This is a genomic window from Azospirillum sp. A23 (genome assembly GCF_042938965.1).
Lineage (GTDB): Bacteria > Pseudomonadota > Alphaproteobacteria > Azospirillales > Azospirillaceae > Azospirillum > Azospirillum melinis.
The window spans coordinates 2,501-60,171 of sequence record NZ_CP170663.1; the positions used below are offsets into that span (position 1 = coordinate 2,501).

General features: G+C 66.9%; 40 protein-coding genes, 1 tRNA gene, 2 rRNA genes and 3 pseudogenes (2 of these 46 running past the window's edge). 35 read left to right on the plus strand and 11 right to left on the minus strand.

What is annotated here, in order from left to right; genetic code table 11:
• The 4 genes from ABNQ40_RS00020 to ABNQ40_RS00035 all read left to right on the plus strand — a co-directional run.
• Positions 1–2,562, plus strand: a 23S ribosomal RNA gene (locus ABNQ40_RS00020) (it extends 183 nt beyond the left edge of the window).
• Positions 2,563–2,709: 147 nt separating this feature from the next.
• Positions 2,710–2,825, plus strand: a 5S ribosomal RNA gene (rrf, locus tag ABNQ40_RS00025).
• An 83-nt stretch (positions 2,826–2,908) separates the two neighbouring features.
• A tRNA-Met gene (locus ABNQ40_RS00030) sits at positions 2,909–2,985 on the plus strand.
• Between the two features lie 433 nt (positions 2,986–3,418).
• The gene (locus tag ABNQ40_RS00035; protein ID WP_391345705.1) at positions 3,419–4,186 is read left to right on the plus strand and encodes an IS6 family transposase; all 768 of its coding nucleotides are present in this window, start codon (positions 3,419–3,421) and stop codon (positions 4,184–4,186) included.
• Positions 4,187–4,214: 28 nt separating this feature from the next.
• Here the strand turns inward: ABNQ40_RS00035 and ABNQ40_RS00040 are convergent.
• Positions 4,215–4,469 (minus strand): annotated as a pseudogene (locus ABNQ40_RS00040) (integrase core domain-containing protein); the annotation flags it as partial.
• 71 nt (positions 4,470–4,540) lie between these two features.
• Here ABNQ40_RS00040 and ABNQ40_RS00045 point away from each other — a divergent pair.
• Positions 4,541–5,629 (plus strand): transposase, encoded by a 1,089-nt coding sequence (locus ABNQ40_RS00045; RefSeq protein ID WP_391345271.1) that lies wholly within the window; start codon positions 4,541–4,543, stop codon positions 5,627–5,629.
• Here ABNQ40_RS00045 and ABNQ40_RS00050 read toward each other — a convergent pair.
• Positions 5,516–6,774, minus strand: a protein-coding gene (locus tag ABNQ40_RS00050) for an IS3 family transposase (protein WP_391345273.1) whose coding sequence is annotated in 2 segments (ribosomal slippage) — positions 5,516–6,507 and positions 6,507–6,774 — 1,260 coding nt in all. Because the reading frame shifts where the segments join, the coding sequence is not laid out codon by codon here. The two genes, ABNQ40_RS00045 and ABNQ40_RS00050, sit on opposite strands and share 114 nt — an antisense overlap.
• A 286-nt stretch (positions 6,775–7,060) precedes the next feature.
• Between ABNQ40_RS00050 and ABNQ40_RS00055 the strand changes: the two genes are divergently transcribed.
• The 7 genes from ABNQ40_RS00055 to ABNQ40_RS00085 all read left to right on the plus strand — a co-directional run bounded on the left by ABNQ40_RS00055 (position 7,061) and on the right by ABNQ40_RS00085 (position 16,088).
• Positions 7,061–7,867, plus strand: coding sequence for a YMGG-like glycine zipper-containing protein (locus ABNQ40_RS00055; protein WP_109047782.1), 807 nt, complete (start codon positions 7,061–7,063; stop codon positions 7,865–7,867).
• Between the two features lie 61 nt (positions 7,868–7,928).
• Positions 7,929–11,030: a caspase family protein gene (locus ABNQ40_RS00060; RefSeq protein WP_158285525.1), complete on the plus strand. Its 3,102-nt coding sequence runs from the start codon at positions 7,929–7,931 to the stop codon at positions 11,028–11,030.
• Complete coding sequence (locus ABNQ40_RS00065; protein WP_109047784.1) at positions 11,027–12,907, plus strand: caspase family protein; 1,881 nt, start codon at positions 11,027–11,029, stop codon at positions 12,905–12,907. Before ABNQ40_RS00060 ends, ABNQ40_RS00065 begins: the two co-directional genes overlap by 4 nt.
• 112 nt (positions 12,908–13,019) lie before the next feature.
• A complete protein-coding gene (locus tag ABNQ40_RS00070) occupies positions 13,020–13,343 on the plus strand; it encodes a hypothetical protein (protein ID WP_391345275.1) in 324 nt (107 codons plus the stop codon).
• A 36-nt stretch (positions 13,344–13,379) separates the two neighbouring features.
• Positions 13,380–13,670, plus strand: a complete 291-nt coding sequence (locus ABNQ40_RS00075) for a hypothetical protein (protein WP_109050089.1) — start codon at positions 13,380–13,382, stop codon at positions 13,668–13,670.
• Between the two features lie 67 nt (positions 13,671–13,737).
• Entirely contained in the window at positions 13,738–15,186 is a 1,449-nt protein-coding gene (locus ABNQ40_RS00080) for a DUF4384 domain-containing protein (RefSeq protein WP_158285588.1), read from the plus strand.
• A gap of 35 nt (positions 15,187–15,221) precedes the next feature.
• Positions 15,222–16,088 (plus strand): OmpA family protein, encoded by an 867-nt coding sequence (locus ABNQ40_RS00085; protein ID WP_158285589.1) that lies wholly within the window; start codon positions 15,222–15,224, stop codon positions 16,086–16,088.
• A gap of 111 nt (positions 16,089–16,199) precedes the next feature.
• Here ABNQ40_RS00085 and ABNQ40_RS00090 read toward each other — a convergent pair whose 3' ends face one another.
• Positions 16,200–16,967: an IS6 family transposase gene (locus ABNQ40_RS00090; RefSeq protein ID WP_391345278.1), complete on the minus strand. Its 768-nt coding sequence runs from the start codon at positions 16,965–16,967 to the stop codon at positions 16,200–16,202.
• A 318-nt stretch (positions 16,968–17,285) separates the two neighbouring features.
• Here ABNQ40_RS00090 and ABNQ40_RS00095 point away from each other — a divergent pair, with 318 nt between their 5' ends.
• Complete coding sequence (locus tag ABNQ40_RS00095) at positions 17,286–18,335, plus strand: fatty acid desaturase (RefSeq protein WP_247879759.1); 1,050 nt, start codon at positions 17,286–17,288, stop codon at positions 18,333–18,335.
• Between the two features lie 164 nt (positions 18,336–18,499).
• Here the strand turns inward: ABNQ40_RS00095 and ABNQ40_RS00100 are convergent, their stop codons facing one another.
• Positions 18,500–23,602, minus strand: coding sequence for an autotransporter domain-containing protein (locus tag ABNQ40_RS00100; RefSeq protein ID WP_109049651.1), 5,103 nt, complete (start codon positions 23,600–23,602; stop codon positions 18,500–18,502).
• Between the two features lie 521 nt (positions 23,603–24,123).
• On the opposite strand from ABNQ40_RS00100, the gene ABNQ40_RS00105 reads away from it, so the two are divergent.
• From ABNQ40_RS00105 to ABNQ40_RS00125, 5 genes are read left to right on the plus strand one after another with little or no spacing between them, the layout of a single operon-like run.
• Positions 24,124–24,627: an invasion associated locus B family protein gene (locus ABNQ40_RS00105; RefSeq protein WP_109049649.1), complete on the plus strand. Its 504-nt coding sequence runs from the start codon at positions 24,124–24,126 to the stop codon at positions 24,625–24,627.
• A gap of 7 nt (positions 24,628–24,634) precedes the next feature.
• Positions 24,635–25,636, plus strand: a complete 1,002-nt coding sequence (locus tag ABNQ40_RS00110; protein ID WP_391345280.1) for a tetratricopeptide repeat protein — start codon at positions 24,635–24,637, stop codon at positions 25,634–25,636.
• Positions 25,633–26,820 carry a glycosyltransferase family 9 protein gene (locus ABNQ40_RS00115; protein WP_109049647.1) on the plus strand — a complete coding sequence of 396 codons (1,188 nt, stop codon included), beginning with the start codon at positions 25,633–25,635 and terminating at the stop codon, positions 26,818–26,820. Before ABNQ40_RS00110 ends, ABNQ40_RS00115 begins: the two co-directional genes overlap by 4 nt.
• Positions 26,817–29,213: an ATP-binding protein gene (locus ABNQ40_RS00120; RefSeq protein WP_109049646.1), complete on the plus strand. Its 2,397-nt coding sequence runs from the start codon at positions 26,817–26,819 to the stop codon at positions 29,211–29,213. The genes ABNQ40_RS00115 and ABNQ40_RS00120 overlap by 4 nt, the downstream gene beginning before the upstream one ends.
• A gap of 34 nt (positions 29,214–29,247) precedes the next feature.
• Positions 29,248–29,955: a response regulator transcription factor gene (locus tag ABNQ40_RS00125; RefSeq protein WP_158285577.1), complete on the plus strand. Its 708-nt coding sequence runs from the start codon at positions 29,248–29,250 to the stop codon at positions 29,953–29,955.
• Between the two features lie 89 nt (positions 29,956–30,044).
• Here ABNQ40_RS00125 and ABNQ40_RS00130 read toward each other — a convergent pair.
• A pseudogene (locus ABNQ40_RS00130) lies at positions 30,045–30,689 on the minus strand (IS256 family transposase); the annotation flags it as partial.
• 363 nt (positions 30,690–31,052) lie between these two features.
• Positions 31,053–32,024 carry a substrate-binding domain-containing protein gene (locus ABNQ40_RS00135; RefSeq protein ID WP_158285576.1) on the minus strand — a complete coding sequence of 324 codons (972 nt, stop codon included), beginning with the start codon at positions 32,022–32,024 and terminating at the stop codon, positions 31,053–31,055.
• A gap of 455 nt (positions 32,025–32,479) precedes the next feature.
• Here ABNQ40_RS00135 and ABNQ40_RS00140 point away from each other — a divergent pair, with 455 nt between their 5' ends.
• From ABNQ40_RS00140 to ABNQ40_RS00160, 5 genes are all read left to right on the plus strand, one after another.
• Positions 32,480–33,556, plus strand: coding sequence for an ABC transporter substrate-binding protein (locus tag ABNQ40_RS00140; protein ID WP_247879758.1), 1,077 nt, complete (start codon positions 32,480–32,482; stop codon positions 33,554–33,556).
• Between the two features lie 11 nt (positions 33,557–33,567).
• Positions 33,568–35,745 (plus strand): iron ABC transporter permease, encoded by a 2,178-nt coding sequence (locus ABNQ40_RS00145; RefSeq protein ID WP_109049643.1) that lies wholly within the window; start codon positions 33,568–33,570, stop codon positions 35,743–35,745.
• The gene (locus ABNQ40_RS00150; protein ID WP_109049642.1) at positions 35,742–36,914 is read left to right on the plus strand and encodes an ABC transporter ATP-binding protein; all 1,173 of its coding nucleotides are present in this window, start codon (positions 35,742–35,744) and stop codon (positions 36,912–36,914) included. Before ABNQ40_RS00145 ends, ABNQ40_RS00150 begins: the two co-directional genes overlap by 4 nt.
• An 89-nt stretch (positions 36,915–37,003) precedes the next feature.
• On the plus strand, positions 37,004–37,780 hold the full coding sequence (locus tag ABNQ40_RS00155; RefSeq protein ID WP_109049641.1) for an inositol monophosphatase family protein: 777 nt from the start codon (positions 37,004–37,006) through the stop codon (positions 37,778–37,780).
• A 45-nt stretch (positions 37,781–37,825) separates the two neighbouring features.
• Positions 37,826–39,178, plus strand: coding sequence for a histidine-type phosphatase (locus tag ABNQ40_RS00160; protein WP_109049640.1), 1,353 nt, complete (start codon positions 37,826–37,828; stop codon positions 39,176–39,178).
• On the opposite strand, the gene ABNQ40_RS00165 is transcribed toward ABNQ40_RS00160, so the two are convergent.
• Entirely contained in the window at positions 39,166–40,257 is a 1,092-nt protein-coding gene (locus tag ABNQ40_RS00165) for a LacI family DNA-binding transcriptional regulator (protein ID WP_391345285.1), read from the minus strand. The two genes, ABNQ40_RS00160 and ABNQ40_RS00165, sit on opposite strands and share 13 nt — an antisense overlap.
• Before the next feature lie 182 nt (positions 40,258–40,439).
• Between ABNQ40_RS00165 and ABNQ40_RS00170 the strand changes: the two genes are divergently transcribed.
• From ABNQ40_RS00170 to ABNQ40_RS00190, 5 genes are all read left to right on the plus strand, one after another.
• A complete protein-coding gene (locus tag ABNQ40_RS00170) occupies positions 40,440–41,723 on the plus strand; it encodes an ABC transporter substrate-binding protein (RefSeq protein ID WP_109049639.1) in 1,284 nt (427 codons plus the stop codon).
• Positions 41,724–41,786: 63 nt separating this feature from the next.
• A complete protein-coding gene (locus ABNQ40_RS00175) occupies positions 41,787–42,818 on the plus strand; it encodes a carbohydrate ABC transporter permease (RefSeq protein WP_199235314.1) in 1,032 nt (343 codons plus the stop codon).
• A complete protein-coding gene (locus tag ABNQ40_RS00180; RefSeq protein WP_109049637.1) occupies positions 42,815–43,885 on the plus strand; it encodes a carbohydrate ABC transporter permease in 1,071 nt (356 codons plus the stop codon). Before ABNQ40_RS00175 ends, ABNQ40_RS00180 begins: the two co-directional genes overlap by 4 nt.
• Positions 43,886–44,941: an ABC transporter ATP-binding protein gene (locus ABNQ40_RS00185; RefSeq protein ID WP_109049636.1), complete on the plus strand. Its 1,056-nt coding sequence runs from the start codon at positions 43,886–43,888 to the stop codon at positions 44,939–44,941.
• On the plus strand, positions 44,938–47,292 hold the full coding sequence (locus ABNQ40_RS00190) for a TIM-barrel domain-containing protein (RefSeq protein ID WP_109049635.1): 2,355 nt from the start codon (positions 44,938–44,940) through the stop codon (positions 47,290–47,292). The genes ABNQ40_RS00185 and ABNQ40_RS00190 overlap by 4 nt, the downstream gene beginning before the upstream one ends.
• A gap of 31 nt (positions 47,293–47,323) precedes the next feature.
• Here the strand turns inward: ABNQ40_RS00190 and ABNQ40_RS00195 are convergent, their stop codons facing one another.
• Positions 47,324–48,331 carry an MBL fold metallo-hydrolase gene (locus ABNQ40_RS00195; RefSeq protein ID WP_109049634.1) on the minus strand — a complete coding sequence of 336 codons (1,008 nt, stop codon included), beginning with the start codon at positions 48,329–48,331 and terminating at the stop codon, positions 47,324–47,326.
• Between the two features lie 159 nt (positions 48,332–48,490).
• On the opposite strand from ABNQ40_RS00195, the gene ABNQ40_RS00200 reads away from it, so the two are divergent.
• The 7 genes from ABNQ40_RS00200 to ABNQ40_RS00230 all read left to right on the plus strand — a co-directional run bounded on the left by ABNQ40_RS00200 (position 48,491) and on the right by ABNQ40_RS00230 (position 55,219).
• Complete coding sequence (locus ABNQ40_RS00200; RefSeq protein ID WP_247879757.1) at positions 48,491–49,432, plus strand: LysR family transcriptional regulator; 942 nt, start codon at positions 48,491–48,493, stop codon at positions 49,430–49,432.
• 160 nt (positions 49,433–49,592) lie between these two features.
• A complete protein-coding gene (locus ABNQ40_RS00205) occupies positions 49,593–50,033 on the plus strand; it encodes a hypothetical protein (RefSeq protein WP_109049632.1) in 441 nt (146 codons plus the stop codon).
• A gap of 128 nt (positions 50,034–50,161) precedes the next feature.
• A complete protein-coding gene (locus tag ABNQ40_RS00210; RefSeq protein ID WP_109049631.1) occupies positions 50,162–51,217 on the plus strand; it encodes a polyamine ABC transporter substrate-binding protein in 1,056 nt (351 codons plus the stop codon).
• Between the two features lie 79 nt (positions 51,218–51,296).
• The gene (locus ABNQ40_RS00215) at positions 51,297–52,355 is read left to right on the plus strand and encodes an ABC transporter substrate-binding protein (protein WP_109049630.1); all 1,059 of its coding nucleotides are present in this window, start codon (positions 51,297–51,299) and stop codon (positions 52,353–52,355) included.
• A gap of 25 nt (positions 52,356–52,380) precedes the next feature.
• Complete coding sequence (locus ABNQ40_RS00220) at positions 52,381–53,631, plus strand: ABC transporter permease (protein WP_109490907.1); 1,251 nt, start codon at positions 52,381–52,383, stop codon at positions 53,629–53,631.
• 29 nt (positions 53,632–53,660) lie between these two features.
• The gene (locus ABNQ40_RS00225; RefSeq protein ID WP_109049629.1) at positions 53,661–54,476 is read left to right on the plus strand and encodes an ABC transporter permease; all 816 of its coding nucleotides are present in this window, start codon (positions 53,661–53,663) and stop codon (positions 54,474–54,476) included.
• Entirely contained in the window at positions 54,473–55,219 is a 747-nt protein-coding gene (locus tag ABNQ40_RS00230) for an SDR family NAD(P)-dependent oxidoreductase (protein ID WP_109049628.1), read from the plus strand. Before ABNQ40_RS00225 ends, ABNQ40_RS00230 begins: the two co-directional genes overlap by 4 nt.
• Positions 55,220–55,258: 39 nt before the next feature.
• On the opposite strand, the gene ABNQ40_RS00235 is transcribed toward ABNQ40_RS00230, so the two are convergent.
• The 3 genes and pseudogenes from ABNQ40_RS00235 to ABNQ40_RS00245 form a co-directional block, all read right to left on the minus strand.
• Positions 55,259–55,936, minus strand: coding sequence for a GntR family transcriptional regulator (locus ABNQ40_RS00235; protein ID WP_282187247.1), 678 nt, complete (start codon positions 55,934–55,936; stop codon positions 55,259–55,261).
• A 92-nt stretch (positions 55,937–56,028) separates the two neighbouring features.
• The gene (locus ABNQ40_RS00240; RefSeq protein ID WP_109049626.1) at positions 56,029–57,342 is read right to left on the minus strand and encodes an aspartate aminotransferase family protein; all 1,314 of its coding nucleotides are present in this window, start codon (positions 57,340–57,342) and stop codon (positions 56,029–56,031) included.
• Between the two features lie 59 nt (positions 57,343–57,401).
• Positions 57,402–57,671, minus strand: a pseudogene (locus ABNQ40_RS00245) (transketolase family protein) (it continues 727 nt past the right edge of the window).

Below are 57,671 nucleotides of genomic sequence, written 5' to 3' on the forward strand. Positions count from 1 at the left end.
CGAACTGAAACATCTAAGTAGCCGGAGGAAAGGACATCAACCGAGACTCCGCTAGTAGTGGCGAGCGAACGCGGACCAGGCCAGTCATTCGATCTACATAACCGGAACCGTCTGGAAAGTCGGGCCATAGCGGGTGATAGCCCCGTACGGATAAACCGGATCGAATGCTCGAGTAGGGCGGGGCACGTGAAACCCTGTCTGAACGTGGGGGGACCACCCTCCAAGCCTAAGTACTCCTCAGTGACCGATAGTGCACCAGTACCGTGAGGGAAAGGTGAAAAGCACCCCGACAAGGGGAGTGAAACAGTTCCTGAAACCGGATGCCTACAAGCAGTCGGAGCCTCCTTGCGGGGTGACGGCGTACCTTTTGTATAATGGGTCAGCGACTTAGAGTATGCAGCGAGCTTAAGCCGGTAGGTGGAGGCGCAGCGAAAGCGAGTCTGAATAGGGCGACCGAGTTGCATGCTTTAGACCCGAAACCTGATGATCTAGCCATGGGCAGGTTGAAGGTGCGGTAACACGCACTGGAGGACCGAACTCACGCCTGTTGAAAAAGTCGGAGATGACCTGTGGCTAGGGGTGAAAGGCCAATCAAATCAGGAAATAGCTGGTTCTCCGCGAAAGCTATTTAGGTAGCGCGTCGGATATCACCTGCGGGGGTAGAGCACTGGATGGGCTAGGGGGGCGCGAGCCTTACCAAACCTAACCAAACTCCGAATACCGCAGAGTGCAGTCCGGCAGACAGACGGTGGGTGCTAAGGTCCATCGTCGAGAGGGAAACAGCCCAGACCGCCAGCTAAGGTCCCCAAATCACGGCTAAGTGGGAAAGGATGTGGGAAGGCCATGACAACCAGGAGGTTGGCTTAGAAGCAGCCATCCTTTAAAGAAAGCGTAATAGCTCACTGGTCTAGTTAAGCCGGCCTGCGCCGAAAATGTATCGGGGCTCAAGCCGTGTACCGAAGCTGCGGATGCGATCTTTGATCGCGTGGTAGCGGAGCGTTCCGTAAGCCTGCGAAGGGTGTCCGTGAGGCCGCCTGGAGGTATCGGAAGTGAGAATGCTGACATGAGTAGCGACAAACAGTGTGAGAAACACTGTCGCCGAAAGTCCAAGGGTTCCTGCGCAAGGTTAATCCACGCAGGGTGAGCCGGCCCCTAAGGCGAGGCCGAAAGGCGTAGTCGATGGGAACCACGTTAATATTCGTGGGCCTGGCGGAGGTGACGGATTGGAAAGCGTGTACGATCTTATCGGATTGATCGTGCTGTGGACCGGTTCCAGGAAATAGCCCCGCCATACAGACCGTACCCCAAACCGACACAGGTGGACTGGTAGAGTATACCCAGGCGCTTGAGAGAATGGTGTTGAAGGAACTCGGCAAATTGCCCTCGTAACTTCGGAAGAAGAGGGCCCCGTTGTGGCGCAAGCCATGGCGGGGGGCACAGACCAGGGGGTAGCGACTGTTTACTAAAAACACAGGGCTCTGCGAAGCCACACAAGGCGACGTATAGGGTCTGACGCCTGCCCGGTGCCGGAAGGTTAAGAGGAGGAGTGCAAGCTCTGAATTGAAGCCCCGGTAAACGGCGGCCGTAACTATAACGGTCCTAAGGTAGCGAAATTCCTTGTCGGGTAAGTTCCGACCTGCACGAATGGCGTAACGACTTCCCCGCTGTCTCCAACACCAACTCAGCGAAATTGAACTCTCCGTGAAGATGCGGAGTTCCCGCGGTCAGACGGAAAGACCCCGTGCACCTTTACTACAGCTTTGCAGTGGTGCTAGGGACTTCATGTGTAGGATAGGTGGGAGGCTTGGAAACATGGGCGCCAGCTCGTGTGGAGCCAACCTTGAAATACCACCCTTGAAGTCTCTGGCATCTAACCGTGGCCCGTTATCCGGGTCCGGGACCCTGCATGGCGGGTAGTTTGACTGGGGCGGTCGCCTCCCAAAGTGTAACGGAGGCGCGCGATGGTGGGCTCAGAGCGGTCGGAAATCGCTCGACGAGTGCAATGGCATAAGCCCGCCTGACTGCAAGACTGACAAGTCGAGCAGAGACGAAAGTCGGCCATAGTGATCCGGTGGCTCCACGTGGACGGGCCATCGCTCAACGGATAAAAGGTACGCCGGGGATAACAGGCTGATGACTCCCAAGAGTCCATATCGACGGAGTCGTTTGGCACCTCGATGTCGGCTCATCACATCCTGGGGCTGGAGCAGGTCCCAAGGGTTCGGCTGTTCGCCGATTAAAGTGGTACGTGAGCTGGGTTTAGAACGTCGTGAGACAGTTCGGTCCCTATCTGCCGTGGGTGTCGGAGTTTTGCGAGGATCTGTCCCTAGTACGAGAGGACCGGGATGGACATACCTCTGGTGCACCGGTTGTCACGCCAGTGGCATGGCCGGGTAGCTAAGTATGGACGGGATAACCGCTGAAAGCATCTAAGCGGGAAACCCACCTCTAAACCAGAGCTCCCTTGAGAGCCGTGACAGACCATCACGTCGATAGGAGGCATGTGGACGGGCAGCAATGCCTGAAGCTAAGCCTTACTAATCGCTCGATCGGCTTGATCTCGACACCACACTAACCGCGCCATGCGCAGCAGCAAGCCTGTTCCAAGCAGTGCTTGACCAGCGCATCGCCGTTCGATACATCCTCAAATCACTTGCACGAACAAGCATACGCGCTTTCGGTAACAGCGTCGGTCTTGTGCCTCGGTGACCTGGTGGTCATGGCGAGGTGTCAAACACCCGATCCCATCCCGAACTCGGCCGTGAAAAGCCTCCGCGCCAATGGTACTGCGTCTTAAGACGTGGGAGAGTAGGTCGCCGCCAGGTCGCTCAGGCACAAGAGACGCTCAATACACAAAGCGTATATGCTCCCATCTTCACGAAACCCATCGTCCCACATAACAGACATCCGCGGGGTGGAGCAGCCCGGTAGCTCGTCAGGCTCATAACCTGAAGGCCGCAGGTTCAAATCCTGCCCCCGCAACCACCGACAGTTGACAGCCCGCCTCCAACGAGGCGGGCTGTCGGCGTTTCGGGTCGGCTTCGGCGCACGCCTCCAGGATCGCCAGCAGGTCGCCATGAAGCTGCGCTTCCAGCCCGGCGCCCGAGAGGCAGGGGGACAGCACGACACGGTCGACCATGGACCTGATCATCTCCATCGCGGCCATCCCCTCGTCGCCGTCGCCGAGCACGGATTCCAGCTCCGCGATCTTCCGCCGGTACAGCTCCGGCAGGTTGGCCGGCAGCATCATCTCCGGCGCCTCCGTCCCCAGGGCGCCGATCTCGGCGGCGAGCGTGGCACGCTCGGCCTCCAGGGCGGACAGCCGCTCCTTCAGGGACGGGCTGTTCATCCCGTTCGGCTCTGTTGCAAAGTTGGCCTGCACGCGGCGGAATGGCTGGACGCTGTTGGGAGCCAAGCCGTGCCGGACTTCAAGGGGCGCCACTTCGAGGGCGAGATCGTGCTCTGGGCGGTGCGCTGGTACTGCCGGTACGGGATCAGCTACCGTGACCTCGAGCAGATGATGGCCGAGCGCGGCGTTTCGGTCGATCACTCGACCATTTATCGCTGGGTCCAGAAGTACGCGCCGGAGATCGAGAAGCGGCTACGCTGGCAGTGGCGCTGCCTGAGGTCAACCAGCTGGCGGGTCGACGAGACCTCCGTGAAGGTAGGTGGCAAGTGGGCCTACCTTTACCGGGCCGTCGACAAGCACGGCAACACTATCGACTTCTACCTTTCGCCCACGCGGAATACCGCGGCCGCCAAGCGTTTCCTCGGCAAGGCGCTGAACGGCCTGAAGGATTGGCAGAAGCCGATGGTCATCAACACCGACAAGGCGCCCACCTATGGGCCAGCCCTAGCGGAGCTGAAGGCCGAGGGCAAATGTCCCGAGGAGACGGAACATCGGCAGGTCAAGTGCCTGAACAATGTCGTCGAGGCCGACCACGGCAAGTTGAAGCAGCTGATTCGGCCGGTGCGGGGCTTCAAGACCCTGAGGACGGCTTATGCGACGATCAAGGGGTTCGAGGTGATGCGCGCGCTCCGCAAAGGGCAGGCCGCCGCCTTCAACCTGACCCGTGACATGCAGGGCGAGGCGCGCCTTGTCGAGCGCGCCTTCAACGTCGGCCCCTGCGTGCTCGCCGAAGCCGTTCAGCTCGTCAATCAGCAGCTCGAACTCCAGGCTGCGTAGCCTCCGGCAGTGATGCCGGTCGTCATCATCACGCGCCTACAGGAAGAGTTTGCAACAGAGCCCCAACGTCTGGGCGCAGTTGACCTGCCCCCACGTGGGACACCAGAGACGATGTTAGCCAAACACCGCCCGGCGGCTCCTGTCCAGTCCGGCGGAGCGTAGCGGAGCCGGGCTGGACAGGAGCCGGCACCACCGCGGCGGGCGCCGGTGGGCGGTAGCCGAGCGCGCTGTGCGGACGCACGGTGTTGTAGGCGACGCGCCAGCACTCGATGAGCACCTGGACGCCTCGAAAAACTGTAGCGTGTTCGGCTTTCTGGTGATTCCCTTGTTTTTGAAGGCGGGGGGGGCGGAAGCATGGCCGGTCAAGCAGGGCTGTTCGATCTTCAGGATCGCTATGCAGAGTTGAGCAAGAGCGGCGATCCGCTGGAGCGTCTTTTGTCGGTGGTGGACTTCGAGGTTTTCCGTCCGACGCTGGACGCGGCCTTGGGGCGCAAGGATCGTTCCCGGGGCGGTCGGCCGCCGCTGGACGCGGTGATGATGTTCAAGATCCTGGTACTCCAGGCGCTGTACGGTCTGTCGGACGAGCAGGCGGAGTATCAGGTACGCGACCGGCTGTCGTTCATGCGGTTCCTCGGGCTTGGATTGGGCGACCGTGTTCCGGATCGTACGACGATCTGGCTGTTCCGCGAGGCGCTGGTGACGGCGGGGGCGATGGAGGGGCTGTTCGCCCGCTTCGACGCGGAGCTGAAGGAGCGCGGCTACTTCGCGCTGGGCGGCCAGATCGTCGACGCCTCCATCGTGGAAGCGCCCAGGCAGCGGCTGACCTGGGAGGAGAAGCAGCAAATTCGTGACGGTGAAGACCCGCCCTGGCCACCGGCCAAGGCGCGCCAGAAGGACACGCAGGCACGCTGGACGGTGAAGCGGGGGCGGGTCAAGGCGAAGCCGGGACCGGCGCTCGACGGTTCGGAGGCGCGCATGGTGGAGGGGCTTCTGATCCCGGCGTTCGGCTACAAGTCGCACATCAACATCGACCGCCGGTTCCGCCTGATCCGGCGTTTTGCCGTTACCGACGCCGCGAGGCACGATGGGGCGCAGTTGCCGGGCCTACTCAACCCGGACGCCTTCGACAACCGGGTGTGGGCGGACAGCGCCTATCGCTCGAAAGCCAATGAAGCGGCCATCGCAGCGGCGGGCCGTCGCAGCATGGTGCATTTCCGCAAGCCGAAGGGACGGCCGATGCCGGAGCCGCACCAGCGCGCCAACCGCGCCCGTTCGATGGTGCGATCCGCCGTCGAGCATGTGTTCGCCGACCAGAAGCAGCGCATGGCGCTATTCATCCGCACCATCGGCCTGGCGCGCGCCACGGTGAAGATCGGCATCGCCAACCTCGCCTACAATTTCCGACGCCTGATCTGGCTCGAGGGGCAAACTGCGCCCGTATAGTGCCAAAATCGCCGCATATTTCCGCCTTCTCGCATCAAAATCGGGATTGCGACCCCAAATTTGCCGGTTTCTCACCGGATCAACCCCGTTCCGTGGCCTAACTGCCCAAAAAGGCCGGTTTATCGAGGTGCTCACCTGCGCCTCGGGCAACGTGTAGAAGATCTCCCGCGCGAGCAGCTCGTCGCGCAGCTTGCCATTGAAGCTCTCGTTGTAGCCGTTCTCCCATGGGCTGCCCGGCTCGATGAACAGCGTCTTCACCCCAACCTGCGCCAGCCACTCGCGCACCGCCGTGGCGGCGAATTCCGGCCCGTTGTCGGAGCGGATGAAGTCGGGTGGCCCCCGTTCGACGAACAGCTCAGCCAGCCGGTGCAGGACGTCGTCCGAGGTGAGACGGCGGGCGACGTCGATGGCCAGGCACTCGCGGGTGAATTCGTCGATGATGGTGAGCATGCGAAAGCTCCGGCCGTCGTGGGTGCGGTCGGTGACGAAATCATAGGCCCAGACGTGGTTCGGCCAACTCGGGCGCAGACGCACGCACGAGCCGTCGTTCAGCCACAGCCGGCCACGCTTGGGCTGCTTCTTGGGGATCTTCAGCCCCTCACGGCGCCAGATCCGCTCGACCCGCTTGTGGTTCACCTGCCAGCCCGCCTGACGCAGCAAGGCGGTGATGCGCCGGTAGCCGTAGCGGCCATACTGACCGGCCAACTGCACGACGGCCGCCGTGAGCGCATCCTCCTCGGCCGGAACAACGGATACATGACGCTGGGTCGAGCGTGCCTGGCCAAGCACCCGGCAGGCCCGGCGTTCGGAGACGCCAAGGGTCTGCTGGACCTGCGCGACGCAGGCGCGGCGCCGCTCGGGGCTCAGAAGTTTCCCCGTGCCGCCTCCTGCAGGATCAGCTTGTCCAGCGTGAGGTCGGCCACCGCCTTGCGCAGACGCTGGTTCTCGCGTTCCAGTTCCTTGAGCCGCTTGGCCTGATCCAGCTTCAGGCCGCCGAACTCGGCGCGCCAGCGGTAGTAAGTCTGCTCCGAGATGGCGTGCCCGCGGCAGGTCTCCGCGACCGTGCGCCCTTGCGCTACCGCCACCTCGATGGCGCGCAGCATGCTGATGATCTGCTCGGGGGTATGCCGCTTTCGACGGGCCATTCCTTCCTCCTGATTTGCCCATCCCTCAAATAGGGGCTGGAGCGGGTTCAGGGGGGCAAGTCAAAGTGTACAGGGAACGTGAAGGGTTGCGGCGATATGCCGGATTGCATGTTTGAATCGTGGTATTTGGTGCAGACTATAACCTTGGAGGGCGCATTCCTGGCAATGTTGCGCGGTCGTACATGCGTTTGCCGGCATACACACTAAAAAAATATGTATTTGACTGATCAATTGCGGTAGAGCTACCTTCCCCTATCGATATATACCTTTCTTTCCGGAGAGTGACGTGGGGAAGAAGCTTCTTTTGGTGGTTGTCTCTGCCAGTGTCGCTCTCTCAGGATGTGTGACAACCCGGGAGAGTCGCATCGGCACCAACGACGGCTCGGACGCCTGCTACCAGTATCGGGTCGCGCTGGATTCCACCGGCGACTTCTACCAGGAGGACATGCTGGCGGGCGCGATGGCCGGAGCCGTCGTCGGCGCGGCCACCGGACTGATGGTGCGGGGAACCCCGCAGGCGGCCCTGATCGGCGCGGTGAGCGGTGCGGCGTTGGGGGCCGCAGGCGGTTACTGGTACTCCAAGATGCAGCAGGGCCGCGACCAGGCCATCCTGTCGGTGATGTCCGACGCGCAGAAGGAACGGTCAAATCTCAATCAGACGCAGGTTGCTCTCGACCAGCTGGTCAACTGCCGGCGTGCCGAGATCGCAAAGGTCAAGAGGGACTACAAGGCCAAGCGAACCACCAAAGAGGTGGCGGAACAGCGCATGGCTCTGATCCGGCAGCAGCTCGACAAGGACTATGAGATCGCCAACGGTATCAGCGCCAATGTTGTGAAGCGTCGCGATGCCTTCCTCGAGGCCGCCGAGAACATCACGCCCGGCACACGGACCCAGATCCAGGACGGCAAGTTCAAGCAGGCAAACGGCAAGAAGCCCAACAAGAAGCAGAAGGAACCGCAGCCGGCGGTGGACGACCCCGCGGCGCAGACGATCGCATACGTCACCACCGCCTATCAGACCAGCGAGCGCGTGGTGCAGGCTCCTGCACAGTTCCAGAGCGCGAAGCTCGAAGCATCGCTCGAAACCAGCTGAACGGGCGGCGGATCGAATGTACCTGGCTCCCATGAGGCGTGTGGTGTGGGGTAGGGCGTGCATGCCGCTCGTATGCGTCGCGATGGTGCTGTTGGCAGCGCTCGCGCCCGCCATGGCCCAGGACGCATCGACCGCCCCCTTCCTGCGCATCGAAACCGGCCGGCATACAGCGCGCATCAACCGGCTGGCGACGGATGCCAGCGGCCGGCTGGTCGCGACGGTGTCCAGCGACAAGACGGTGCGCCTGTGGGCTCGCGACAGCGGGGAGGAGATCGGGACGATACGCGTGCCGATCGAGGATGGCGAGGAAGGGGCGCTCTACGCGGTCGCACTATCGGCCGACGGCAAGCTGGCGGTGGCCTCCGGCCATACCGGGTCGACCTGGGGCGACGGGATCGTCCTCTACCTGTTCGATGTCGAGAAGCAGCAGTTGAAGGCGCGCCTGCCCGGCCAGCCACAGGTGGTCAACCATCTGGCGATGTCGCCGGACGGACGGTTCATCGCCGGCGTCTTCGGCGCCGGCGCCGGGCTGCGGGTCTGGGATGCCGCGACTTTCAAACTGGTTGCAGAGCATGGGGGCTACGGCGCCCGTGCGACCTGGGTGGACTTCGACCGCGCCGGCCGCCTTGCGACGGTGGCGGCCGACGGCACGGTACGGCTCTACGATCCCGCCTTCAAGCCAATCGCCACGCGGAAGGCGGCTGGCGACGATGGCGCCTATTCCCTGGCATTCTCGCCCGATGGGCGGCGTCTGGCTGTCGGTTATTCCGACAAGCTTCGCGTGGATGTGCTGCGCGCGTCCGATCTGAAGCCCATCGCGACCCCCGCGACCTCCGGCCTGACGTCCGGCAGCCTTGCCGCAGTTGCCTGGGTGACGGGCAATGCCGGCCTCAGCCTAGTCGCGGCCGGAACGGCGAAGGCCGGCGGCGCCGATCACGTCCTGCGCCGTTGGTCCGATGCCGGCGGAGGAGCCTTTTCCGACACTCCGATCAGCCGCGATTCGGTGAACCAGTTGCTTGCCGGAACGGACGGAAGCCTGCTGTTCGCCAGTGCCGATCCGGCCTGGGGCCTCGTCGGCCGTGAAGGGCGGCTGGTTCATCGGATCGAAGGGGAGATCGGCGACTTCCGCAACATCGTCGCCGGCCGCTTCGGCGTGTCGGCCGACGGACTGGTTCTGGACTTCGGCATGGACGCGGACGGCCGGACGCCGATGCGCTTCGACGTTCTGAACAGAAGCCTAACGGCCGATCCGCCGGCCGATCCCGCCATGACGGGCCCCATCGCCGAGTCGCCGATCGCCCGTGTCACCGACTGGCGCAACACCCAGACGCCCCGGCTGAACGGCGTGCCGTTGCCGCTCGACGCCGGCGAATGGTCGCGCAGCATGTCCTTCACGCCGGACGGCAAAGGATTGCTGCTTGGTGGGGAATTCGGCCTGCGCCTGTTCGACGTGGCCAGCGGCCGCGAACTGCACCGCGTCGGCACGCCGGGTGCCGCATGGGGCGTCGCGGTGTCCGGCAATGGCCGGCTCGCGGTCGCGGCCCTGGGGGACGGCACCATCCGCTGGTACTCGCTCGACGGCTCGCGTCTGGAGGAGCAGGCGGCCCTGTTCCCCCGCCGCAGGAACGGCCAATGGGTTCTGTGGACGCCGGAGGCCTTCTTCGACCACTCCGAAGGCGGCGGCCAGAGCATGGTCGGCATCCACCTGAACGACGGCAAGCGCAAGTCGCCCCTGTGGATCGATTTCGGCCAGATCTATCGCATGCTGCATGCACCGGAGCTGGTTCGCGGCAAGCTGGAGGGGACTGCGGCGGAAGCCATCGGCACCCGGCGGGCTGCCATCGGCGACCTGCGCAGGCTGACCCTGCGGCGGCCGCAGATCCAGCTGACGGACTATTGTGCGGTTGCGGAGACCAGCCGTGCCTTCGGCCGCGATGGGACCGCGGTGCAGCCGTCGGCGGAAGATTGCCGGCCCATTGAATCCAGCGCGCTGGCCCGCGCCTTCCGGGTGTCGGGCACCGCCGCGGAAGCGGATGATGGCGGATCACCGCGAACAGCAATCGCTTTGCCGGCGGGAACCTCTCGTGTGCGGTTGCGCTTCCGCGTGGTCGATACCGGAAGCGGAATCGGCACGATCCATGTGTTCCGCAACGACCGCAACGTCAGTGCCGAGGGGGCGGTTCGCGGCTTTGGCCGGGTCACCGACGAAGCCGGCGAAATGCGTGAGCGCACCGTGCTGCTGGAGCCGGGGGCGAACCGTGTCAGGCTCTGGGCCTATGACCGCAACGATGCGGTGTACGAGCAGTCGGGCGTGGTGGATTTTACCGTTCCCACGCCGCCTCAGCGCGTTGCGGCACGCAGCGGGGAAGGGGAGGCGCCGTCCAAGCCGCGGCTGCTGCTTCTCACCGCCGGCATCAACGAATACCGAGCGCCCGGAGCCCGGCTGGCGTTTGCCAGACCCGATGCACAGGCATTCGCCAGGGAGATCCGGGAGCACATCCCATCGCACTATGATGCCGCCTCCTCGCTGGCCTCCTGGCGCGAACTCTACGATGCGGCGGCTACCCGTTCGGCGCTGGTTGAGGCGCTGGAGGCGATCGGCCGGGACAGCCGCGAGGACGACACGGTCGTCCTCTATCTCGCCGGTCATGGGATCGTCGTGCCCTTTGCCCAGGAGCCGGGCGCGACCTTCTACCACTTCGTGACGCAGGACGTGCCGTCCCTAGAGGCGGTGACCGATCAGGCGCTTTCGGAGAAGGATCTCGTCCGCCTGATCAGCGGCATCCACGCCCGCAACGTGCTGCTCCTCCTCGACACCTGTCATGCCGGGGCCTTTTCCGAAGGCAACGTGGACAAGTTCTACAGGGAGCTGGGCAAGAGCCGTTACGTGCTTGCGGCCTCGGCCAGCGGGCAGGAGGCGCTTGACGGCTATGACGGGCGGCACGGTGTTTTCGCCCGTGCGGTCCTGGACGGACTGGCGGGAAAGGCCCGTTTCCAGGACGACACCGTCGTCTACCACCTGACGCTGGGCGATTACGTCCGCCGCCGCGTCCCCCGGCTAGCCCAGGAAAAGAACTGGAAACAGAACGCGTTCTTCAAGACCGGCGGCAACGAGTTGAGCGGTTTTCCGCTGGTCGCTTCGGAAGGAGAGGCCGCCCGATGATCCGTGCGCTCCAGAAGTCTATGGCCCGGCGTCTGAGTGTCTCCGCCGTGGCGCTCGGCCTGTTCGGCGCGAGTCCGGCGATGGCGGAACTGCGCGGCCTAGTGGTCGGCATCAACGACTATGTTCAGCTGGAAAGCCTCGACGGCGCGGTGAACGACGCCCGCGATGTCGCCGGAGCCCTGCGTCGGGCCGGCGCAAGCGACGTCAAGCTGCTGCTGGACCGCGAAGCGACCCGCGATGCGGTGATGCAGGCTTGGAATGAGACCGTAGCTCGCTCAACACCCGGCGATATCCTGGTGTTCCATTATGCCGGCCACGGCGGCCAGTCTCCCGAACGGATCAAGGGATCCGAGCGGACCGGCATGGATTCAGAGCTGCTCCTCGCCGCCTTCACCGCCGAGGCACCCGGCAATTACGAGCGGATCGTCGACGATGAAATCCATGTGATGCTCAAGCGGGCGACGGATGCCGGTCTGGCCGTGCTGCTGGCGACCGACGCCTGCCATTCCGGCACCATGACCCGCGGGTTCGACACACGGCTGTCGCGGCCCAAGGTGCGTGCCGCCCTGCACGCTCCGATCACCGATGACCGCCTGCCGGCGCCGGACCCGGAGGCGGCATCGATGACGTTGGATGATTTGCCGAACGTGGTGTCGCTCGGCGCGGTGCAGGACGACGAACTGGCTCCAGAGGTCATCATCGACGGCCAGCCGCGCGGGGCGCTCAGCTGGTCGCTCGCCCGCGGACTGGAAGGCGGCGCCGACCTCGACAAGGACGGCGCCATTTCCGAGAAGGAACTGCAGGTCTTCGTCTGGGAAAGCGTCCGTGTCGTGATGGAGGGGCAACAGCACCCTTCGATCCTCCGCACGCGGGGCGGCGGCCGGGTGATCGAATGGGTCATCAAGCCTCTGGTGGGCGACGCCGCTGGGAAAGTGGCGGAAGCGATCTTCGGCTTTGCCATCGATCGTTTCAAGCAGGGGCTGTCTGGCGAAGAAATGGTCCCGGAAAAGACCGGAGAGCCGAAGCAGATCGCCATGGAAATCCCGGTCATCCGCATCGATCCGGGTGGACAGAGCAAGACGCCACCGGTCCCAGGGCAGGTCGCGCTGCCCTCTCTGTCCCTGCGTCTGATCAATGCGGATGAGGAGTCGGTCAAGGCCTGGCGGCGCAATGCGTTGCCGGAGGGAGTCACGCTGGTCGGCGACAGCCACGCCGACCTCATCTGGGACGTCTCGCGCGGCGAGGTGCTGAACGGGTTGAGCGACCTCGTCGCCTATGTCGGGAAGAACCGGCCCAATCGCGGCGGTGCCACCGGCAGCCCCACGCGCGGGTTCGGCCGGCTGGGGCAGGCGGCGGTGACGTCGGCGGCACCGCCGGTCCAGTTGGCAACGCTGGAGGGGCGGTCGGAGGATTGGAAGCTCGTCCACGGCGTCATCGACAAATGGCGGCTCGTGCTGGCTCTGCGCGAACTCGGGATCTCCGGAGGCCTGAATCTGTCACTGTCGCCGGGCGATCAGTATTACCGCAAGGGCGACAAGGCGACCGTCACGGTCACCGGAATGCGTCACCCCTACTTCGCGCTGTTCAACCTGACCAGCGTCGGAACCGTCGAGATCCTCTATCCGCAGGCGGGCGAAAGCCCGGCGGTTCCGCAGGGTCAGTTCACGCTGCGGCTGGTCGTGCAGCCGCCCTACGGGGCCGACCACTTCATCGCCCTCTCCGCCGACACTCCGCTGAAGAAGGTTCTGGACGGTCTGGCGCGAAGTGGAGCGGAGCCCTCTGCGCGCGAATTCGCGCGGCTTCTCGAAACCCACATCGGCAATCTGCCGCATCAGGTCGGCCTGCACGGCGTCTACACTACGCCTTGGGCGCAATGATGGCGCCGGCACAGCCTTCGCCGCCGGCACCGCAGGGTATCCGCCCGGCGTCGTCGGCATCCTTCAACCCCGTTCCGCTCTCGCACCGCAACGTTACAAAGGACCCAACATAATGAAGACCATCACCGTCGCCATCGCCGCCATCGTCATCGCCCTCACCGCCGGTGCGGCACTCGCGCAGCAGAAGGGGAGCGGCGTTTCCATCGGCGGCAACGTCAACCAGAACACCAACGTCCAGGGTGCCGTGACGACCGTCAACACCGGCAAGGACGGCAAGGCTTCCACCGAGATCGGCTCGATCAAGGGCGACGTGAAGATCGGCGGCAACGTCAACCAGAACACCAACGTCCAGGGTGCCGTGACGACCGTCAACACCGGCAAGAGCGGCTGCGCCAGCACCTCCATTGGTTCGATCAGCAGCAATCCCGGCTGCTGATCGCCGCAAGCGCGCAAAGACATAGGAGGGGGCCCGATGACCCATGTTTTCCGAGTGATCCTGGCTGCCGCCGCACTGTGGGCGGCCGCTGCCCCCTCCTTCTCGCAGGAGCTGAACCAGCGCCAGGGGCTGGACCCGCGCACCCAGGCCAAGATCAACCGCACCATGGCCGAAACCATGCGGCAGAACAGCCCGAATGTGCCGCAGCCGCTGACGAAGCCGGCTCAGTGCGGCGTGAATATCGGCAACGTCGTGACGCAAGGTGGCGCCGCGCCGCGTGAGGTGACCACGGTGATCAAGGGAGATGCGATCAGTGTTTGCAAGTAAACCGGCACTGTCGGCGGTCTTCGGGGCAGGGATCCTTGCCGTCGCGCTCGCCCTCGCGAGCTGCACGATGCCCGACCCCAAGAAGGCTCCGGTGGCGGTGCAGCCGTCGAATGCGCCGGTGCGCAACATGACCAGCTTCTCCGAAGCCTTGCGCTGCATGGACGGGCTGTTCCAGCGCTACAACAAGAACGGCTTTGTCATCACCAGCAAGTCGATTCCCGATGCCACCGGCAAGCTGGCGCTGGGCAGTCGCGACATGCTGATCACCTCGATCTCACGCATGTCGCAGGTAAGCCAAGCCTTCCGTTACGTCGATTACGAGACAGACCAGCTGAAGGCCGATTCGGTTCAGAACCTCAGTCAGATGTTCTTCAATGCGAACCGGATCACCATCGACATGCCGCAGGTCTACATCAGCGGATCGATCAGCCAGGTGGAACAGGGCGTCCAGGCCGGCCGGGAGGGCGTCGGACTGACGACGGGCATATTGGACATCGGCGCGCAGCGGGACCGCAACGTGTCGCTGGTCACGCTGGAATTGCATCTCGGCGATTTCCGCACGCGCACCATCATTCCCGGCGCGGATTCCACCAACACCATCGCTGTCGTGCGCAATGGCCAGGGCATGGATGCCGGTGCGAAAATCCAGAAGGCCGGCGTCAGCTTCAATTTCGGCTCGGACACCAGCGAAGGCTCCGGCCAGGCCGTCCGCACCCTGATCGAGCTGGGCACCATCGAGCTGCTCGGCCGCTGGACGCGGGTGCCCTATTGGGAATGCCTGCAGATCGAGCGCACAAACCCGGCGGTCCTGACCCAGCTGCGCGATTGGTACGATGGCATGTCGCAGCAGCAGGCCATCGAATTCCATCAGGCGGGCCTGGGCGGCCTGGGCTATTACAAGGGGCCGGTGAACGGCACCTACAGCGATGCCCTGCGCACGGCCATAACGGCCTTCCAGACCGACCGCAACCTGGTTCCGAACGGGCAGGTGTCGTTCGAGGTCTATGAAGCGCTGATGGAGGGCAAGATCAAGATGCATGCCCTGCCGTCGGCACCGCCCAAACCGGTGACCATCAGCGGCCCACAGCCGATCAATGTGAATCTGCAGGCCCAGGACGGGCTCGCCTACAACCGGGGCGACCGGCTTCAACTGAATATGTCGTTGAGCCGCGGCGGCTTTCCCTACTGCTATTACCGGGATGCCGATGGAACGGTGGTGCAGATCTATCCGAACCGCTTCCAACCCGACAAGGTGATCGCCGGAAACCGACCGGTTCTGATCCCGGACCCCGGCATGAGCAACGGCTTCACGCTGCAATTCCTTAAGAGCGGACGGGAAGAGGTCGCCTGCGTGGCCACCGAGGTGGACATCGGAACCCTGATGCCGGCGGCGTTGCGCGCGCCGGAACTCAGCCCCCTGCCGTTCCGCAGCCTCGACGAGGTGGTGAATGCCGTCAAGGCGGTCGTTCAACCAGCTCCGATGGGCGTCGGTCGGCTGGCCTTCACCGTCCGCTGACCGGTGTCCGACGAGCAGGAAAGGAGAGGATGATCATGGATCGCACCAGGCCACCCCCAGCTTGCCGGGGCAGGACCGCAACCTTCTCGGAACGGGCGTTTCTGACACTGGGGTTGGCGCTGGCCGTCATGTCTGCGTTCGTCCAACCATCTCCGGCGTTCGCCGAGGGGGATGTGACGCTGTTCCAGGACGTGCCGAGCGCCGACGAGGTGCTGGATGCCCTGGGTGCCGCGCCGCGCCCGGCGATGAAGATGCGGGGTGGCCCCCCGGCGAGCGGCCAGCCGCAGTTCAAGACCCGCGCGGTTGTCTTTCCTGGAGGTCAGGTTGTCGCTGCCCCGCCGGGATCGGTGGAGAAGGTATCGGTGGCCGTTCCGCCAGCGCCTCCATCGCCGTCCCCTGCGGCCGGGGGGGCATCGGCCTCGTCGGCCCCGCCCTCGACTTCGGTCCCGCCCCCTTCCCCCACCGTGGAAGCTCCGCGCAAGCAGGCACCAAAAGCGAAGCCTCCGTTTCCGAGCCAAGCCTCGGTCGCATTCCCTCTGACCTTCGAACTTAACTCGGCCGAATTGAGCGTGCAGGCGCGCAGGTATGTCGATACCATCGCCGAAGCGATGCGCAAGAGGCCCGATCTCGTCGTCAGGGTCAGTGGCCACACGGACGCCAGCGGTGGCGACGAGGTGAATGTCCCGCTTTCCCTTCGCCGCGCCCAGGCCGTGCACCGATACCTGATCGAGAAGCAGGGGATCGATGGAGCCCGCCTCGTTGTCCAAGGCGAAGGCGCCCGCCGCCCTCTCGATGCCCGGAATCCATACGCCGACGTCAACCGCCGCGTCGAGTTCGCCCGCGAGTTAGGAAATTGCGATGAAGCAATCGGAGGCTGCATCAAGCAGCCTGCGGCCAACTGATCCTGTCCCCGTGCGAAGGAGACTTCCAAATGGGGTCACTACACGAAAGGGCTCTGTTGCAAACTCTTCCTGTAGGCGCGTGATGATGACGACCGGCATCACTGCCGGAGGCTACGCAGCCTGGAGTTCGAGCTGCTGATTGACGAGCTGAACGGCTTCGGCGAGCACGCAGGGGCCGACGTTGAAGGCGCGCTCGACAAGGCGCGCCTCGCCCTGCATGTCACGGGTCAGGTTGAAGGCGGCGGCCTGCCCTTTGCGGAGCGCGCGCATCACCTCGAACCCCTTGATCGTCGCATAAGCCGTCCTCAGGGTCTTGAAGCCCCGCACCGGCCGAATCAGCTGCTTCAACTTGCCGTGGTCGGCCTCGACGACATTGTTCAGGCACTTGACCTGCCGATGTTCCGTCTCCTCGGGACATTTGCCCTCGGCCTTCAGCTCCGCTAGGGCTGGCCCATAGGTGGGCGCCTTGTCGGTGTTGATGACCATCGGTTTCTGCCAATCCTTCAGGCCGTTCAGCGCCTTGCCGAGGAAACGCTTGGCGGCCGCGGTATTCCGCGTGGGCGAAAGGTAGAAGTCGATGGTGTTGCCGTGCTTGTCGACGGCCCGGTAAAGGTAGGCCCACTTGCCACCTACCTTCACATAGGTTTCATCGAGCCGCCAACTGGTCGATCGTGGGCAGCGCCACTGCCAGCGTAGCCGCTTCTCGATCTCGGGGGCATACTTCTGGACCCAACGGTAGATGGTGGTGTGGTCGACCGTGACGCCGCGCTCGGCCATCATCTGCTCGAGGTCACGGTAGCTGATCCCGTACCGGCAGTACCAGCGCACCGCCCAGAGCACGATCTCGCCCTCGAAGTGGCGTCCCTTGAAGTCCGACACGGTTTGGCTCCCTCCAACGTCCAGCCATTCCGCCGCGTGCCGGCCAACTTTGCAACAGAGCCGCCTGGCGAACGGGGGCGAACGGGATAGTCCGCCTTCGCGGAACCGCAATGGCGGCATCGTCATCTTTCCCGGATGATTCCCCAGGATCCCGTGCCCATGTAGAGGATCGATCGTCGGTTGGGATCCGGACACGGGTGAACGGTTCATCGGCAAACGGCATCGGACATTGATGCCCCGGTCGCCAATCAGTTTCGCCACCCCACCGCATGAAAAGACAGGCCCGGCTTTCAAGACTGCTTTTGAGGAGTGGCGCCCATGACGCAGGACTTTGCCGGCGCGTTGATGCCTTCGCGCAATGATGTCCCCGCCGGCGACGATGCGCAGGCGCATTTGCGCGCTCGTCTCCGCCCCTACCAGACGCCGAGCCTCGCCCGCAGCCTTGCCCAGCTTGCGACCTCGGTCCTGCCCTTCATCGGGTGCTGGGCGCTCATGGTTTTCAGCCTCGACGTCAGCTACGCCGTCACGTTGCTGCTCTCCATTCCGGCCGCCGGGCTTCTGGTGCGCATCTTCATCATCCAGCATGATTGCGGGCACGGCGCCTTTTTCCGGTCGCGCCGGGCCAACGACGCCGTCGGTACGCTGTGTGGCGTCATGACCCTGACGCCTTATGCCAACTGGCGGCGACAGCATGCCGGCCACCACGCCAACTGGAACAATCTCGACCGTCGGAACAGCGGATACGACATTTATTCATCCTGCCTGACGCTGAGCGAATACAACGCGCTCGGCCATCGCGAGCGTCTCTTGCATCGACTGCTCCGCCATCCGGCGGTGGCGCTGATCCTGCTGCCTCCGCTGGTTTTCCTCGTGCTGTACCGCTTCCCCTTCGATACGCCATCCGACTGGCGGAAGGAGCGGCTTTCCGTCCATGCGACCAACCTGATGATCGTTGTCGTCCTGCTCGGGCTCGCGGCCTGGCTCGGTGTCAGCACCGTGCTGCTGGTGCAATTGCCAATCACCATCCTCGCTGCCATCGCCGGGGTCTGGCTGTTCTCGGTCCAGCACCGGTTCGAACACACGCTGTGGGTTCGGCAGAGGCAGTGGAATCCGGAACTCGTCGCCTTGCGGGGAAGCTCCTACCTGCGTCTTCCCGCCATTCTAAAATGGTTCACCGGCAACATCGGCTTCCACCACATTCATCATCTGAACCCCCGCATTCCCAATTATCGCCTGGAAGAGTGCCACCGGCGCTTTCCGGTGCTCCAGACGGTGCCCGCCCTCTCCCTGGGCACGGCCTTGTCGGGAATTCGGCTCTGGCTGTGGGACGAGGCGCACGGAAAACTCGTCCCGTTTCCCAGAGGATAAGCCGCCCCGGATTCGCCGGAGAACGATCCGGTTGAGACACGCCGCCATGCGATACCCCCGGCTCGGGCGTGACAGCGTGCTTCGACCGCAGCCGGGGAGTGTCGCTGATGGGATCAGGCAGGCAGCACCTTGTAGATCGGCCCGCCCCCGTGGACGTTACGGCGTCACCATGTCCAGCGGAGCCCGGCGGACAGCGCGTGGTTGGTATCCTTGCGGCGGAGTTCCCCGACATAGCCGACTTGAAGAGACAGTCCCTGCGTCATCGTCACGCCAACCCCGGCCCCCAGCACAGCGGCGTCGCGGCCCGGCTTGCCGGCCTGTCCGATGGCGAAGCGCGCGCCCCCCAGCGACGCCGTCGTGGTCGACCCCACGTCGCGCCAGTCATGCTCCCAGGCGATCAGGCCGGTCGGCTCCACCACCATGCCCTCCAGGGTCAGCCGCTTCCCGGCGCGCAAGCCGAACGAGCTGCGCAGCGCATCTTCCGCCCCTTCCTCTTCCGTCAGGGCAAGCGCAGCGGTGCCGGTCTCGGTGAAGCTGTCCCGGCGCAGACGGTCCCAGCGCAGTCCGGCGCGCGGCTCGAGCCAGGCGCCACCCACCGCCATCCGCGTCCCCGCCGACAGTTCGGCCGACAGCGAGCGTCCGTCCGTCTTGCCGGAGGCCGCCCCCGCCGCCGTGCCGAAAGCAATCGGCCGGGAGGCTTCGGTGCGGCTGTAGCCGTAGCCGAAGGCGCCGTCGACGAAGAAGGCGCCGGGCATCCAGCTGCCGTAGAGCGTCGCCTGATAGCTGTCCACGGTGCCTTCGCCCATTCCGTCGGAACCCTTCACCCGGCTACGCAGGAAGCCCAGCGCCATGCCCGCCTTGAAGGCCGGATCGAAGGCGTGGTCAGTGCCGACCAGGAAGCCGCCGGTCGACCGCGTGGCGGAACCGTCGCCGCTGTTGCGTCCCCAGGCGACCATCGGACGGCCCCAGAAGCTGGTGTCGCTCCCGGCATTGTCATTGCCACCGCCGGCCGCTTCCGGCAGTCCGGCGACGGAGCGCGCCTCGCCGTCGAAGACGAACTGCGCGACGCCGCCGACGCCGTCGGCCACCGCCGGGCCGCCGCGTCCCGACGCCTGGCGTGTCTCGATGGCACGGCCGAACATGCGGCGGTTGATCCGCTCGGCGGCCAGCGTGTCGGCATGGATGCGGCCAGAAAGCTGGTCCAGGGCAGGCGCGATCCGGTCGCCCGGCAGGGGGTAGAGTGTGTCGAACAGCGCCTGGGTCGAGGTGCTCGACGCCTGCCCGCCGGCGGCCGGGCGGATGCTTTCCAGCGCGGCGCCGACGCTGCGCTGGTTGGAGGTCTGGCCCAGCCCGGCTGCCGCGAGGTTCGCATAGCTGGCCGGGGTGGCCACCAGGGTTGCGGTGGTGACGCCGTAGATCAAGTCCAGGCGCGTGCCCGCCGCCAGCCCGGCGGCCGGCTGGTCGAGCCGGTCGAAGCGGCCGGAAACGCCGCCGTCGGCAGTGACCACGGTGAAGGTCTGGCCCAGCGCCGGGCTGAAACTGTTGGTGGCGGAGCCGGCGATCCCGCGCAGGACCGGCGTCAACCGGCCGCCGGCGGTGAAGGAGGCGCCGCGCACCACGACCTGGTCATGGTTGCCGGCTCCCGTTCCGGTGCCGGTACCGTCGATTTCCGCCTGATAGATGGAGCTGGCATTCAGCGTGACCGGGGCGGTGAAGACCAGCGTGCCCGGCGAATTGCCCGGCGCCAGGATGCCCGACACCGAGGTATCGCCGCCGATGCGGCCGCTTCCGCTCAGCGTCGCGCCGCTTGCGACCGTCACCCGGCCGCCGATGTCGCCGTTGACCTTCACGGAACCGCCATTGTCCACAGTAACGTCGCCGGTGATGGCTGCTCCCTCGCCGACCACGACCGATCCGCCGCCGACGGCGACCGGTCCCGAAACGCTGGCGCCCTTTGCGACCGTAAAGGAACCGGACTGGACGGCCATGCCGCCGTCGTTGGTGAGGCTGTTGGTCACGACCAGCGATCCGGTGCCCGTCACGGTCAGCCGTCCCGGACCGGTGACCGGACCTGACAAGGTGACGGTCGAGCCGTTCGGATCGATGATGCCGTTGTTCGCCTCGACGCTCACCGTCTGGTTCAGCGTCAGCGGTGCCGTCGGCTTCAGGGTGCCGCCGTCGAAGATGACGGTCGAGGTCTTCACCGCCCCGTCATCGTTGGTGAAGGAGGGCTTGGAGCCGTCGATCACGCCCGTGCTGACCGTGGGCGGCACGACGACCGGCGTGGTCGGGGTGGTGACTACGGGCGTTGTGGGCGTCGTCGGAGTTGTGACCACGGGTGTGGTGGGCGTGGTCGGGGTGGTGACGACCGGCGGGGGCGGGGGCGGCGAAACGGGCGCGGTGGCGACCAGCACCGTGTCGTTGGCGGTAACGGTGTAGCCGTTGAGGTCCACCGTCCCGACATAGGCCGTACCGGCCGCCGCCGTCCAGGTCACCACGCCGGTGGCCGCCACCGCCAGGGTGGTGCTGGTGAAGCTGGGGGCGGTGCTGCCGGCATTGCCGCGGATCAGGGCGACCGTCGCGCCGTTGGCGATGGTGACGCCGCTGAGCGTCGGCGTCACGGTGACGGTGCCGGCGCCGGGGGCGTAGTTGGCGGTGTTGGTGGTGTTGACGATATAGCCGGAGCCGGACGGGCCGATGGTGACGGTGATGGCGCCGGTGCCGGTCATGTTGCCGGTCGCGGTCAGCACCGAGCCGCCTAGCGCGACGGTGCCGCTGTTGACGATGGCCCCGACCGTGCCGGTGCCGCTTAGCGTCGCGCCCGACGCGATGGAGACGGCGCCGATGGTGCCGGTGACGTGCAGCCCGCCGGCGGTGATGCTGGTGCCGCCGGTGAAGGAACTGTTGCCCGCCATCGTCAGCGTGCCGGCACCCGCCTTGACGAAGCCGCCGGTGCCGGAAATCGAACCGGACAGCGTTGCGTCGGTGGCGGCCCCCGTCGTCAGGGTGTTGGCCCCGAGCAGGATGCGGCCGGCGCCGGACAGCAGGTCGATGGTCTGGCTGGCGTCGATCTTCAGCGCAGCGCCGGAAGAGATCGATACGGCGCCGCTGGACGGCAGGGCGCTGGCCGCAGCCAACGTTCCGGCGGTGATGTCGGTGCCGCCGCTGTAGTCGTTGGTCCCCGCGAGAGTCAGCGTGGTGCTGGAGGCCTTCACCAGCTTGCCGCCCGTGCCGGAGATCGACCCGGTGATGGTGGTGCTGGAGGATCCGCCGACCGTCAGTGTGTTGGCGCCGAGCAGGATATTGCCCGCGCCGGACAGCGCGCCGATGGTTTCGCTGGCGGCGAGCTGGAACGCAGTGCCGGTATTGACCGTCACCGCCGCCGAATCCGAGAGTGCCGCGCCGCCGGCGACCGTCAGCGTGCCACCGGCGATGGTTGTGGCACCGCTAAAGCTGTTCGTGCCGGACAGCAGCAGGGAACCGGCCCCTGCCTTGTACAGCCCGCCCGAGCCGGTCAGGCTCGATGCGATTGTCGCGCCGACCCCGCTGTCGGTGGTGATGGTCGACGGCGACGCGGTCAGGCGGATCGTGCCGCCGGTGAGCTGGTAGCCGTCGGTCGCGAAGGACATGCCCGCCGACGCCACCGTTCCCGAGACGGAGACCACACCCGCCGTGCCCTGGAAGTATGGGGTGATGGTGGCGCCGGACAGGATTCCGTTGTTTGAGCCGTCGGACTTGGTCCAGTTGGTCCCGGCGCTGCTCCAGGTTCCGCTGCCGCCGTCCACCGTGGCGTTGCCGGCATTGCCGACGGCATCGCCGTCCCAGTAGAGCCGGGTGGTCGGCGTGAGCGTCACCAGCAGGCGGCTCAGGGTTCCGCTGATGGTGCTGCTGCTGGCGACGGAGCCGTCGAAGCCCGGCGCCGTCACGCTGACGCCGGTGTAGTCGGTGCCGGTGGTCGCGGCGCTGACGATTGTGTAGGTTCCGCCGCTCAGGGTCGGGCTGCCCGCCAGCGTCGTGCGCGCCGCCTCCATGACGATGGAGCCGTTGGTCAGGGTCGCCGCGCCGCTGACCGACAGGGCCCCATAGGTCGAGCTGTTGGTGACGCCGACGATGAGCGTCGCCGAACCCTGGCTGTAGTTGCCGGTGATCGTCGTGGCGCGCTCGGTGTACAGGGTGCCGGTGTTGGTGACCGTACCCGCTCCGGAATTGACGGAGATGTTGTTGTTCAGGAATGTGTTGCCGGCCAGGGTCAGGTCGCCGCCGGACGTGATGGTGGAGACGGAGCTGCCGCCAATGCGGCCGAGCAGCGAGCCGTAGACCGTCCCCGTTCCGCCGGCGATGGTCAGGGGGCGCGTGCTGCCGTTCGAGATTGCTCCCGCAATCGTTCCGACGTTGGTGATCGAGGTCAGGGTGCCGTTGGCGCTGATATAGACCGCCTGGCCGGCGCTGAACGAGCCTTGCAGCAGGCCGCTGTTGATCAGGGTGCCGATCAACCCGTTGGTGATCCCGACGGCGCCGCCGGCTGCAATCGTGCCGTTGTTGGTGAAGGCCGTGATCGCGGCGCCTGTCCCGTTGATGCCGACCGCAAGGTTGCTGGAGGCGGTGTTGGGAATGAAAGTGCCGTTGTTGACGAACGACCCGATCGTTCCGCCCCCCAAATTCAAGAAAGAATTCGCGCCGCTGGTCACTCCCGAATTCACGATCACGCCGATCGTGCCGGTGGCGCCCAGGAGGAGGTTGAAGGCCGTGCCTTGCGGCGCGAGCACAGCTCCGCTGTTGACGATCGTCCCGATGCTTGCGGCACCGCTCACATAGATGGCGTCTCCATACACCGAATAGCCGGTGATCGTTCCAGTGTTGCTGATCGCGCCGATTGTCCCGCCCGATATGAAGAGGGCGCGCGCCGACTGGCCGATAGTGCCGCTGTTGGCGATGGTGCCGACCGTCGCGCCGGAGGCGACGCTGACGCCATAATCCGCCTTGACGACACCCTCATTCACGATGGAGCCGACCGTGCCGGTGGCCACCGCGCCGGCCGTCGAAGACAGCGTGTGCGAGATCGTGCCGGTGGACGTGATCGACAGGCTGTTTCCGCCCGTGACCGTCTGGACCGAACTGACGGATGACGAAACGGTGTTGGTCGTCTGCGCCGCCGCCGGGGACGCAACCATCGGGCCGAGAACACCGAGCATGACGATCAGGGACGCGCCGGTGAGAAGCGCCCGGCGGAGGGTGGGATGCCTATGCGTGGGAACGGTGGACGTCATGGCCGTGGCTTTCGTGCGTCGGGGTCTTGGCATCGGGCGGCAAGACTGCTTGTCCGTCCCCAGGGGAGGACGCGATGGGAGGGGCGCCCGACGCGTGCGCGGGCGATGAAGAGATCTCGGATGCCGGCGGCCTGCGAACCGGTATTGCGGTCCGGCCTTTCCTTCAGCCCTGGCGGACGCTGGGCGGAAGGTTCGCGACGATGCTTGTCCGCCGGGATAAGGAGTCTGTCATCAGCACACCGATGGACTTGAGTTGGCTATCCCTGATTGCAGACTCGCTGCCGGATGGGACGCTTATTCGCTTCTATTCGATATCGACTTCAGATTTCCAGAAATAAATTTTGACAATCCGAATCAATCAGAAATTTTTCAGAGATGAAAGTAGATGATGGCGCATATAAACTCATTAACTAGCTGTTTACGATGATCGAAATACAATGAAATCGCCTGAAAGATTTTGAAAGATTTCTCTCTTGCTCAGAGAGCGCGTTCAGTTTTCTGCAATTCTCCACGGAGTTGTGATGAATATCCTGAAGGGGGCCGGCGTCGCCGGCTTGCTGGCCGTCGCCGGAAGCGCCGCCTTCGCGCAGGGAAAGCCGTTGGCGGACGATGCCGCCTCCGCCCCCTTGTGGAACAAGCAATGCGTCAAGGAAGGGGAGCGGGAGGTCTGCTTCATCGAGCAGTATGCCGTGGCGATGCCGTCCAACACCGTCCTTCTGAACATCCGGATCGGCTATTTCGGACCGGAGGGTCGGCCCCGGATGATTGTGACGGTGCCTATCGGCGTGCTGCTGGCGCCCGGCCTGGTGATGTCCATCGATGCCGGCAAGCCGGTGACTCTGCCTTTCGAAAGCTGTCAGACCGGTGGCTGCCGGTCGGTGGCGGACATGGACCAGCCGACGCTCGACCAGATCCGGCGCGGCAACCGCATGACCATGCGCTTCGTCGGTGCCGACCGGAACGCGCTGGATATTCCCATATCGCTGAAGGGGGTGGACGCCGCCCTGAAGCAGCTCAAGAAATAGGGCGATCATGGCGCGGAAGACCGGCAGGACTGGCAGGACGGCGCTTGGCGGAATGGCGGGCAAAAAGCCGGGCGGCCGGAACGCGGCATCCCAGCCGCAAGGCATTCCGGTGGAAACAGCCATCGATCTTGCCTACCGCCACTGGCAGGCGGGACATGGGCAGGAAGCGGAAATCCTGTGCCGCCAAGTGCTGGCGGTCTGGCCCGGCCAGTGCGATATGCTTCATCTGCTGGGGCTGATCGCCGACGGCGCGGGCCATGCCGATCTGGCGATCGATCTGCTGACCCAGGCCGTCGCGGTACCCGGCGCACCCGCCTCTTACGCCAGCAACCTGGCGGAACTCTGCCGCCGCCGCGGTCGTCTGGAGGAGGCGGAGCGGGCCGGCCGTCGCGCGGTCGCAACGGACCGGACGCTCGATGGCGCCTGGAGCAACCTGGGAATCATCCTTCAGCAGGCAGGCAAACTCGCCGACAGCGTGCGCTGCATGCAACGTGTACTGGCGCTGACCCCCGACTTCGCGGCAGGGCACAACAACCTGGGCAACACGCTGCGCCTGTCGGGCCGCCCGGCCGAAGCCGCCGCCAGCTACAGTGCGGCACTGGTCCTCGGTCCGGACTATGCCGACGCCTGCAGCAACCTGGGCGGTTTGATGGCAGCCGCAGGGCGGTCGGACGAGGGGCTGGACCTGCTGCGGCGGGCGGTCGATCTCGCCCCTCATCTGGGTGATGCATACATCAACGCCTCGGCGCTCGAGGGCGCACGCGGACGGTGGAGCGAGGCGCTGGCCTGGCTGGACGCGTTGCGCGATTTCTCCCCCTATCATCCCGCTCTGCCGGTCGGGAGGGCCAGGGCGCTGGCCCATCTCGGCCGAACCGCCGAGGCCCTTGCCGATGTGAAGCGGGCGCTGGTCCTCCATCCGGCGGATGCCGAAGCCCTCGCCATCCGCGACCGTCTCGCCGATGCCGGCCCCGCCGCATCCGCCGACATCGGGGAGGCCCGCCCGTCATGACGAACGCAGCGGAACTGGAAGCGGAGGGACGCGCCCATCTGGCGGCCGACCGGCCGGAAGACGCCGAGCGCTGCGCCCGGCAGGCGCTGGCGGAGAGTGGCGGTGCAGTCGGGCTGTGGCATCTGCTGGCCGTGGCGCTGCGGGTCCAGGGCCGCGTGACAGAATCACTGGAAGTCTACGCGCTGATGGTCGACCGTCTGCCCGGCAACCTCACGATCCGCTTCGAGCTGGCGGAACTGCTGCTGCTGTTGGGGGATTTCGAGCGCGGCTGGCGGGAATACCGCTACCGCTACAACATGGTCCACACCATGCCTCTCGAACGCAAGATGCAGCGCCCGCGCTGGGACGGCCGGCCCATCCCGGGCAAGACGCTGCTGATCCACGACGAGCAGGGCTATGGCGATACCTTTCAGTTCTTGCGCATGGTCGCCTGGGCCAAGCGGTGCAGCCAGGCGAGCATCATTCTCCAGATCAACCACGAGCAGATCGATTTCGCCCGCCGCCTGAAGGGCATGGACTGGGGCGGGGCCGACGCGCTCGTGCTGCGCGGCACCTTGCCGCCGCCCTTCGACATCCATTGCGAAATGATGAGCCTGCCGATGGCGATGGGACTGCGGTTGTCCGATCTGCCCGACCCGGAACGGGAGTGGTCTCCCTATCTGAGCGCCGACCCGGCGCGGGTGAAGCGGTGGGGCCGGCGGCTGAAATCCCTGCCGCGGCCGCTGGTCGGGCTGGTGTGGGCCGGACGGCCGACCCATCTCAACGACGCGAACCGCTCGTTGTCGCTGGACCATCTGGCTCCGCTGGCACGGACCGGCGCGACTTTCCTGGCCCTGCAAAAGGGCCCCGCCGCCGAACAGGCTTCCTCGCCGCCGCCGGGGATGCGGATCGAGCGCCTGTCCGATGCGATTGCCGATTTCGAGGACACCGCCGCCATTCTGACCCATGCCGACCTGCTGGTTTCGGTGGACAGCGCCCCAGTCCATCTCGCGGGTGCGCTCGGCCGGCCGGCCTGGGTGATGCTGCCCCATGTCCCGGACTGGCGCTGGCTGCTGGGACGGGGCGACACACCCTGGTATCCGACGGTTCGCCTGTTCCGGCAACCGGCGCGCGGCGACTGGGACAGCGTGATCCGGGATGTCGGCGAAGGGCTGCGCGGCCTCGGAGGGGAACGGCGTCGATGAGCCGGCAGCGGTTCCTGCCATGGGCCGTCCTGTGTGTCGTTCTGGTGCTCGCGTTCTCCGCTGCCGCGGTGCGGGCCGAAACCGTGTTGGTGGATGGTCGGGACCAGGTCGAACTGTCGGACTTCGCGATGCTGCGCGATCCTGACCGCAGCCTGACCATCGGCAAACTGCGCGGCGGTCCGGATGCGGCCCGCTTCGCACCGGCCCCCCGGCTGTCGCAGGATTACAGCCTCGGCATCACCACAGACGCCCTGTGGCTGCGCACCAGCATCGATGTCGGTCCACAATCAGCGGGACGGCGCGTTCTGACGCTGGCCGTGCCCAACTTCGATCGGCTGGAGGTTTGGGGATCGTGGACTGCCGGGTCCGAACCGATTGCCGTTCTGGGCGACCAAGCGCCCCGCCCGCTGCCATTCCGGCGGAACGCCGCCATCATCGACCTGCCGGCTGGGCACCACACCCTGTGGTTCCGTGGGGTCACCAGCGGATCGATGGCGGTGCCGCTCGACCTGTGGCGGCCTGCAGCCCTGATCCGGACCGAGCAGCTTGAAAATCTGACACATGCCGCACTGGTCACCGTGGTCCTGTTGCTGGGCGGCTGCGCGATCATGCTGGCGGCAACGCTTCCCAGCCTTGCGCTCGCCTTCTATGGGGTGTCCGCCTTCGCAACGGCTGGGCATATCATGGCGATGACCGGGCTCGATTTGCTCCTGTGGGGCCGTCATCTGCCGATAGGTGGCGGGAACCCCTTCGTCTGGCTGGTGATTTCGGGCGTGTTCGGCATCGGATTCCTGTTCGCGGCGCTGCCGGTGCGGCGGGGAGCCCGCTGGGTGGTTCCGGTTCTGGCGACGCCCATCCTGCTCGGAACCGTTCTGCTGGTCATCTACGACCTGTTCCTGGATGGCGATTTCGAAGTGGACGTGATCCTGCGTCCCCGCAACCTGACCCTTCTGATCCTGGTGACCGGTCTGGCCGCCAGCATCCAGTCCTGGCTCGCCGGGTATCGCGCGGCACTGTACATGATCGCCGGCTGGGCGGTGCTGGCCGCCGGGAACGTGCTGACGGCACTGCGCAACGCCGGTGCCGTGCCGTGGAACGACGCCACCTATTTCCTGCCGACCTATGCGCCGATGGCGGAAATGCTGTTCTTCGGTGCCATGAAGGCGGCGCGTCTGCGCCTGCTGCGGGTGGAGAAGGACCAGGCGCAGCGCGCACTGGTGGACGCCCTTCGCCGCAACGAGGCCGAACTGGCGGAGCGGGTTGACCTGCGCACGATGGCGCTCGACCGGGCGAACGCGGCGTTGCAGGACCGTGAGGCGCAGCTTCGCCAGACGCTGGAGGCCGTGCCGCTCGCCATCGTCCTGACCGACGCGGTCCTCTCGAAGCCGCTCTACGCCAACCGCCGCGCACGGGAGCAGCTGGGCGGCAGCGACCTCTACCATGACCCGGCCGACCGTGACCGCCTGCTGGCCTTGTTGAAGCGCGACGGACGGGTGGAGAACGCCGAATCCGAGATGCTTGACGGCACCGGCAACCGTTTCTGGGCGTTGGTGTCGATGGTGCCGATCGACTACCAGGGTCAGCCGGCACGGCTTCTCGCCGTCAATGACATCACCGGCCGCAAGCAGTTGGAGAAGGAACTGACCAAGGAGAAGGAGATCGCCGACGCGTCGGTTGCGCTGGAGCGGGCGGCCCGCGAGGCTCAGCGCCAGTTTCTGGCGATGATCAGCCATGAGTTCCGCACGCCGCTGGCGGTGATCAGCACCGCCGCGCAAACCATGGGGTTGACCGCCGAGGACGAGGCGACCAGCCAGCGTCTGCTGCGGATCGAACGGTCGGTGCGCCACATGAATGGAATGATCGAGGCCTGCCTGCTGGACGACAGGATAGAGGGGGCGGGGCTGCTGCTGCGCTCCAGCCTGTTCGATCCGAAGGCGCTGGTCTGCCGCATTGCCGAAGCGGCGCAGGCCGCGGCACCGCATCATCGGATTTGCGTCACGGCCGAAGCTCTGCCCGATCTCGCCGGGGACGAGCGGCTTCTCGGCGTCGCGCTGTCCAACCTGATGGAGAACGCGGTGAAATATTCACCTTCCGAAACAGTGATCGAGGTCGCGCTCTCCCAGGAAGGGGACAATGCCGTCTTCTCCGTCGCCGACCGGGGGCCGGGAATTCCCGACGACGAGCGTGAGCGCGTCTTCGAGAAATATTACCGCGGTGCCGCCACGGGAAGGATTCCGGGGGCCGGCCTGGGGCTGCACCTGACCCGTCACATCGTGACCGCCCATGGCGGTGCGGTCGGCATTCGCAACCGGCCGGACGCCGGCGCCCTCTTCACGATCCGGCTGCAATTGCCGCACATCGTGCCGCCTGATGCGGATGACAGGTTCGTCTGAGCGCTTTCCTGGAAAACGAGGCTGGAGGATCGGGATGGGCAAGACGGAAAGCCCTTTGGCACTGTTGGACGTGCTGGTGGTCGAAGACCACGCGGATCTGGCGGAGGAGGTCGTCGCCTATCTCAGGGCGCGCGGTTTGACCGTGCGGGCCGTCGACAGCGGGCGGACGATGGACCAAGCCATTCTGGAGCGCCGTCCCGACGTGATCCTGCTCGATCTCGGTCTTCCTGAGGAGGATGGCGTATCCATCGCCCGGCGGTTGGCCGCGAACGCACGGCTCGGCGACCCTGCTATCGCGGTGGTTGTCATCACCGCGCGCGGCCGGGTGGAAGACCGCATCCTCGGCCTGAACGCGGGCGCCGACATCTATCTGGTCAAGCCGTTGGACATGCGCGAACTGGAAGCGGCCATCGGCGCAGTCATGCGCCGTCGTGGCGACCAGCCTCCGCCTGGGACACGCCCCTGGCGGCTGGAAGCCGCCCGGTGGCGCCTGCTGACGCCGGACGGAGCGGCGATTTCGCTCAGCGACGTCGAGGTGCGCCTGCTTACCCCCTTCTTCGACGCTCCGGATTCAGTGATCGAGCGCCGAACGTTGGCGGAACGCTTGGCCATCGACGACCGGGGAATCGATCTTCTGGTCCACCGGCTTCGCCGCAAAGTGGAAGCCGAAGCCGGCGAAGTCCTGCCGTTGCGAACCCTCCGCTCACGCGGATACGCCTTCGCCGCGACGGTCGCATCATGACCGTGCATCAAGAGTCGCTGATCGTGCCCCTGGGCGTGGTGTAGGACCTGGGTCGCTCATCAGGTTCTCCGGCCGGTCTGGCCGGATGGTCAGGCGGCCACAGCGGGAAGGCTGCCGATGGGATCATCGCCGAGCGGGGCGATGGTTTCCAGCGTCATGTATCGCGCCCTCTGGACGGCCCATTCATCGTTTTTCTCCAACAATATCGCACCGATGAGCCTTGTAATCGCTTGCTCGTTCGGAAATATACCCATCACTTCGGTGCGCCGCTTGATCTCGCTGTTGAGACGTTCAATCGGGTTGGTCGAGTGGAGTTTGGCCCGATGCTCCTTGGGAAAGGTCATGTAGGCCAGGACATCTTCTTCCACCTCGTCCATCAGGGTGGCCAGCTTCGGCAACTTGGTCCGGACCTGATCGGCCACTTGCCGCTATTGCGTGCGTGCAGATGCCGCATCATCCTGCACGAAAGCCGTGGCGATGAAAGCCGCCACGACACGGCGCCCGCTCTTGCCGGCGTGGGCAAGCGTGGTCCTGGAGAAGTGCACCCGGCAGCTTTGCCACGTCGTCTGGAAGACGCGGGTGACGGCGGCCTTGAAGCCGCCATGGGCGTCGGAGATCACCAGCTTGACGCCGCTCAGACCACGGCGCTTGAGCTTGCGCAGGAACTCGATCCAGAAGGTTTCCGCCTTCGACGGGCCGATGTCCATGCCCAGCACCTCACGCCGGCCATCGGATGGCGCTGTGGCGGGCCGGTTCCCCACAACTCCTACATCACCCCCAAGGGGCACGACCTTTTCCGGGACCAGCTCAGTCCTTAGGGCATGTCGGAAGCGGCACTCGCAACGGGAAAAGGGCAGGGCCGAAGTGGGGCAGATCGTCACTGGCGGTATAGTCAACTCTCGGTGGTTGCGCCCCCCGCAACCAAAAACACAGTGCGCCCCGGTTCGAAAGAGCCGGAGCGTTCGTGCGTCTGGGCTTTGTGCATCAGAGACCTGCCGAGCGGGTCAACATCCAAACCCTGCCCCGGCAGGGAAGGGCCTCACGCCCCACAACGAATCCGTTGCGCCCGTCAGAAGTGCAAGAGGCGCCCGCCGCCGTCAAACCGCGGTTCGGCGGACCACGAGTTCGGGCAGGACGAGATCGACCTCGCGGTTCGGCGGACTCCCCTTGCCGACGCGCTCGATCATCGCCATCAACCGGCCGACCTGGCTGTCGAGGTTCGGGCGCAGGCTGCTCAGGCCGAAGGCCGGCCAGGAGGCCATGGGGATGTCGTCGAAACCGAGGATCGCAACATCCTCCGGCACCCGCAAACGGAAGGTGGCGGCAGCCTGGAGGGCGCCCAGCGCGATGATGTCGTTGAAGCAGAACAGCGCGTCGGGGCGGTCCGAGCGGGCGAACAGCCGCGTTGCGGCGTTGTAGCCGCCTTCAAAGCTGTTGTCCTCGGACTCCTCCTCCATGAAGGGCAGGCCGGCATCCTCCAGCGCGGCGGCAAGCCCGGCCCGTCGCCGCCGGTTGGCGTCGGTCTGTGCCGTCTTGGTGACGTAGGCGATGCGGCGCCGGCCGGACTGCACCAGAAAGCGGCCCCCCATCAGCCCGCCGAGCCGGTTGTCGCAGGCCACCCCGCCAAGCCCCTCGATCTGCCGGCCGAACTGGAACACCGGGGTGTCGAGCGCACGGAGTTGGTCGACGACATGGTCCGACACGGTTCCGCCCATCACCACGATGGCATCCACCTGATAATCGAGCGCATGCATGGTCGAACTGGTCAGATCGTGCTGCCGCGTCTCCGGGATGACCAGGGCGCGCCTGTCTGCCTCCGCGATGGCCACCAGCAGCTTCTTCAGCACCAGATCGGTGTGCGGGTTCTCCAGTTCGGCCAGCAGCAGGGCAACGAGGCCGGTGTTCTGGCCGGTCAGCGAGCGGGCGATGACGTTGGGGCGGTATCCCAGCGCTTCCGAGGCCGCCACGATGCGCTTGCGCGTCTCCTCCGACACCAGCCCATCGCCGAAACAGCGGGAAACCGCCGAGCGTGAAACGCCCGCCATATCGGCCACCTGCTGGGCGGTCACCCGCGATTTCATTGATGACACTGGGGTCCCGTCCCTTGCCCGCATCCGGATCGTTGCCAAGGGATACTGAGGGCGAACCCGGACGATCGCAAGCGCTATGCGTTGCCCGGAGATTTCACTGAATGCGGCACTATACTGCACGCGCGTGCAGCGCTAGAAACCTCCGCGACGATGGCGGCCGGGGCGGGGTTTTGGCCCTTTGGCGAGTGCCGTTTGATCGGCCCTGCTGTGTGGAGGGTGCCATGGCCGCCATTTTTCGCCGTTTCCAGGCTGATGTGCATATCTCCAATCTTCGGCATGATTCCGGAGGGGTGCGCCTGTCTGGGGATTGACAGTTGTTCGCGTCTCAAATAGCGTGACCTACGAATGAACGCGCGTGCATAAACAATTCAAAGCGGCGGGCCATGCCGACATCGCCGAAAGAAGCCGTCCGTTTCCTTGAAGGGAGGAACTTCATGCATTGCAAAACACGACGCCCGGCCACGGCCGCCGGCCGGAAGCGCCTGCGCTCGATGTTGCTGGCGGTAACCGCGGCGGCGGGGCTAGCCGTCCTGACCGGGCCGTCGCCGGCCGCCGCGGCGGAGGTGGTCGTCTACTGCTCGGTCAACGAGGACTGGTGCCGCGAGGTGGTGACCTCCTTCGAGCGCAAGACCGGCATCAAGGCGCTGATGACCCGCAAGAGCGCGGGCGAGGTCTATGCACAGCTTCGGGCCGAGAAATCCAATCCGAAGGCCGACATCTGGTTCGGCGGCTCGGGCGATCCCCACCTGCAGGCGGCGGAAGAGGGGCTGACGGAGCCGTACAAATCGCCGGAACTCGACGGGCTGTATGGCTGGGCGATCCGCCAGGCGGAAATCTCCGGTTACCGCACGGTCGGCATCTACATGGGCGCGCTCGGCTTCGGCTATAACAAGGACCTGCTGGCCAAGCGCAAGATCGCGGCTCCCGCCTGCTGGTCCGATCTGGTCAAGCCCGATTTCCGGGACGAAATCCAGATCGCCGATCCCAATTCGTCCGGCACCGCCTACACCATGCTGGCGACGATGGTGCAGTTGATGGGCGAGGATGCGGCCTTCGATTACCTGAAGAAGCTGCACCGCAACGTCAACCAGTACACCAAATCCGGCGCGGCTCCGGCGAAGTCGGCGGCACAGGGCGAAACCATGCTGGGCATCGCCTTCCAGCACGACCTGCTGGTGGAGGCGATTGCCGGCGCCCCGGTCGCCATCGTCGCCCCCTGCGAGGGCACAGGCTACGAGATCGGCTCGATGAGCCTCGTCAAGGGTGCGCGCAACCCCGACACCGCCAAAATCTTCTACGATTGGGCGCTGACGCCCGAGGTGCAGGCACTGGGCGCCAAGGCCAGGAATTTCCAGATTCCCAGCAACAGCGGCGCCCAGATCCCGCCGGAATCGCCGCGCGTCGACAAGATGAAGCTGATTTCCTACGACTTCGCGCGCTACGGCTCGAGCGCGGAACGCACCCGCCTGCTCGCCAAGTGGGATCACGAGGTCAAGTCCCTGTCCAGATAGGTCCCGCGATCATGAAACGACATCTCGGTTTCTGGCTGGCCGCGGGCTGGGCGGCTGTGCTTGTCCTGCCCTGGCATATCGGCGGCGTCTGGCCGGTCTTTTGGCCGGCCGGTCCGCAGAACGGCCCCTCCGCCGGTGACGGAATGCCTGCGCTGATCCAGGGGCTGCTGCTGGGACGGCTGTGGCTGCTGGCGTCGGTCCTGCCGCTGCTGGCGGCGCTGGCCGGCTTGCGGGCGAAGGGCGGGGCAAAAGGCGGGGCGGACGGACGGGCGCGGTCGGCGTGGCTGACCGCCGCCGGTGCCGGCGGGCTCGGCTGGCTGCTGGTGGAAAGCATCGCCGTCACCCAGCCGGGCCTGGGGCTCGGTGCCGCCGCCTATGCGGTGGTCTGCCTCGTGCTGGGCGCCCATGGGCTGGCGCTGCGCGGCTGGTGCAAAGGCGATGTCTTCATCGTCGCCTCCATCGGGCTGGTGCTGGGCTCGATCCTGGTCTTCGTCGGCTTCCCGGTGGTCACCATCCTGCTGTCGGCGGTCCAGGACAACGATGGCCGGCTGACGGTCGTGGGCCTGTTCGACAAGCTGACCGACAGCGGCATCTGGGGCCTCGGCTGCGTGCTGGGCACCGGCAGCACATGCGGGGTGGCCTGGAACACGCTGGCCCTGGCGGGCGTGGTCGGGGTGCTGACCACCGGCACGGGGCTGGCCTTCGCGCTGATCGCGGTGCGCACCGGCTTCCGCTTCAAGGCGGCCTTGCGGCTGGCCTCGATCCTGCCGGTGATCACGCCGCCCTTCGTCATCGGGCTTGCCATCATCCTGCTGTTCGGCCGCGCCGGCGTGGTGACCGATCTGCTGTCCACCCTGTTCGACATTCCCCGCTCGCGCTGGATTTACGGCATGCCGGGGGTGGCGATGGCGCAGATCCTCGCCTTCACGCCGATTTCCTTCCTGGTGCTGGTCGGCGTGCTGCAAGGGGTGAGCCCGACGCTGGAGGAGGCGTCGCAGACCCTGCGCGCCACCCCGTGGATCACCTTCCGCACGGTGACGCTGCCGCTGATCCGTCCCGGCCTCGCCAACGCCTTCCTGATCTCCTTCATCGAAAGCCTGGCGGACTTCGGCAACCCGCTGGTGCTCGGCGGCAATTTCGACGTGCTGTCGACCAAGATCTTCTATGCGGTGGTCGGTGCCGCCCATGACCAGGGGCGGGCCGCCGTGCTGGCGATCATCCTGTTGTCCTTCACCCTGTCGGCCTTCCTGGCGCAGCGACGGTGGCTCGGCCGCCGGTCCTACGCCACCGTGGCCGGCAAGGGCGATGCCGGCCTGCCCAGCCCGCTGCCGTCGGGGGTGCGGATCGCCGCGTCGGCCGTCGCGGCGCTGTGGACGGCGCTGACCGTTCTGGTCTACGGCACCATCCTGGTCGGCGGCTTCCTGAAGAGCCTGGGGCGCGACAACACGCTGACGCTGATCCATTACCAGACCGCCTTCGGCATCGAAACCGGGCCGAACGGCTGGTGGTTCAGCGGGTCGGCCTGGGATTCGCTGTTCACGACGCTGGGCGTGTCGCTGGTCGCCATGCCGCTGACGGCGGCGCTCGGGCTGCTGACCGCCTATCTGCTGGTGCGCCAGTCCTTCCTCGGCCGCGGGGCGTTCGAGTTCCTGACGATGCTGAGCTTCGCCATCCCCGGCACGGTGATCGGCGTCAGCTACATCCTCGCCTTCAACACGCCGCCGCTGGAACTGACGGGGACCGGGCTGATCCTGATCATCGCCTTCGTCTTCCGCAACATGCCCGTTGGCATCCGCGCCGGCATCGCCACGCTGAGCCAGATCGACAAGAGCCTGGACGAGGCGTCGCTGACGCTGGGGGCGCGGTCCTTCACCACGCTGCGCCGGGTGATCCTGCCGCTGCTGCGCCCGGCCATCGTCACCGCCATGGTCTACAGCTTCGTCCGCGCCATCACCAGCGTCAGCGCGGTCATCTTCCTGGTGACGGCCAAATACAACCTCGCCACCGCCTACATCGTCGGCCGGGCCGAGGTCGGCGAATACGGCCTCGCCATCGCCTACTCCTCCGCCCTCATCGCGATCATGGTGGTGGCGCTGCTGGCGATCCAGCTGCTGGTCGGCGAACGCCGCCTGGGCCGCCGCACCGCCGCCTTGCCCGTCAGCACTTCAGCCTCGAAGGTCAACGCATGACCCATATCCGGACCCCGTCCTCCGGGACGACGACCCTTGAGCCGGCGCCGGCCGTTGCCCCGGCCGCTATCCGAGCCCGGCCGGCGGTGGAGTTCCGCTCCGTCGTCAAGCGCTATGGCGCCTTCACCGCCGTGCACGAGCTGAATTTCTCCATCGAGGCCGGGACACTGGTCACGCTGCTCGGACCGTCGGGCTGCGGCAAGACCACCACCCTGCGCATGATCGCCGGGCTGGAGCAGGCGTCGTCCGGCACCATCCTGATCGGCGGCGAGAACGTCACCGCCCGCTCCGCGGCGGAACGCGACGTCAGCATGGTGTTCCAGAGCTACGCCCTGTTTCCGCACATGACCATCCTCGACAATGTGGCCTATGGGCTGACGGTCGGCGGCATGGCCAAGCGCGCGGCGCTGGAGGCGGCGCGCGACAAGCTGGCTTTGGTCGGTCTCGCCGGGCTGGAGGGCCGCCTGCCCAGCGAGTTGTCGGGCGGCCAGCAGCAGCGCGTTGCCGTGGCCCGCGCCATCGTGCTGGAGCCGCGCGTCCTGCTCTTCGACGAGCCGCTGTCGAACCTGGATGCCAAGATGCGCCGGCAGGTGCGGGAGGACATCCGGCAGCTCCAGCAGACGTTGAAGCTGACCGTGGTCTACGTCACGCACGACCAGGAGGAGGCGCTGGCGGTGTCCGACCGCATCATCGTGATGGCCGGCGGGAGGATCGCCCAGGACGGCACGCCGCGCGACCTCTACCAGCGGCCGGCCAGCCGGTTCATCGCCGATTTCATCGGCGACGCCAACATCGTTCCGGCTCTGCTGGAGGGGCGGGACGGTGCGCTGGGCCGGGTGAGAGTGGGGATGGCCACACTGACATTGCCGCACCGCGATCTGACCGATGGGCCGGTCGAGCTGGCGGTGCGCCCCAACGCGATCCGCCTCACGCCGGGCCAGGATGCGAACGCCGATGCGTCGGGCGTCGATGCATCTGGCGCCCTGCCGGGCCGGGTGCATTTCGCGGCCTATCTCGGCGACCACATGGAATATGAGGTGGCCGTGGCGCTGGGCGGACGCGAGGTCATGCTGTTCGCGCGCACCCCGGATGTCGATGCGCCGCTGTCCGTCGGCGATGCCGTCAGCGTCGGCTTCGTGCCGCGCGGCGTCACCATCGTTCCGCCCTGATCTTTCCGCCCCGATCCCTTTTCCCCCGATCCCTTTTACCCAAGACATCCCGGGCCGGCGCTGCCGGCTGCCGGCGGAGCTTTCCTGTCATGACCGATTTCGACGACCGCCTGCGTTTCGCCATCGACCTCGCCACCGAGGCGGGAGCCCTGGCGCGGTCCATGCGCCAAGGGCTGGGCGCGGTTGAGACCAAGAGCAGCATCGATTTCTGCACCGCGGCCGATCTTGCGGTGGAAGCGCTGGTGCGCCGGCGCCTCGACGAAGCTTTCGGCGATCCGGTGATCGGCGAGGAGGCCGGCGGCGACCCGGCCGAACTGGTCTGGGTGGTCGACCCCATCGACGGCACGACCAACTACATCCACGGCACCGCCAACTGGTGCGTCTCGCTGGCCCTGGTCCATCGGGGTGCTGTCGAGATCGGCGTGATCTATGCCCCCGACCTCGACCAGCTGTTCGTCGCCCGCCGCGGCCAGGGAGCGACCCTGAACGGCCGCCCGCTGCGCACCAGCGGCCTGCGCCACGGCGGCGGGGCGGTGGTCGAGGTCGGCTGGTCGGCGCGGCGCCCGCTGGCGCTCAGCCTCGACCTGATCACCCAGATGATCGCCGACGACATCGAATTCCGCCGCTGCGGGTCGGGCGCGATGGGTCTCGCCAATGTCGCTGCCGGCATCAGCGACGGCTATGTCGAGCTGCACATCAATGCCTGGGACGCTCTGGCCGGCCTGCTGCTGGTGCGCGAGGCGGGCGGCTGGACCAACGACTTTCTTGCCGGCGACGGGCTGCGGCTGGGCAACGTCGTCGTCGCCTGCACGGCCGAACTGACCGGACGATTGCAGGCGCTGGGACCGCTGCGGGGCGTTGCCTGACGCCCACGGGACTTCGAACATCGAAAAAAACCGGTGGAGGAAACAATGAAGCGAGTCAGGGTCCGGACATCCGCCCTGCTGGGTGCTGCTCTCGTGGTGGGTGGGCTGCTGTCGGCACCGGCGCCGGCAAGGGCCGCGGAGACTCGCGAGACCGTCGAGAAGGCGTTGATCTTCAGCCGTCACGGCGTTCGGCCTCCGACCGAAACCCACAAGATCGTTCCGCTCTCCACCAGGGACTGGCCGTCCTGGCCGGTGCCGGACGGGCATCTGACGCCGCATGGTCGCGAGGGAGCGGTGCTGATGGGCCAGTTCTACCGGTCGCGCTTCGTCGGAAACGGGCTATTGCCGGCCGGCGGCTGTCCGGCGGCCGGTGACGTGTTCGCCTGGGCCAACACCGACCAGCGCACCCGCGAGACCGGCAACGGCATTCTGGAGGGGCTGTTTCCCGGCTGCGGCCTGAAGGCGGCGTCGAAGCCGCCGCAGGGCGGACGCGACGTGCTGTTCGCGCCGATTGCGCAGGGACTGTCGCCGCTCGACCCCGCCAGCGCCAAGGCCGGCGTGCTGGAGGCGATGGGCGGCAGCATCGACGCCTACAAGGCCAGGCTGGCGCCGCTGTTCGCACGGCTCGACCCGGTGCTGCCGGGGCCTCGTCCGGAGACCTGCCGGAAGGCGGGGCTGTCCGAGGGCTGTCACCTGATCGACCTGCCATGGGCCATCGACCAGGGGAAGGACAAGGGTCGCAACATCGGGCTGGACGGCCCGCTCGATCTCGCCTCCACCATCGCCGAGACCTTCCGGCTCGAATATATGGAGGGCATGGCCGCCGATCAGGTCGGCTGGGGCAGGGTGGGGGCGGACGAGGTCCGCGACCTGATGGCCCTGCGCATGGCGAAGTACGACGTGATCGAACATGTGCCCTACATCGCCCGCCGCGGCGCCTCCTTCCTGTTGCAGCAGATCGTCGCGGCGATGAACGACGGCGCCGGTCCGCAAAGCTCCGGAGCGGAGAGCGCCGGCCCCCCGCCGGCCAAGCTGACCCTGCTGGTGGGGCATGACACCAACATCGGCCATATGCGCGCGGTCATGCAGGTGGGCTGGGCGCTGGAGGGATCGCAGCCCAACGACTCCTCGCCGACCGGAGCGATGCTGTTCGAGCGCCTGAAGGACGGGGCCAGCGGCAAGCGCTATGTCCGGCTGTCCTTTGCCGCCCCCACCGCCGATCAGGTCCGCGGCCTGACGCCGTTGACCGGCGATGCCGGGCCGAGGGTGGCGACGCTGGAGCTTCCCGGCTGCACCGACAGGCTCGGACCCGGCACCTGCGAACTGTCGCAGTTCACCGCGCTGGTCAGCCAGCGGCTGGACCCGACCGCGGTGGGGAAGCCGGACTACACCCAGTGACGGCGATGGTCGGGCCGGTTATGCCGGGTCTCCGGCCATCGCCGGTCCGCTCTGCCGGCGGACCAGCCGGTGGGGAAGCAGCACCTCCCCGACGCTGTTTCCCCCCGCAGATCGCGCAGGCTGGCAACGACGGCGTCGCCGAACCGCTGGTAGGGGATCTTGACCGAGCTGAGCCAGGGGGCGATCCAGTCGTTGAGGTCGTTGTCGTCGATGCCGACCGGGCGGCAGTCGTCCGGGATGCGCACACCCTGCTCGCCGGCAGCGCGGAACAGGCCGTAGGCCATCAGGTCGCTGGGGCAGAGGATGCCGTCGGGCCAGCCACCGTCGGCGGTCAGCCGCTTCGCGGCGGAGTAGCCGCAATCGAGATGGTTGCCGCCCGGCCCGTCGCAGCGGCGGACCGCCATGCCGGGCCGCCGCTCCTCCAGCCGGTCGAGAAATCCCTCCACCCGTTCCCGGATGGTCGAGGACAGGTCCGCCGGGTGGATGACCGCCGGGGCGCGCACGCCGCAGGCCAGCAGATGGTCGGCGGCGTCGGCGCCCGCCTGCCTGTTGTCGATCCCGATGAAGGGACCGCCGCCATAGGGATTGCGCCGGTTCACGAAGACGATCGGCTCGCGCCGGTCCAGCGATGCCTCCAGTTCGGGGCTGGCGACCGCGCTCACCACGATGAACCCTTCGGCGAAGCGTGACCGCATCGCGCGCAGATACTCGTCCTGCAGGTCGGGACGGTCGTGGGTGTCGCACAGGATCATCACATAGCCGGCGGCGCGCAGGGCCGCCTCCGTCGACGCGGCGATGGCGGCCATGGCCGGGTTGTCGAGATTGGGCGCCAGCATGGCGACCAGACGGCTGTCGCCCCCGCGCAGGCTGCGGCCGACGGGGTTCGGGCGATAGCCGCGCTCCGCGATCAGACGCTGCACCTTCGCCACCGTCGCCGCCGATGCCCGCCCCAGATCGCCGTTGGCGATGCGCGAGACGGTGGAGACGGACACCCCCGCTTCGGCCGCGATGTCGGCCAGGGACGTCTGTCCGGACGCCTGTCCCGAGGCCTGTCCCGGTTCCCGTCGCCGATCGTTCATGGCCCCCTCCATTTGTGCATCGAACATTGCCGTTGACAGTTTAGGCAAACGTTTGCCATGTTCAAGGAAGAAGAGCGGAGCCGGTGAATTCCGGCCTGCGCCGAGCTGCCGGTTTTGGCAGGAAACAGGTCCGGACAGGGACCGACCGAGGGTCCGCAAGCGACCCCACAGGAGGAAACGCAATGAAGAAGGCAGCATGGATGGCCGGCTGTGCGCTGGCGTTGTCGATCCTCGGGGCCGCTGGCGCCCAGGCCGAAACCACGCTCCGCATCATGTGGTACTCGGACGGCAACGAGGGCGAGGTCATGAACGACCTGCTCCGCCGGTTCGAGGAGAAGAACAAGGATGTCAAGGTCGTCCTCGACCAGGTGCCCTTCAAGGCGATCAACGAGACTCTGCCGGTGCAGCTGGCCTCCGGCCAGGGTCCGGATCTGGCCCGCATCACCGACATGGGCGGGCTGGCCCCCTATCTGCTGGACGTCCGCGCCCATGTGAAGGACGCCGCCTATTGGGAGCAGAATTACGGGCCGTTCCTGCAGTGGATGCGGGTGCCCGGCAACACCACCGCGATCCCCGGCTACATGACGCAGCTGACGGTGACCGGCCCCTTCGTCAACAAGACGCTGTTCGAACAGGCCGGCGTCGCCATGCCGGGCGCCACCGCGACCTGGGAGGATTGGGCCAAGGCGGCGAAGGCGGTCGCCGACAAAGTGCAGGCGCCGTTCCCGGTCGCCTTCGACCGCTCCGGCCACCGTTTCTTCGGCCTTGCCGTCTCGCAAGGGGCGCAGATGGCCGAGACCGGCGGCGAGCTGAAGCCGGTCGATGACGGGTTCAAACGCGCCGCCAAGCTGGTCGTCGACTGGCACAAGGCCGGCGTGATGTCGAAGGAGCTGTGGGGGGCCGTGTCCGGCACCGCCTATCGCGGCGCCAACGAGGAATTCAAGAACGCGCAGGTCGTCTTCTACGAATCGGGATCCTGGCAGACCGCGCAGTTCGACAAGACCATCGGCGACGCCTTCGACTGGATCGCCGTGCCGACCCCCTGCGGCCCGGCCAACTGCTCCGGCATGCCCGGCGGCGCCGCACTCGTCGCGCTGAAGACCAGCAGCCATCCGGCCGAGGTCGGGCGCCTGCTCGACTATCTCGCCAGCGAGGAGGTCGCCAACGAGTTCTATGCGCGCACGCTGTTCGTGCCGGGCCATATCGGCCTCGCCAAGAAGGGCATCGCCTACAAGTCGGCCTCGCCGCAGGCCGCCGCCGCGCTGAAGGTGTTCGGCGATGCGGTCGGCAAGCTCGATCCGGTCGCCTACCGCATCCAGGGCGATCCCAGCAGCCGCATCGTCTTCAACGCCGCCATCAGCCGTCTCGGCCAGGTGGTGGTCGGCGAAACGAGCCTGGACGACGCCTATCAGCGGATCTCCGCCGACGTCGCCCAGCAGATCGCCGAGCGCAAGAAGAAGCAGTAACTCCCGGCTTTCGCTCCCAACCCTGGGCCCCCAATTCCGGGCCCCAACCTTGGGCGGTGGAATATGACCGATACCATGAGATCGCACGGCGCCCCCGCGCGCGGTCCGTCCGCCGCCGCGGCTGCCGTCACCACGGGCAGCGCCAACGCCCTGATGCGGCTGACCGACCCGCCGATGCGGGCGGTCCAGCGCCTGATCGGCGCGGCGCGCATGCCCTATGTCTTCCTGCTGCCGAACCTTCTCTTCTTCGGGCTGTTCGTCTTCCTGCCCATCGGGATCAACATCGTCTTCTCGGTGACGGGCGGAACGGGGCTGTTCCCGTCGGAGCGGCCCTATGTCGGGGCGGAGCATTACGCCCGCCTGCTCGACTGCGGCTCCTATCTGGAAGCCGGGAGCTGCCGGGAGGATCTGTTCTGGCGCGGTGTGGGAAACACGCTGACCTTCACCGTCTTCCAGATGGTGGCGATGGTGCTGTTCTCGCTGGTCACCGCCCTGGTGCTGAACCGTCCGATCCGCGGCCGCGGCTTCTTCCGGGCGGTCTATTTCTTCCCCGTCCTGCTGTCGCCGGTCGTCGTCGCCCTGATCTGGAAATGGATTTTGCAGCGTGACGGCCTGCTGAACGCGGTGCTGACCACGGCGGGCGGCGAGAAGATCCTGTTCTTCGTCGATCCCGGCTGGGCGATGTTCTGGGCGGTCTTCGTCTCGGTCTGGGCCCATATGGGCTTCTATACGCTGATCCTGCTGGCCGGCCTCCAGGCGATCCCGCGCGATGTCTACGAGGCGGCGGAGATGGACGGCACCCGCCCCTGGCGCGTCTTCCACCGCATCACGCTGCCGCTGCTCTGGCCCAACCTTCTGGTCGTGCTGGTGCTGGTGCTGATCCGCTCGGTGCAGGTGTTCGACGAGGTGTTCGTGCTGACCGGCGGCGGTCCCGGCACGGCGACGATGATGGTCGTCCAGTACATCTACACCACCGCCTTCGCGAACCAGGTGCAGAATTTCGGTCTGGCCGGCGCGGCGTCGGTGCTGCTGGGGGCCGTGCTGTTCGTCCTGACCCTGATCCAGCTTTTCCTGACCCGGCGGAGGGCATCATGACCGAAAAACTCCGCACCGGAAAACTCGGCCGCCTGCTCCTGGCGCGGCGTGGCGGCGCCTCCTGGCATTGGACCGACGTCGCCAGCTATGCCTATCTGGCGCTGGGCGTGCTGCTGATGTTCGGCCCGGTGCTCTGGCTGGCGCTGTCGTCCTTCAAGACGCCGGCGGCCCTGCTGGAATTCCCGCCGTCGCTGCTGCCGATGGCGCAGAGCGAGGTGTCGGTTCCGGGCTATCCGCAGCCGCTGCCGCTGTTCCGGGTGACGATGGAGGACGGTTCGGTCCGCGAACTGGCGCAGGTCCGCCGCGTCGGCATCGTCGCCCAGATGGTCGATCCGGCAGCGCCCGGCCAGACCATCCGGGTTCCGGCCGACCGCCGGACGCCGGTGCGCCACATGGCGCTGGCGGCCGAGAACTACACCGACCCGCTGACCCAGTTCGATTTCCTGCGCTTCCTGCGCAATTCGCTGGTGGTGACGGTGGTGGCGACCATCATCACGCTGATCATCAACTCGATGGCCGCCTACGCGCTCTCCGTCTACGAGTTCCGCGGCAAGTCGGTGGCGATGCTGGGGGTGATCGGCACGCTGATGATCCCCATCACCATCATCCTCGCGCCGGTCTATCTGGTGGTCACCAAGCTGGGCTTCGTCGACTCGCTGTGGGCGGTGATCCTGCCGGGGGCCGCCACCCCGACCGGCGTCTTCCTGCTGCGTCAGTACATGCTGACCATCCCGCGCGACCTGATCGAGGCGGCGCGGATGGACAAGGCGTCGGAATGGCGCATCTACGCCCGCATCGTCATGCCGCTGTCGATGCCGGCGCTGGCGGTTCTGGCGATCTTCTCGGTCATGTGGCGCTGGAACGAGTTCCTGTGGCCGCTGGCCGTCCTGACCAAGACCGAGGTCCACACGCTGCCCATCGCTCTCAACGCCTTCCAGGGCGAGTTGCAGACGCAGTGGCATTATCTGCTCGCCATGACCGTGGTGACCCTGCTGCCGGTGGCGCTCGTCTTCGCCTTCCTGCAGCGCTTCATCACCAGCGGCATCGCGAATACGGGGATGAAATAAATGGCCGGACTGGAGCTTCGCGGCATCCGCAAGGACTATGGCAGCACCGCCGTCCTGAAGGGCATCGATCTCAGCATCGCCGACGGCGAGTTCGTCGTCTTCGTCGGCCCGTCGGGCTGCGGGAAATCGACCCTGCTGCGCGTCATCGCCGGGCTGGAGACGGTCACGGCTGGCGACATCAGCATCGACGGGGCGGAGGTGACGCGGACCGCGGCGTCGGACCGCGGGCTGGCGATGGTGTTCCAGTCCTACGCGCTCTATCCGCACATGACCGTCCACCAGAACATGAGCTTCGCGCTCGAGAATATGGGGATCGCCAAGGCGGAGATCGCGGCACGGGTGGACCGCGCCGCCCGCATGCTGCGGCTGACCGACTATCTCCAGCGCAGGCCCGCCGCCCTGTCGGGGGGCCAGCGCCAGCGCGTCGCCATCGGCCGCGCCATCGTGCGCGATCCCAAGATCTTCCTGTTCGACGAGCCGCTGTCCAATCTCGACGCCGAACTGCGGGTTGCGACGCGCAAGGAGCTGGCCGCCCTGCATGCCGAGATCGGCGGGACGATGATCTACGTCACCCACGATCAGGTCGAGGCGATGACGCTGGCCGACCGCATCGTCGTCCTGAACGGCGGGCGGATCGAGCAGATCGGCACGCCGCTGGAGCTTTACAACCGCCCGGCCAACCTGTTCGTCGCCGGCTTCATCGGCTCGCCGCGGATGAACCTGCTGCCGACGGAGCTGGTGCGGGGTGAGGCGGCCGGCGCTGCGACGGGCCGGGTGGCGACGCTCGGCATCCGGCCCGAGCATGTCGAGCCCTGTGCCGAGGCCGACGCCGACCTGACCGTGCGGATCGACCTCGTCGAGCAGCTCGGCGGCGAGACCTTCCTCTACGCCACCGGTCCGAACGACATCCCGCTCACCATCCGCTGCGACGGCCAGAGCCGCCTTGCCCGCGGCGACCTGCTGCCGGTGCGGCTGCGCCGCGACCATCTCCACCGTTTCGACGCCGCGGGCCTCGCCTGCCGTCCCGAACCCCTTCTCGCCCGGAGCCATTCATGAAGGCCCTGACCCGAGCCCGTTTCATTGGGCGCGACGGCATCTATGCCGTGTTCGAACTCGACCATGGCGTCGATCTGCGCATCGGTTTCGTCGAGGACGATGTCGGCCGCATCCTGATGCGGCGCGACGGAGGCTACCGCCTCGACCGCGGCTGGTCGGTGGCGCCCGGCGGTGCCGATCCGTCCTATGAGGGCCGTGACCGCGACGATCTGAGCGGCTTTGCCTGCCCGGCCGCCGATGTCGAAGAGGGCCAGGGTACGGTCACGCTGCGGGGGACGAAGCTGCGCGCCGTCGTGACGCTGGAGCCCTTCGGCGTCGCCTGGTACCGGGCGGGGGAGGAGGTGCCCTTCCTGCAGGACCGCCGCACCCAGGCCTATTTCGTGTCGCGCCAGACCCATGCCTTCTCGCATTACGTCGAGCGCGGCGGGGACGAGCGGCATTACGGGCTGGGCGACAAGGCCGGTCCGCTGGACCGCACCGGCCGCCGCTTCCGCGTCGATGCGGTCGATCCCTGCGGCTTCGACGCCGAGCTGAGCGACCCGCTCTACAAGATGATTCCGTTCCTGCTGGTCGCCGGGCCGACGGGGGCGCACGGGGTCTATTACGACAACCTTGCCACCGCCGAGATCGACGTCGGCGCCACCATCGACAATTACCACGGGCTGTTCCGCTCCTACCGTGCCGACGACGGCGACCTCGACGCCTATGTCTTCGCCGGCCCCGGCGTTCCGGATGTGGTGCGCGCCTTCTCGCGCCTGACCGGCGGCCATGCCTTCGGGCCGAAATGGACGCTGGGCTTCGCCACCACTTCGATGGCCATCGCCGACGCCGCCGACGCCGACGCCCGCATCGCCGATTTCGTCGACCGCTGCGCCGAGCACGCAATTCCCTGCGACAGTTTCCATTTCGGCTCCGGCTACACCATGATCGGCGGCCGGCGCTACGCGTTCCACTGGAACCACGACAAGTTCCCCGATCCGGCGGCGACGCTGGGCAAGCTGAACGCCGCCGGGCTGCATCCGGTCGCCAACCTGAAGCCGTGCCTGCTCGATGACCATCCGCGCCTGTCGGAGGTGACCGGGGTCGGCGGGCTGGTCAATGACGGCGAGACCGGCAAGCCGGCGGTGGCACAGTTCTGGGACGGGCTGGGCTATCATCTCGACTTCACCAACCGACAAGCCCGCGACTGGTGGCGCAACGGGATCGAGACGGCGCTGCTGGCCCCCGGCATGGTGTCGGTGTGGAACGACAACAACGAGTACGAGATCTGGGACGAGGATGCCGTGGCGGCCGGCGATGGCCGTCCCTTCCCGCAGACGCTGGCGCGGCCGGCGCAGGCGCTGCTGATGACCAAGCTGGCCTACGACACGCAGGCCGCCTGGGCGCCGGACAAGCGGCCCTACACCATCACCCGCGGCGGCCCGGCCGGCCTGTGGCGCTATGGCCAGACCTGGTCGGGCGACAACGCCACCGCCTGGAAGACGCTGCGTTTCAACCTGACCCAGGGGCTCAACATGAGCCTGTCCGGCATGTTCGACATCGGGCATGACACCGGCGGCTTCCATGGGCCGAGCCCCGGGCCGGAACTGCTCTGCCGGTTCGTCGAGTTCTGTTCCTTCTGGCCGCGCTTCATGATGAACAGCTGGAACAGCGACGGCATCACGACGCTGCCCTGGATGCATCCGGAGGTCATCGACCCGATCCGCAAGGCGATCCGCCTGCGCTATCGCCTGATGCCCTATCTCTACACGCGGATGTGGCGGGCGGCGGAGGCGGACGAGCCGGTGGTGCGCCCGCTGTTCTACGATTTCCCCGACGATCCCGGCGCCGCAGCGACCGAGAACGCCTTCATGCTCGGCCCCGACCTGCTGGTGGCGCCGGTGCTGGAACCGGGGGCGGACAGCCGGTCGGTCCGGCTGCCGGAGAATCCCGGCGGCTGGTATGTCTTCCACGATGGCACGCACCATCCGGGCGGAGCCGTTGCGACGGTGGCGGCCCCGCTCGGCCGTGCGCCGCTGTTCGTCCGGTCCGGCGCCCTGCTGCCGCTGGGGGCCGCCGGACTGCGCGTCGATCCGGCGACGGACACGGAGCGCGAACTGGTCGCTTACGGCGACGTGGAGGGCGCCACGGCCCTGCTCTATGACGACAACGGCGACACCACCGGCTGGCGCGACGGCGCCGGGCTGGCGACCAGCGTCACCGCGCTGCGCGAGGGGGATGCCGTTGTGGTCTCCGCCAAGGCGGCCGGCAGCTACCAGCCGGCATGGCGCGGCCTGCGCCTGCGCAGCGTGGGCGGACCGCAACTGCGGCCCGGCACGGTCGAGGGGGCCGCGCTGACGCTGGAGGCCTGAGCCTCCGCTTCGCCGGGGCCGGGGTGATGTCTTACTGCCGGTTGCGGTATTCCACCGGCACCCAGCGGTAGCCGTCGCCGTCGCGCCGCAGCCGGCCGAGGCCCGGGAAGCTGAGATGGGCGGCGGCGGTCAGCTGACCGCTGTCGGCCTCCTCGGCGAAGCGGTCCCGGCGCTGGGCGCGGGCGGCATCCTGGTCGATGTCGAAGGCGACGGTGGCGTCCGGATGCCGGAACTGCACCGGCCCGACATGGATGATGTCGCCCCAGAACTCGATGGTCTCGCCCCGGCTCGTCACCCGGTAGAAGGCATGTCCGGGGGTGTGGCCGGGGGTGGGGATCGCCGTGACTCCCGCCAGGATTTCCGACTTTTCGCTGAAGGGCTTCACCTTGCCGGCCTTGAGGTAAGGGCCGACCGTGGCGACCGCCTCGTCATGGAGGCGGGGCTGCAATCCCTTGGCGATGTTGTCGCGGTTGAGGAAGAAGTCGAGGTCGGGCTGGCCGACATGGACGGTGGCGTTCGCAAACACCATCCGCCCGTCCAGAGTCAGTCCGCCGGAATGGTCGGTGTGGATGTGGGTGAGAAGGATGTCGGTCACCTGATCGGGCCGATAGCCGGCTGCGGCCAGACTGAGCGGAAGCTTGCCGCCATAGGGTCCGAACAACTGGCCGGCGCCGGTATCGACCAGCAGCAGGCGTGAGCCGGTGTCGATCAGGAAAGCGTTGATGGAGGTTTCCAGCGGATCGCGCTCGAACCGCTCGGCCAGCAGCGCGTCGATCCGGTCCGGCGGCAGTCCCTTCACCAGCGGCTTGATGCCGAGCGGCAGGGTGCCGTCGCTGAGTGCCGTGATGCGCAGGTCGCCGACGGTGAAGCGGTAGAGTCCGGCTTCGGACGGTTGGGCCGCCGGTTGGGGAATGGCTTGGGCGGTGGTGTGGCCGGCGGGCTTGCCGGGGGATTTGTCGATGGCCGTGTCGGCGGCATGGCCCGTCGGGATGGTTGCGAACAGCAGGCCGGCGGCCAGCAGGAGCGTGTGCGGTTTCATTCTGCCTGTCCTTGGGAACGGTCCGGATATCGGGTGCGGCGGCGGTGGAGGTTTTCCGCCGCTGCGCATGCCCACCAGTTAGCACCGGGCGGCGGGCTTGATTACCCGTCAAGCTCGGGCAACATTGTGCCGGAAACCGATCCAATCGCCGGGTTGCCGATGCAGGACCTGAACGACACCATCGCCTTCGTCAAGGTCGTGGAGGAGGGCAGCTTCACCAAGGCCGCCCGGCGGCTGCGGCTGCCCAAGACGACGCTGAGCCGCAAGGTGCGCGATCTCGAACAGCGGCTCGGCATTCAGCTTCTGCACCGGACCACCCGCCGCATCGGGCTGACGGAAGCGGGGACGGTGTATTTCGACCGCTGCCGCCGGATCGCCGAAGAGCTGGAGCAGGCGGAAAGCGCCGTTGCCCAGCTTCGCGACGCGCCGCGCGGCTGGCTGCGGATCACCACCCCGCCATCCTTCGGAATGACGGTCATCGCACCGCTGCTGCCCGACTTCCGCAGCCGATATCCCGATGTCCGCATCGATCTGGTGCTGAGCCACGAGAATCTCGATCTGGTGGCGCGGGACATCGATCTGGCGATCCGGATGGGAACGTTGCAGGACTCCAGCATGGCGGCCCGCAAGCTGGGCGTCCTGCATCGCCATGTCTATGCCGCACCGTCCTATTGTGCCGCCCATGGGCTGCCGGGCCACCCCGACGCGCTGATCCGCCATCTGACGCTGGCGAACATGACCGCCCGCCGTCCCTCGGGCTTCGCCTGGCGGCTGTTCCGCACCGACGGGGACCAGCCGGGGGAGGGGGTGGATGCGGTCATCGACCCGGTGATGTCGGCCGACGATCCGGAGATGCTGGTCCCGACGCTGCTGGCCGGCGGCGGGCTGGTTCTCGCCACCGACTTCGCCATGCGAGCCTACCGGTCGGCCGGTCAGGTGCAGCGGGTGCTCGACGGCTGGAGGGGATCGGATGTCGATCTGCACGCGGTTTTCCCCGGTGGGCGGATTCAGCCGCCGAAGGTGCGGTCCTTCTTGGATTTCCTGGCGACACGCATCGATCTCGGGGACGGCGCCGACCATTGGAGTGCGGCGGAAGGGTGAGCGGCCTGTGTTGTCGTTCCGTGGAACGCAACAGTCTTCTTCAATTCGGTTTATTTATCGCGCATCAAAGAACGGTTAGCGTCCTTGCATTGACCGGCACGGCATTCCGTTCGCGTCCGGCCTGATCCCGATCTCTCACACGGATCCAAGGACGCGGGTCATGAGCCAATCCACTTCCCTCTGCACCACCGCCGGCGACACCCTGTCGACCCTGTCCTGCAAGCTGCACAGCGCCGGCTGCTCCGTCGTCCGCGGGGTGCTGGACCTGCTGATGATGCCTTCGGGCAACCAGCGCCTTCTCGGCTGGTTGGGCAACCATCTGCTGTCGATTGCCGGGCAACTCGGCAACAGCGCGCCGGACCTGAGTCCGGCTCATCCGATGGCCGCCGGTTCCCTTCTGGCCGCCATCGCCTGTGCGGTGCTGGTGGTGTTGCGCAGGTTTGGGAGTGCCGTGGCGCTGGCGGTCCTCATGCCGGTCGCCGCCTATGGCCTTATCCTGCAACTGCCGGCCGAGATGGCCGGGTCGGTCAAAGGAGTGGAATTTCTGCTGATCGCCGGCCTGCTGGCGGTCGGCGCCGCATTCCACCAAACGACGCACTGATCGAATTGCCCGCCTTGACAGGTAATTTATAACTTATAAGATTGTCGCATCGGATGGTCCGGTGCGGCGCGATGCCGCCGGCCTTCCGGGTTCCACACAATTTCCGGGATCCAAGTGAGGAGGGTCGGATGACGACGAGACGGGCAGGGCGCCTTTGCGCGCCCATTCTGTTCGCCATGCTGATTGCGTCCGGGTCGTCGCATGCGCGCGACCTGACCGTCGTGGGCTTCGGCGGATCGTTGCAGGACGCGATGCGCACCGCCTATTTCGAGCCCTTTGGCAAACAATCGGGCGCGCCGCTGATCGAGGAATCCTATACCGGCGGCATCGCGAAGCTGAAGGCGATGAACCAGTCGCGGACGGTCACCTGGGACGTCCTTCAAATGGACGAGAACGAGATGACGCTGGCCTGCGACGAGGGGCTTCTCGAACCCTTCGACTGGAAAAGTCAGCCTAACGCCGCCGACATCATACCGCAGGTGAAGGCACCCTGTGGCGTCGGCGCCTTCGTCTGGTCGAAGGTGCTGGCCTTCGATCCGGCCAAGACCCCCGGCGTGACATCCTGGGCCGATTTCTGGGACCTCAAACGCTGGCCGGGCGAGCGCGGCCTGCGCAAGCAGGCGCGCATGACGCTGGAGATCGCCCTGCTGGCCGACGGCGTCGCCCCCGACAAGCTCTATGAGACGCTGGGCACCAAGGCCGGGGTGGACCGCGCCTTCGCCAAGCTGGACCGGATCAAGCCGCACATCCGCTGGTGGGTCAGCGGCGCGCAGCCGGTGGAATGGCTGGCCGCCGGCAACGTCGTCATGACCTCCGCCTACAACGGGCGGGTCGCCGCCGCCAACGCTTCCGCACATGGGGACGGGCGGGCCTTCACCATGCTGTGGACGCAGCAGCTCTATTCCGCCGATTACTGGACGATCCCCAAGGGTACCGACAAGCTGGCGGCGGCCAGGGAACTGGTCGCCTACATGACCAGCCCGGAGGCGCAGAAGCGCTTCGCCGAAACGATCCCCTACGGCGTCACCAACAGCCGTGCCTCCGCCCTGATCGATCCGAAAATCCAGCCCGACCTGCCGACCGCTCCGCAGAACATGGCGGGCGCGCTGATGATCGACACGCCCTTCTGGGTGAACAACGAAGACGAATTGCAGCAGCGCTTCGAGCGCTGGGTCGCCCAATAGATCCGGGTTCACCGGACCGGGTGCAGGGCGGACCGGGTGCAGAGCCCGCCGCAAACAATTTCCTGAACAGGTGAGAGTCATGACGCTTTACGCAACGCGCATCGTCGGATGCGCGCTGGCGGCCGGACTTTGGTCCGCGCCGGCCCTGGCGCAATCTCCCGCACAAACCGGACAATTGACCGTCGTCGGCGCCGGCGGCGTGTTGCAGGACGCCCAGCGCGCGGTGTTCTTCCGCCCCTTCGCCGATGCCGGCAAGGTGCAGCTGACCGAGGATTCCTATTCCGGCCAGATGGCGAAGGTCCGCGCCATGGTCGACACCGGCAGCGTCAGCTGGGACGTGTTGCAGGTCGAACAGAACAGCCTGCTGAGCGGGTGCGATGAGGGGCTGTTCGAGAAGATCGACTGGACAGCCGTCGGCGACCGCCGGGACTTCATCGACGAGGCCTACAGCGAGTGCGGCGTCGGCGCCTTCGTCTGGTCGATGGTGATGACCTACGACCGCTCCCGCATCGCCGACGGTCCGAAAAGCTGGGCCGATTTCTGGAACGTGCAGCGCTGGCCGGGCAAACGCGGCCTGCGCCAGACCGCCAAGATGACGCTGGAGATCGCCCTGCTGGCCGATGGCGTGCCGCGCGGCGAGGTTTACCGGCTGCTGGCGACGCCGGCCGGGGTCGACCGCGCCTTCGCATCGCTCGACAGGCTCAAGCCGGACATCCTGTGGTGGACCTCCGGCGCCGAACCGATCGAGCGGCTGGCCTCGGGCGACGTGGCGATGGCCGCCGCCTTCAACGGACGGGTGACGGCGGCCAACCGGAGCGGACGGACCTTCGCGCTCGCCTGGAACGGGCAGGTGCTGGGCGTCGATTACTGGGCGATCCCGAAGGGGGCGAAGAACCGCGCCACGGCGGAGCGCTTCATCGCCTTCGCCAGCCGGCCGGAGGTGCAGGCCCGCTTTCCCAGCCACATCGCCTATGGCGTGACCAACCGCAAGGCCAACCTCGGCATCGACCCGGCGCTGGCTGCCGACCTGCCGACGAATCCTGCGAATTTCCAGCTGGCGGTCCCGCTCGACACCGCCTTCTGGGCCGACCATGGCGAGGCGCTGGAAGCGCGCTTCGCCAACTGGCGATCCCGATGACCGGCGGGACGGAGCGATGACGCGCATGGCAAGCACCACGGAAACTCTGGATGGGACTTCGGCGCTGGCGCCGCCGTCCCTGTCGTCGCGCGCGAAGGCCCGCATGGTCTCGGCGCTGCTGATCGCACCGCTGGTCCTGTTCCTAACCCTGGTCTTCGTGCTGCCGCTGGGCGGCATGCTGGTCCACGCGGTGGAGAATGGCGAGGTGGGCGGGGTGCTGCCCGGCGTCGCCGCGGAAATGCGCGGCTGGACCGGCGAGGGCCTGCCGCCCGAAAGCGCCTATGCCGCGCTCGCCCGCGACCTGAAGGCCGCCCATGGCGAGCCCCGCCTGGGCGAGGCGAGCCGGCGCCTGAATTACGAGCGCGCCGGCTACCGGGCGCTGCTGGCCAAGACCGCGCGCGCCGTCCGCGCCATCGACCGGCCGCAGGCGAGCTGGGCGGCGGAGCTGACCGGCATCGATGCGCGCTGGGGCGAGCCGGCCACCTGGGCGGCGCTGCGCCGGGCCAGCCCGCCGCTGACGCCCTATTACCTGCTGACGGCGCTCGACCTGCGAATGGACGACAGCGGGTCGATAGTGCGGGCTCCGGCGGAGGAGCGCATCTACATCGACACGCTGGGCCGCACCCTGTGGATCGGTTTCGTGACCACGCTCCTGTGCCTTGTGCTGGGCTTTCCGCTCGCCCATGCGCTGGTCAGCCTGCCGCGCGGCTTCGCGTCGGTCCTGATGGTCTGCGTGCTGCTGCCCTTCTGGACCTCGCTGCTGGTGCGGACCAGCGCCTGGATCGTGATGTTGCAGAAGGAGGGCGTGCTGAACGGGCTGCTCACCCGGCTCGGCATCGTCGATGCGCCGCTGGAGCTGGTGTTCAACCGCTTCGGCCTCTATGTCGCGATGGTGCACATCCTGCTGCCCTTCATGATCCTGCCGATCCTCAGCGTGATGAAGGGCATTTCGCCGTCATACATGCGGGCCTCGGCCTCGCTGGGCGCCCATCCGGCGGTCGGCTTTCTCAAGGTCTATCTGCCGATGACGCTGCCGGGCGTCGGGGCGGGCTGCCTGATGACCTTCATCATCGGCGTCGGCTATTACATCACGCCCAGCCTGGTCGGCGGCGCCCGCGACCAGATGACCAGCTATTTCATCGCCTACTACGCGAACACCACCATCAACTGGGGCCTGTCGTCGGCGCTGGGGGCGATCCTGCTCATCTGCATCATGCTGCTCTACGCGACGGTCGGACGCCTGATCGGCGTCGGCCGCATCGCCGGCATCCAATGAGGTCCCCGTTCCAGAGAGGCCGAACCCCCATGTCCAGTCCGATCTCCAGTCCGACCCGTATTCTCCACTATGCCTTCTGCTGCGCGATGATGGTCTTCCTGGTGGGGCCGATCCTGGCGGTCATTCCGATTTCCTTCAGTTCCGCCGGCTTCCTGTCCTACCCGATCCCCGGCCTGTCGATGCAATGGTACGACAAGGTGCTGGCGGCCTCCGGCCCCTGGCTGCCGGCGCTGCGCAACAGCCTGATCGTCGGCACCGGCGCCATGGCGCTCGCCACGGTTCTGGGCACGCTGGCGGCGCTGGGGCTGGCACGCAACGACCTGCCGGGACGATCCTTTCTGCTCGGCCTGCTGATCGCGCCGATGGTGGTGCCGGTGGTGATCAGCGGTGTCGCCATGTATTTCCTGTTCGCGCGGATCGGCCTGACCGCCTCCTATGCCGGGCTGATCCTGGCGCATGCGGTGCTGGGCGCGCCCTTCGTCGTCATCACGGTGACGGCGACGCTGCGCAACTTCGACACCACCCTGGTGCGGGCGGCCTACAGCCTGGGAGCCTCGCCGGTGCGTGCCTTCTTCACGGTGACGCTGCCGCTGATCCTGCCGGGCGTGCTGTCCGGCGGTCTGTTCGCCTTCATCTTTTCCTTTGACGAGGTGGTGGTGGCGCTGTTCATCGGCGGGCCGGAACAGCGGACCCTGCCGCGCCAGATGTTCGACGGCATCCGCGACACCATCGACCCCTCCATCCTGGCGATGTCGACCCTGCTGGTCGGCGTCACCGTCGTCTTCATGGGTCTCCTCACCCGGCTGGGGCGGGGGACCGGTTCAAAGCCTGGGAGCAACGCATGATCATCGTGACCGGCGGCACGCACGGCATCGGCCGTGCCTGTGTGGAGCGTCTGACCGGCGAGGGGCGGAGCGTCCTCTTCACCGGCCGGGACGAGGCGGCCGGCGCCGACCTCGCCGGCCGCTGCCCGGGGGCCGTCTTCCAGCAGGGCGACGTCGCCTCGCCCGACGACTGCGCCCTTGCGGTCGAACGCGCGATGGAGCTTGGCGGCGGCCGCATCGACGGGCTGGTCAACAATGCCGGCATGTCGCGCCGCGTCGCCTTCGCGGAAGCGCAGGTGGAGGATTGGGACCGGGTGATGGCGGTGAACGCCCGCAGCGCCTTCCTGTTCACCCGCCTTGCCCTGCCGGGGCTGCGGGCGGCGGGTGGGGCGGTGGTCAATGTCGCCTCGGTCGCCGGCAAGATCGGCGAGGAGGGGTTGGCGATCTATTGCGCGTCGAAGGCGGCGGTGATCGGCATGACCCAGGCGCTGGCGCTGGAGTTCGGCGACGAGGTCCGCTTCAACGCCGTCTGCCCCGGCCAGATCGACACCCGCATGATGCAGGGCATCAAGACGCAGGCGATCAAGCGCCGCCGCCTGGAACAGCGCATCCCCGCCGGCCGCTTCGGCGCGCCGGAGGAGGTCGCCGACGCGGTCGCCTGGCTGCTGTCGGAGCGGTCGAGCTACGTCAACGGCACCGTGCTGACCGTCGACGGCGGCGAGACCGCCGGCATGCGCACGCCGCGCGGTCTGGACGAGGATTGAAAAAACGGCTCCCTGGCGCCGGTCATGCCGGCGTCAGGGTCAGGCTGGCGTCAGGGACTGGCCGACCTTTTCCAGATACGGGACCAGGCTCTCGCCGCCGCGGACGATGTCGCGTTCGATGGCGGCCCGCGCCGCGGGGCCGTCATGGGCTCGGAGTGCGGCGATCAGGGTCAGATGCTCGTCGGCACCGGCGTAATCGTCGTGTTCGACCTCGTTGTAAAAGACGTTCAGGATCGGTCCCATCGACACCCACAGGCTTTCGATCTGGCCGACCAGCATCTCCATTCCCGACAGCCGGTAGACGGTGAAATGGAAGTCGCGGTTGTGCTGTAGCGCCGCCGCGACATCGCGGGCGCGCTCCGCCGCGTCGAACCGGGCATGCGCTTCGGTCAGGCGGGCGATGTCCTCCGCCGTGGCATGGGCGGCGCCGAGTTCCGCCGCCAGACCTTCCAGGGCGATGCGGATGGTGCGGATTTCCAGATAGCGCGACAGGCTGAGCCCCGGCACGCAGACGAAGCGGCCCGACCGCAGCTCCAGACCCTGTTCGCTGACCAGCCGCAGGCAGGCTTCGCGCACCGGCGTGATGCTGGTACCCAGCTCGTCCGCCAGATCCTGCATGACCAGCCGCTGGCCCGGCTTGAAGCTCCCGGCGATCAGTGCTTCGCGCACCGCCACATAGGACCGCGCCGACAGGTTTCCCGGTTCGATCGGCTGCATTCGCACGACGTCATCTCCTCACACACGGACGAACGGCAGGAATGGCGCCTCGGCGTCGCCCCTGCCGTCCTATAAGCTATAACACAGAAAGGTCAGGCGCCGACCCGCATCGCCGGATGGAGCGCATGCAGCGTCTCAGCGATGGCGTCCAGCGTGCGGTCGATCAGCGCCTCGTCATGGGCGGTCGACAGGTAGAGTCGTTTCAGCGGCAGGGGCTGGAAGATGAACCGCTGCTCCACCAGACGCCGGCGGAAGGCGAGGTCGGCGGCGTTGTCGTTGCGCAGCAGATCCTCGTAGCGGTCGAAGGCCCCCCGGAAGAAATAGAGCAGCCACACCGAGCCGTAGCCTGCCGGCTGCGCCGGGATCCCCAGCCGTTCCACGATGGCGGACAGGCCGTTCCGCATGCGGTCGCCGAGCGCGAACAGCCGCTCGTAGGTGCCCGGCCGCTCCAGTTCGCCGATGGTCGCCAGCAGGGCCGCCAGCGACGGCGGCGTGCCGTTGAAGGTGCCGCCCATGAAGACCGCCCCCTCGCCGGTCCGTGCCAGCCGCTCCATCAGGTCGGCGCGGCCGGCCAGGATGCCGACCGGATGGCCGGAGGCCACCGCCTTGCCGAAGGTGGCGAGGTCGGGCGTCACCCCGGCGATGGACTGGTAGCCGCCCAGCGCGTGGCGGAAGCCGGTAATGACCTCGTCGAAGATCAGCACGGTGCCATGGTCGGCGGTCAGCCGGCGCAGGTCGCGCAGGAAGGCGTCATGGGCGATCACCGATCCCATATTGTGGGCGATCGGCTCGACGATCACCGCGGCGACCTCGCCCGGATGGGCGGTCAGGTAATCCTCAAACGCCTGGGCGTCGTTGTAGGGCAGGACCATGGTGTGCCGCGCGGCGTCGAGCAGGATGCCGTCGCACACCGGGTCGTACCGCCCGATGCGGTCGGCGGGCGACTGCACGTTCATGGCGACATAGTCGTGCCAGCCGTGATAGCCGCCCTGGAACTTGATGACGGTGCGCCGCCCGGTGGCGGCGCGGGCCAGCCGCAGGGCATGGTAGGTCGCCTCCGACCCGCTGCTGCAGAAGGCCACCCGGTCGGCGCAGGGGATCAGGCGGACCAGCGTTTCCGCCGCCTCGATCTCCAGGTCCAGCGCCGCGGCGCCGATCAGGTCGATGCGCTCGGACACCGCGGTCACGCGGTCGCGCACGGCGGCGGCGCAGTGGCCCAGCATGTTGGCGCCGAAGCCGCAGTGATAGTCGACATGTTCGTTGCCGTCGGCATCGTACAGGTACGGCCCGGCGGCGCGGACGAAGACATAGGGGTGGGCAAGCTGGCGGCTGGGGCTGAGCAGCCCGCCGGGCATGACGGCCCGCGCCCGCGCGGTGAGCGCGGCGTTGTCGGTCTTGTTGGGCATGGTCGCTCCTTGTGGTACCGCCGGGACGAAGCCGGAATCGCCCGTCCCGGCCGGCGGTGTCAGGCCAGGATGTCGCGGACGACCGTCTCGATGCCGGCGGCGTCGAGCTGGTAGTGGCGGTAGAGATGGGTCGGCGGGGCGATCAGGCTGTATTCGTCGCGGATGCCGTGGCGGATCAGCAGCGCCTTCGTGCCGGCCTCCGCCATCACCTCCGCCACGGCGCCGCCGAGCCCGCCGAGGATGTTGTGCTCCTCCACCGTCAGGATGATGCGGGAGCGTTCCGCCGCCGCCAGCACGGCGTCGCGGTCCAGCGGCTTGATCGTGTGCAT

Excerpts from the sequence above, each read along its gene's own strand:
- ABNQ40_RS00195 (WP_109049634.1), bottom strand. The coding sequence starts at position 48,331 with ATGAAACCGCACACGCTCCTGCTGGCCGCCGGCCTGCTGTTCGCAACC.
- ABNQ40_RS00095 (WP_247879759.1), top strand. The coding sequence starts at position 17,286 with ATGACGCAGGACTTTGCCGGCGCGTTGATGCCTTCGCGCAATGATGTC.
- ABNQ40_RS00200 (WP_247879757.1), top strand. The coding sequence starts at position 48,491 with ATGCAGGACCTGAACGACACCATCGCCTTCGTCAAGGTCGTGGAGGAG.
- ABNQ40_RS00100 (WP_109049651.1), bottom strand. The coding sequence starts at position 23,602 with ATGACGTCCACCGTTCCCACGCATAGGCATCCCACCCTCCGCCGGGCG.
- ABNQ40_RS00105 (WP_109049649.1), top strand. The coding sequence starts at position 24,124 with ATGAATATCCTGAAGGGGGCCGGCGTCGCCGGCTTGCTGGCCGTCGCC.
- ABNQ40_RS00225 (WP_109049629.1), top strand. The coding sequence starts at position 53,661 with ATGTCCAGTCCGATCTCCAGTCCGACCCGTATTCTCCACTATGCCTTC.
- ABNQ40_RS00120 (WP_109049646.1), top strand. The coding sequence starts at position 26,817 with ATGAGCCGGCAGCGGTTCCTGCCATGGGCCGTCCTGTGTGTCGTTCTG.
- ABNQ40_RS00075 (WP_109050089.1), top strand. The coding sequence starts at position 13,380 with ATGACCCATGTTTTCCGAGTGATCCTGGCTGCCGCCGCACTGTGGGCG.
- ABNQ40_RS00165 (WP_391345285.1), bottom strand. The coding sequence starts at position 40,257 with ATGAACGATCGGCGACGGGAACCGGGACAGGCCTCGGGACAGGCGTCC.
- ABNQ40_RS00060 (WP_158285525.1), top strand. The coding sequence starts at position 7,929 with ATGCCGCTCGTATGCGTCGCGATGGTGCTGTTGGCAGCGCTCGCGCCC.
- ABNQ40_RS00160 (WP_109049640.1), top strand. The coding sequence starts at position 37,826 with ATGAAGCGAGTCAGGGTCCGGACATCCGCCCTGCTGGGTGCTGCTCTC.
- ABNQ40_RS00110 (WP_391345280.1), top strand. The coding sequence starts at position 24,635 with ATGGCGCGGAAGACCGGCAGGACTGGCAGGACGGCGCTTGGCGGAATG.
- ABNQ40_RS00155 (WP_109049641.1), top strand. The coding sequence starts at position 37,004 with ATGACCGATTTCGACGACCGCCTGCGTTTCGCCATCGACCTCGCCACC.
- ABNQ40_RS00070 (WP_391345275.1), top strand. The coding sequence starts at position 13,020 with ATGAAGACCATCACCGTCGCCATCGCCGCCATCGTCATCGCCCTCACC.
- ABNQ40_RS00085 (WP_158285589.1), top strand. The coding sequence starts at position 15,222 with ATGGATCGCACCAGGCCACCCCCAGCTTGCCGGGGCAGGACCGCAACC.
- ABNQ40_RS00230 (WP_109049628.1), top strand. The coding sequence starts at position 54,473 with ATGATCATCGTGACCGGCGGCACGCACGGCATCGGCCGTGCCTGTGTG.
- ABNQ40_RS00180 (WP_109049637.1), top strand. The coding sequence starts at position 42,815 with ATGACCGAAAAACTCCGCACCGGAAAACTCGGCCGCCTGCTCCTGGCG.
- ABNQ40_RS00170 (WP_109049639.1), top strand. The coding sequence starts at position 40,440 with ATGAAGAAGGCAGCATGGATGGCCGGCTGTGCGCTGGCGTTGTCGATC.
- ABNQ40_RS00140 (WP_247879758.1), top strand. The coding sequence starts at position 32,480 with ATGCATTGCAAAACACGACGCCCGGCCACGGCCGCCGGCCGGAAGCGC.
- ABNQ40_RS00115 (WP_109049647.1), top strand. The coding sequence starts at position 25,633 with ATGACGAACGCAGCGGAACTGGAAGCGGAGGGACGCGCCCATCTGGCG.
- ABNQ40_RS00185 (WP_109049636.1), top strand. The coding sequence starts at position 43,886 with ATGGCCGGACTGGAGCTTCGCGGCATCCGCAAGGACTATGGCAGCACC.
- ABNQ40_RS00125 (WP_158285577.1), top strand. The coding sequence starts at position 29,248 with ATGGGCAAGACGGAAAGCCCTTTGGCACTGTTGGACGTGCTGGTGGTC.
- ABNQ40_RS00240 (WP_109049626.1), bottom strand. The coding sequence starts at position 57,342 with ATGCCCAACAAGACCGACAACGCCGCGCTCACCGCGCGGGCGCGGGCC.
- ABNQ40_RS00205 (WP_109049632.1), top strand. The coding sequence starts at position 49,593 with ATGAGCCAATCCACTTCCCTCTGCACCACCGCCGGCGACACCCTGTCG.
- ABNQ40_RS00045 (WP_391345271.1), top strand. The coding sequence starts at position 4,541 with ATGGCCGGTCAAGCAGGGCTGTTCGATCTTCAGGATCGCTATGCAGAG.
- ABNQ40_RS00150 (WP_109049642.1), top strand. The coding sequence starts at position 35,742 with ATGACCCATATCCGGACCCCGTCCTCCGGGACGACGACCCTTGAGCCG.
- ABNQ40_RS00145 (WP_109049643.1), top strand. The coding sequence starts at position 33,568 with ATGAAACGACATCTCGGTTTCTGGCTGGCCGCGGGCTGGGCGGCTGTG.
- ABNQ40_RS00065 (WP_109047784.1), top strand. The coding sequence starts at position 11,027 with ATGATCCGTGCGCTCCAGAAGTCTATGGCCCGGCGTCTGAGTGTCTCC.
- ABNQ40_RS00210 (WP_109049631.1), top strand. The coding sequence starts at position 50,162 with ATGACGACGAGACGGGCAGGGCGCCTTTGCGCGCCCATTCTGTTCGCC.
- ABNQ40_RS00235 (WP_282187247.1), bottom strand. The coding sequence starts at position 55,936 with ATGCAGCCGATCGAACCGGGAAACCTGTCGGCGCGGTCCTATGTGGCG.
- ABNQ40_RS00175 (WP_199235314.1), top strand. The coding sequence starts at position 41,787 with ATGACCGATACCATGAGATCGCACGGCGCCCCCGCGCGCGGTCCGTCC.
- ABNQ40_RS00080 (WP_158285588.1), top strand. The coding sequence starts at position 13,738 with ATGCCCGACCCCAAGAAGGCTCCGGTGGCGGTGCAGCCGTCGAATGCG.
- ABNQ40_RS00215 (WP_109049630.1), top strand. The coding sequence starts at position 51,297 with ATGACGCTTTACGCAACGCGCATCGTCGGATGCGCGCTGGCGGCCGGA.
- ABNQ40_RS00220 (WP_109490907.1), top strand. The coding sequence starts at position 52,381 with ATGGCAAGCACCACGGAAACTCTGGATGGGACTTCGGCGCTGGCGCCG.
- ABNQ40_RS00190 (WP_109049635.1), top strand. The coding sequence starts at position 44,938 with ATGAAGGCCCTGACCCGAGCCCGTTTCATTGGGCGCGACGGCATCTAT.